Origin of the sequence: Alloalcanivorax balearicus MACL04 (assembly GCF_025532145.1) — a bacterium.
GTDB lineage: Bacteria > Pseudomonadota > Gammaproteobacteria > Pseudomonadales > Alcanivoracaceae > Alloalcanivorax > Alloalcanivorax balearicus.
On the sequence record NZ_ARXS01000025.1, the window covers coordinates 1 to 57,671 of the forward strand.

Consider the following 57,671-nt stretch of genomic DNA (forward strand, 5'->3'; position numbering starts at 1 on the left):
CTGCTGTCCCTGATGGAAGGTAAGGCCGTTTTCCTCTAAACCGCGATGAACCATAAAAAAGGCCGCCCCGGGGGCGGCCAAATGGCACAGTGGAATGGATCCGCTCGGCGGATCTACCAGGAGAGTGTGGCACCCACTGCCAGGGTGTCGGTGGATTCAATCTCGCCAGCCTGTTTGTCATCGATCTCGAAGCGGCTGAAGTTCCCCAGCAGTTTCAGATTGTCATTGACCGCGTAACTGAGCAGCACGGCTTTGTTTTCGTAGTCAGCTTCGCCGCCAAGCAGATTGCCGTCGTCCTCGCTACGACCATAAGACAGAGCCAGACGGAATTTGTCGATCTGCTGGCCGATCTGCACAAGGTACCCCTTACTGTCGATTTCCCTGAGGTTGGCCTGGCCCAGGTTGTTCGAGAACAGCGGGTGCATGCCTTCGGCATTGAAGCCCGAAGCGGTGAGGGAGGTGTCGCCGAGTTTGGCCTGAACCCCATAGCCCAGCCCCCGCGAGGTCACATCCTCGACACTACCGTCGGTGTTTTCCGAGGTTTGGTAGGCGCCATTAACCCAGGCGTACAGTTCGGTGGCGCCGAGGCTGGTCTGGTAGCTTACTTCGGTTTCGAAACGCGGTGCCGATTGGTAGGCCTTGCCGGTGCCTCCCACTTCGTTGCTGTCATAGGGATCGAGAACACCCACGGCGACTTTCAAGGCATGTTGCTGTGGACTGCGGTAAGTGATCTGCGCGCTGGGGAAAGGGTAGGGATAGCCGGTGCCGATGTTGCCAAAGGACACGCCGCTGCCGTCCATCAGGCCGAGGGTATCGCTGGCCTGGCCAAAACCCGACAACAGTTCGTCGCGCAGAATATTGGAGCGCGCGAACAGACCAAAGTCCTTACCGATCAACACCTGACCCCAACCGCCGTCGATGGTGCCATAAAACTGGCGCACGTCGATGCCGGTTTCAGTGCCGTTGGTTTCACTGTCGTTGATGGTGACCCAGAACGAGGAACGGGCCCCGAGTTTCAGGTCGCCGGCCTGGCGGGAAAAATTGAAGCCGAGCCAGTTGGGCAGAAATCCCATTTTCACCCGGGACTGGCGCCGGTCGAACTGGTCACCGGGGCGGTCCACGTCGTTGTGTACGTAGAAGGCGTTGATGTAGCCATCGGTGGAGAAGGTGGTCTGATTATCGTCGTGGAGTTTGATTTCCGCCTGGGCGCCGGTACTGGCAAGCGATGCCAGCAAGACACAGGTAAGGGGCAGTCTTTTGTTGTTGTGCATGGTTCGCTCCATGTTTTTTCGCGTCGTTCGGAGCGGGCAGTATGGAAAGGGACGGGCGGCGGCGAATCCCGCTTTGGTCGGGAAGGCGTCGTAAGACCGGAGCGACCAGTTGGGTGGCACGAAAGTCGTGCGCTGGTGTGGGTTCAGGAACTAGAACAAAGAGAGAAGGGGGAGGGAGAAAGGAGGAGCCCGGCGCATGCGCGCCGGGCAAGTACACTCAACCTTGCGTGCCGGAGGTGTCGCTGTCTTCCTGCTCCGGAGCGGTATTGATCACGGTGGCCTGATCTTCCAGCCAGCCGCCGCCCAGGGCCCGATACAGAGTGATCTGATTGGCGAGCTTGCTGAGCGTGATGGACACCAGTTCCTGACGGGCGGTAAGCAGACTGCGTTGCGCGTCCAGTACCGCGAGATAGTCGTCCGCGCCCAACTCGTAGCGTTGCTGGGACAGTTCCAGTGAGCGGCGAGTGGCGTCCACCAGAGCCTGCTGGGCGATTTCCTGTTCCAGCAGGGTTTCACGGGCCACCAGCGCATCCGAGACTTCCTGGAAGGCGGTCTGGATGGTTTGCTCATAGGTGGCGACGCTCTGGTCCCGACGCACTTCCGCCACGTCCAGGCTGGCGCGGTTGCGCCCGCCGGTGAAGATCGGCAGGGAAATGCTCGGCGAGAACGACCAACTGCGCGAGCCGCTCTCGAACAACCCGTCCAGTTCGGCACTGCTGGTACCAAAGGTGCCGGTCAGGGAAATGCTTGGGAAGAACGCCGCCCGGGCCGCGCCGATATTGGCGTTGGCTGCCCGCAGCAAGTGTTCCGCGCGGATGATGTCCGGACGTGCCAGCAACACATTGGAGGACAGCCCGGAAGGCACCTCCGATAATTCCACCAGACCGGATTCCTCCAGGTTATCGTTGGGCAGAGGCGGCAGCGGCGCGCCGACCAGGGTGGCCAGGGCGTTACGGTCCTGGGCCACCAGACGGGCGAAGCGGGCACGATTGGCGCGGGCGGTTTCCAGCGCGGTCTGCGCCTGACGCAGTTCCAGCTCGGAGCCGACACCCAGGTCGAAGCGGCGCTGGGTCAGATCCAGGGAGGCCCGGTAGGCCTCCATGGTTTCCTCGCTGATGCGCAGGTTTTCGCGGTCCGCCACCAGCGTCAGGTAAGCGTTGGCCACTTCCGACACCAGAGTGATGTGGGCGCTGCGCTGGGCTTCCTCGCTGGCCAGATAATTCTGCAGGGCGGCATCCTTGAGGCTGCGTACCCGGCCGAACAGATCCAGCTCGTAGGCGGAGATGCCTACGTTGGCGCCATACTGACTCTGCACCTGGCTCTCGCCGGTGTTGTTCAGGTCACCGGGCACCCGTTGCCGGGTGCCGGTGCCGTTGAGGCCGATATCGGGAAACAGGTCGGCACGCTGAATCCGATACTGGGCGCGCAACTCTTCCACATCCAGCATGGCCAGACGCAGATCCCGGTTGTTGGCCAGGGCGGTCTGGATCAGCTGCTGCAGTTCCTGTTCGGCGAAGAAATCCCGCCAGCCGGGCAGGGTGACCTGCGTGGCGTCGGTGCCCTCACGGAATTGATCCGGCACCGGGGACGGGGGCTGTTCATAGCTGGGCGCCAGCGTACAGCCGCTCAAGGCCAGAGCAACGGCCAGCGCCATGGAAGCGGGTTTCAATGTCATCCGCGGGTCTCCTCGGACGGCTCGTTACGGTCACCTTTGCCGTTCAACGGCACGCCGGACAGTTTACGAACCACCACGTAGAACAAAGGAATGAAGAAAATGGCCAGGGCGGTGGCGGTGAACATGCCGCCAAACACACTGGTACCGATGGCGTTACGGGCACCGGAGCCGGCGCCGCTGCTCAGCATCAGCGGTGTTACCCCGAGCATGAACGCCATGGAGGTCATCAGGATCGGACGCAGCCGCATGCGTGTGGCCTCCAGCGTGGCTTTCCACAACGAGTGACCTTGATCTTCCAGATCCTTGGCGAACTCGGCGATCAGAATCGCGTTCTTCGCCGCCAACCCGATGGTAGTGAGCAGGCCGACCTGGAAGAAGACGTCATTTTCCAGGCCCCGGCCCAGTGAGAACAGGACCGCGCCGAGCACACCCAGCGGCACCACCAGCATCACCGCGAACGGAATCGACCAGCTCTCATACAGGGCGGCGAGACACAGGAACACCACGATCAACGAAAGGGCGTACAACGCCGGTGCCTGGTTGCCGGACTGGCGTTCCTGGTAGGACAGGCCGGTCCATTCGTAGCCGAAGCCCTCTGGCAGATCCGCCGCCAGACCTTCCAGCGCGGTCATGGCGTCACCGGTACTGAAACCGGGATTGGCATTGCCCTGGATGTTCACCGAGGAGACGCCATTATAACGCTGCAGCTGTTGCGGACCGTGCTGCCAGTCGCCGGTGGCGAAGCTGGAGAAGGGCACCATCTGGTTATTGCTGTTGCGCACGTACCAGGTGCCGATGTCCTCCGGCAGCATGCGGTCTTCCGCGTCGCCCTGGACGTAGACCCGCTTGATCCGGCCGCGATCGAGGAAGTCGTTGACATAGGTGGAACCCCAGGCCACCGACATGGTGTTGTTGATGTCGGCGATGGAGACGCCCATGGACTGTGCCTTCAGGTGATCCACGTCGACCTTGTACTGCGGCGCGTCGGGCAAGCCGTTGTAACGTACCTGTACCATCGACGGATCCTGGTTGGCCTGACCAAGCAACTGGCCCATGGCCTGGTTGAGCGCGTCATGGCCCAGGCCGGCACGGTCCTGGAGCTGGAAGTTGAAACCGCTGGCCACCCCGAGAGCGGGGATCGACGGCGGGTTCAAGGCAAAAATGATCGCCTCGCGAATCCCGCCGAAGTAACCCATGGCGCGACCGATGATCTGGTCGATGCCATCGGTACTGAGGTCACGATCCTCCCAATCCCGCAGACGGACGAAAGCGATCCCCGAGTTCTGGCCACGACCGGCGAAGCTGAAGCCGGCCACGGTGAAGATGGATTGCACCGCGTCCTTTTCTTCCTCCAGGAAGTAGTACTCCATCTTCTTCAATACTTCGATGGTCTGCTCCTGGGTGGAACCCACCGGCAGCTGTACTTGCGCCAGCATGATGCCCTGGTCCTCTTCCGGCAGGAAGGCGGTGGGCAGGCGGGTGAAGGTGAACGCCAGCACCGCCACCACGGCCACATAGATCAGCAGGTAGCGGCCACGGCGGCCGAGGATCTTTTCCACCCTGTTGTGATAGCCATGGCTGGCACGATCGAAGTTGCGGTTGAACCAGCCGAAGAAGCCTTTCTTGTCCTCATGGGAGGCGTCCTGCTGCTTGAGCATGCTGGCGCACAATGCCGGTGTCAGGATCAGGGCCACCAGTACCGACAACACCATGGCCGAAACGATGGTGATGGAGAACTGACGATAGATGGCGCCGGTGGAGCCGGGGAAGAACGCCATGGGAATGAACACCGCGGACAGCACCAGGGCGATACCGACCAGAGCGCCGGTGATCTGGCCCATGGATTTGCGCGTGGCTTCGCGAGGGGGCAAACCCTCTTCCGCCATCACCCGTTCCACGTTTTCCACCACCACGATGGCGTCGTCCACCAACAGACCGATGGCCAGTACCATGCCGAACATGGTCAGGGTATTGATCGAGAAGCCGAAGGCGAACAGCACCGCGAAGGTCCCCAGCAGCACCACCGGCACGGCGATGGTGGGGATCAGCGTGGCGCGGAAGTTCTGCAGGAACAGGTACATCACCAGGAACACCAGCAGAATCCCTTCAAACAGGGTCTTCACCACCTCCATGATGGAAATTTCCACGAACGGCGTGGTGTCGTAGGGGAAATCCATTTGCATGTCTTCGGGGAAGAACTGGCTCAGATCGTTGAGTGTGGACTTCACCCGTTCGGCGGTATCCAGGGCGTTGGCGCCGGTGGCCAGGTTGATCCCCAGACCGGTGGCGGAGGTGCCGTTGTAACGCCCGGTGATATCGTAGCTTTCCTTGCCGAACTCGATGTTGGCGACGTCCTTGAGGCGTACCTGGGAGCCGTCATCGTTGACGCGCAGCAGAATCCGCCCGAATTCCTCGGGGGTTTGCAGTAAGGTCTGCACGATGATGGAAGCGCTCAACTGCTGGCCTTCCACCGCCGGGTTACCGCCGATCTGGCCGCCGGTGATCTGGTTGTTCTGTACCGTGATCGCCTGGGTGACATCCGCCGCGGTCAGACCGAATTCGGTCATCTTCTGGGAGTCGAGCCAGACGCGCATGGCGTATTGGGTGCCGAACAACTGGGTGGTACCGACACCTTGCACCCGGCTGATCGGATCCTGGATGTTGGCCGCCACATAGTCGGCGAGGGCCGCGTTGTCCAGTTCACCGGATTTGGAGTTGAACGCCACCACCATCAGGAAGGTGTCGGAGGACTTGCTCACCTGCACCCCCTGCTGCTGCACCACCTGGGGCAGGCGCGGGGTGGCCAGTTGCAGTTTGTTCTGCACCTGGACCTGGGCGATATCCGGATCGGTACCGGGGGCGAAGGTCAGAATGATCTGCGCGTTACCGGAGGAATCACTGGTGGAGGACATGTACAGCAGATTATCGATACCGTTCATCTGCTGCTCGATGACCTGCGTCACCGAATCTTCCACGGCTTTCGCCGAGGCCCCGGGGTAGGTGGCCTCGATGGTAACTTCCGGCGGTGCCACGGTGGGGTACTGCTCCACCGGCAAAGTATTGATCGCCAGGGCGCCCGCCATCATCAGAACGATGGCGATCACCCAGGCGAAAATGGGTCGATCAATAAAGAAATTGGCCATGTTGCTCCCCGATTACTCGGCGTTGGCGTTGTTCGGGCCGTTGTCCTGGGCCTGGGTTTGCTGCGCTTGCTGCTTTTGCGCCTCGACGTCCACACCTTCCACCGGCATGCCGGGGCCGATCTTTTGCAGGCCGTCGACGATCAGTTTGTCGCCGGCGGCGAGGCCATCGCCGATTAACCAGCGGTTGCCCACCGTGCGCACGGTTTCCACCTGACGTTTTTCCACCGTGTTGTTGTCGCCGATGACCATGGCACTGGCGGTGCCTTGCGGATCACGGGTGACCGCTTTCTGTGGCACCAGGATGGCGTTGTCGCGTTGTCCCTGGGGCAGCTTGGCGCGTACGAACAGACCGGGCAGCAGGTCGCCGTCGGGATTGGGGAACAGGGCGCGCAGGGTGATCGAGCCGGTGCTCTCATCCACTGCGTATTCGGAGAATTGCAGGGTCCCGCTCTCGCCGTACTCGGTGCCGTCTTCCAACACCAGAGTGACGCGCGCCTTGTCTTCGCCGACCTGTTCCAACTGCCCGCTTTCCATGGCCACGCGCAGTTGACGCAACTCACGGGCGGACTGGGTGAGGTCCACATAGATCGGATCCAACTGGCGAATGGTGGCCAGCGCCTCGCTCTGGTTGGCGGTGACCAGAGCGCCGGCGGTGACGCTGGAACGGCCGATGCGCCCGGAAATCGGCGCCTTGACACTGGCGTAGTCCAGGTTCAGGCGAGCGGTATCCACCGCGGCCTGGGCGGCGGCGATCTGCGCTTTGTTGGTGCCCAGACTGGCGCGGGCATTGTCGTACTCCTGACGGCTTACCGCGTTCGCCTCCACCAGAGTCTTATAGCGGTCGGCCAGCAGCTGGTTGGACTCCAGTGTGGAACGGGCGCTGGCCAGATCCGCCTGGGCGCTGGCCAATGCCGCCTTGAACTGGCGATCGTCGATGCGATAAAGCACCTGCCCGGCCTCAACTTCGGCGCCTTCATCGAACAGACGTTCCTTGATAATGCCGCTCACCTGAGGGCGAATCTCCGCCACCTCATAGGGGCTGGTGCGGCCGGGTAGTTCGTTGACGACGGTATAGGGTTCCGGTTTAACCGTGATGTAACCCACCTGCGCCGCGCCGCCGGCACCTTGCTGCTGAGGCGTGTCGTTTCCGCAGGCGGTCAGGGCGAGGGCAAAAAAGAAAAGGACAGAAAAATGGACCGATCGTGCGCGCATAGAAACCTCGGTTTCCTATGAAAATCAATGAATTTTGGTTGCTTCCGTTACGGCGAGAAAGCGCGGATACCCGATAATTACACAAAAGCGAAAAGAGTATACATACATTCGTAGATGTATGTATAGTTCTCCCTCCAGCGAGATCACAGGAGTCCGGCCATGAGGCGCACCAAGGCGGAAGCTCAGGAGACCCGTGAGCAGATACTCGACGCGGCGGAGCGCGTCTTTCATGAAAAAGGCGTATCGAGGACCTCCTTGAATGACATCGCCGGCGCGGCGGGGTTCACTCGTGGCGCCATTTATTGGCACTTCAAAAACAAACATGATGTTTTTGCCGCCATGTTGGAGCGAAAGCGTTTGCCGCTTGAGGCTCTGGCGCAGCGGGCGGAGCACCCTGAAGAGAAGGATCCGCTGGGGCGGTTGCGGGAATTCCTGATCTACGTGCTCTGTGAAACCGTCCGTGATCCGAGCCGTCGGCGGGTATTGGAGATCATATTCCAAAAATGTGAATTTACTGTGGAAACCGATCCTCTGATGACCCGCCAGAAGGAATCCTTTCTGGAAGCCTCCAAATCCATGCGAATCATCCTTGGCCGCGCCATCGAGCGCGGGCAACTGCCTGAAAGTCTGAACATCGAGCGTGCCGTGACCTTGCTGCATGTGCAAGTGTGTGGCCTTCTTTATGTCTGGTTGCTGGTCCCGGAGACCTTTGATCTCGAACAGGAAGCGGCCCATCATGTGGACTGCTATCTCAACACGCTGGCATCGTGCCCCTCCATTTCCGGGTGTCCGGATTCTCCTTCCTGATTTTGATTTCTGATTTCGGAACGTGATTTTGAAATAATTGACGCCACCCAAGGGTCATGTCACATTCTTTGCCCCCGCACGGACAGTGCCGGATGCCCTCCGGGCTGGCGGCGATCGCCGTGGTCCGCCCGGGCATCAACCGATAAATCAATGCCACGTCGGCAACGCAATACGCGCCCGGAACCAGGCTCGTTCGTTGGTTGCCGGTGCCGCCGTCGTGACCGGAAGAAACCGGAACAGGAGAATAATGATGAGTAAACTGTTTGATCTCACGGGAAAAGTCGCTCTGATCACCGGATCCACCCGGGGTATCGGTAAAGCCATCGCCGAGGAAATGGCCCGTGCTGGCGCCAAGGTGGTCATCTCCAGCCGCAAGCCGGAGCCTTGCCATGAAGTGTGCGAGGCGATCAAGGCGGAAGGTCACGAGGCCATCGCCGTGCCCTGTAACGTGGGCAGCAAGGATGATTTGATGAACCTGGTGGATGAAACCCTGGCCGCCTTTGGCAAGATCGATATTCTGGTCTGTAACGCCGCCACCAACCCGGTTTACGGCCCCACCGCGGAAGTCAGCGACGAGGCCTGGGACAAGATTCTCGACACCAACGTCAAGGGTACTTTCTGGCTGTGCAACCGGGTACTGCCGATCATGGCCGAGAACGGCGGTGGTAACGTGGTGATCATTTCCAGCATCGCCGGCCTGCGCGGCAACACCGTGATTGGCACCTACGGAGTGTCCAAGGCGGCGGAAGCGGCTCTGGCCCGCAACCTGGCGGTGGAGTGGGGGCCGAAGAATATTCGTGTCAACGCCATTGCTCCGGGCCTGGTGCGCACCGATTTCGCCAAGGCTCTGGTGGAAGACCCGGTTCGCCGTCAGCGCGCCGAGGAACGCACACCGGTGCGCCGTATCGGCGATCCGGTGGATATCGCCGGGGTGGCGTTGTTCCTGTCCAGCGCCGGCAGCGCTTACGTGACCGGCCAGACCATCGTGGCGGACGGCGGCGAAACCATTTGTTGATGGCCGCGGGCGCGCCGCATTTGCTTTTGCGGACCGCGACCGGCGTTAGAGGCAAACGCTAAGCGATTTTTGAGGTTCCATATGGAAGGTCAACCGGAACTGGTGCCGGTCCTTGAGGCCCATCGTTTCGATGAATCCCGTCTGTCCCGGTATCTGGATCAGGCCGGGCTGCTGGCAGGAGCGTTGCGGGTGCAACAGTTCCAGGGCGGACAGTCCAATCCCACCTATCTGCTGGAAAGTGGCGAGCGCCGCTACGTTCTGCGCAAGAAGCCGCCGGGCAAGGTGTTGCCGTCGGCGCATCAGGTGGACCGCGAATATCGGGTAATGAAGGCATTGGGCGAACACAGCGATGTGCCGGTGCCGACCATGCGTGCTCTCTGCGAGGACGATGACGTTATCGGCACCAGCTTTTACGTCATGGATTTCGTGCCCGGTCGGGTGTTTTCCGAGCCGCTGCTGGAATGCCTGCCCACTGCTCAACAGCGCCGTGCCGTCTATGAGGCCATGGTGGATACTCTGGCCAAATTGCACAGCGTTGACTACAGGGTCGCCGGTTTGGAGGATTTTGGACGTCCTCAAGGGTATGTGGCGCGTCAGGTGAAACGCTGGCGGGCTCAGTACCAGGCCTCCAAGACCGACGAGCTGCCGGCCATGGACAACCTGATCGACTGGCTCGAGGAGCACATTCCCGAGGACGACAGTGCCGCCATTGCTCACGGTGACTTCCGCATGGGCAATCTGCTGCTGGCGCCGGACCAGCCCAAGGTAGTGGCGGTGCTGGACTGGGAACTGGCCACCATTGGCCATCCGCTGGCGGATCTGGCTTACTTCTGTCTGCCGTATCATTTGCCCCACGGTATTCAGGGGGTGCGCGGTCTGGACGGCCTGGATCTGAGCGAACGCGGCATTCCCGACGAGCATGTATTGCTGGAACGTTACTGTCGCGGTTGTGGCCGCGATGGCATCAGTGACTGGCCGGTGTTCCTGGCCTTCGCGCTGTTCCGTACCGCGGCGATCCTGCAGGGAGTTTATGCCCGGGCGCTGCAGGGCAACGCCAGCAATCGTGACGCGCTGGAAGTCGGCAAGCGGGCCGGACTGATGGCCGAGCGCGGCTGGCAAATCGCCCGTACTCACCAATAAACAGCTAATGACAGCCCCTCGGGCGTCATCATCGCTTCATTCCGACCGGGCAGCATAGGCGGCGCGGACGGTAGACAAGAATTCGGACAATACAGGAGCCACCATGAAGCCCTTCCAACGTATCCTTCTTACCAACGACGATGGCATCGACGCCCCCGGTCTGAAAGTGGCCGAGGCAATCGCCGCGGAACTGGCCGAGGAGGTCTGGGTGGTGGCGCCGGAGCATGATCAAAGCGGGGTGGGGCAGAGTATTTCGCTGCACAGCCCGTTGCGGGTATATCATCACGGCGAGCGCCGCTACGCCGTTTCCGGTACGCCGGCGGATTGCGTCCTTTTCGCCATGACGGAGTGGCTGGAGGAAACGCCGCCGGATCTGGTGCTGTCCGGGGTCAACTGTGGCGCCAATCTGAGTGACTCGGTGATGTACTCCGGTACCGTTGGCGCGGTGCTGGCGGCGGCCCATCTGGGGTTGCCCGGCGTGGCGCTGAGCCAGGCGTTTCTGGATCGGGATGCCATCAACTACGCACCAGTGAGCGAGTTGGCGGTGGGACTGATCCGGCAATTATGGGAGCGTCACGCCGAGCATTGCTGCTGGAACCTCAACTTCCCCGATCTGCCACTGGCGCGGATCAAGGGTAACCGCATCACCCGTCAGGTGCCGGGCAGTATCCGCCGCGCCCGGTTGGTGGCCGGACGTGACGGTCGCAATCTGTCCTATCACTGGCTGACCTTCGAGCGCGATCCGGATTCCATCGATCACCCGCAGTCCGACGTGGTGGCTCTGCGTGATGGCCGTGTGTCGGTGATGCCGCTGCGCCCCTCCCGCTGTGATGATGATCTGGCCGATGCCTTGTGGGAGAAAGGAGAGTGGCCACTGGCCGGGCAGGACTGAGCCCGGATTGTCCATTGCCGAGTTGCCCCGGCCACGAAGCCGCTGTGGGAGCTTGCCTGCAAGCGAATGGACTTCCGGGCGCCTGGATTCGCTTGCAGGCAAGCTCCCACAGCGGCTTCGTAGTCCTCTCTGAAGTCATGGCATTGCGGGAATTCACAAGCCAGAGTCAGACTCTCCTGAAATTATGGGACACCGGTGATCCACGGACCGCGATGTGCACACTGCTGACTGCCTGGCGGGGCCCGTCAGATCATTCACCACCGAAAATATGAAACCATATTCCGAAATAGTATTGACGCCCCGCGGGGCGCGTGTCAGATTCTCCGGCTATTCCATTTGGCGGGTCACGGAGTCCGAAAGGGCCTTGGTCGCCGAAGGTTAACGACGTTTTCCGAAGCATTTCCGCCCCAGGCGGGAGTGGCGGTTTCGTCGTATCACCTGTTGCCTATGCAGCACCATATGCAGCAACAACAAGCGGGTACCAGCCTCCATAACGCGGGCCCCAAGAAAAAAGTGGCCTTTATCGCCACAGTCGAATCGTAGGGAGAGTTAGCATGTTTGATCGGCATTTTGCCGTTTGGCCTGAAAACCTGCCGCATCACCTGACCATTCCGGAAACCAGCCTCTGTACCAATCTTGATGTCTCCGCGCTGCGCTATCCGGAAAAACCGGCCATCATTTATTACGACCATACCATCACCTACCGGGAACTGAAGCGCCAGGTCGACGCTCTGGCCGGCTACCTGCAAACATTGGGCGTGGACAAAGGTGACCGCGTCCTGCTGTACATGCAGAACGCTCCTCAATTCATCATCGGTTACTACGCCATTCTGCGGGCCAACGCCATCGTCGTGCCGATCAACCCGATGAACCGCACGGCGGAACTGGAACACTACCTGGAGGATACCCAGGCAACGGTGACGCTGGCGGCACAAGAAGTGTTCGCCAATATCGCGCCGCTGATCGGCACCCGTCAGCTGCGTCATGTCATCGTGGCGTCCTACAGCGACTATATCGACCCGCAAACCGATCTGGACCTTCCCGCGGAAGTACGGGCGCCGGCGCAACCTTTGCAAACCGAAGGCGCGATCGCCTGGCGCGACGCCATCGACGCCGGCAAGACCCCCGGAGAATTGCTGGTGGGGCCGGATGATCTGGCCGTTTTCCCCTACAGTTCCGGGACCACCGGCGCTCCCAAAGGCTGCATGCATACCCACCGGTCGGTGATGGCCACCTGTGTGCATGGCGTGGCCTGGCGCTCTGGCGGCGGCAGTGAGGGCATCATCCTCTCCACCTTGCCGTACTTCCATGTCACCGGCATGCAGGGCGCCATGAACGCGCCCATCTACACCGGTGCCTGCATCGTGCTGATGACCCGCTGGGATCGCCGTACCGCGGCCACCCTGATTCAGCGTTATCAGGTCACCAGTTGGACCAACATCGTCACCATGGCCATCGATCTGCTGTCCGATCCGGAGGTGGAATCCTTCGATCTGTCCAGCTTGCAGAACATCGGCGGTGGTGGCGCGGCCATGCCGGAAGCGGTCTCCGACAAACTGTTCAAGCTCACCGGCCTGCGCTACATCGAAGGGTATGGCCTCTCCGAGACCATCGCCGCCACCCACATCAATCCCGCCGAGAAGCCAAAAAAACAGTGCCTTGGCATTCCGGTCTTCGACGTGGATTCCCGCGTCATCGACCAGGAGACCGGCAAGGAACTGGGCGTCGGGGAAGTGGGGGAGATCATTTCCCACGGCCCGCAGATTTTCCAGGGTTACTGGAACCGTCCGGAGGAAACCGAGAAGGCCTTCATCGAACTGGACGGCAAGCCGTTCTTCCGTACCGGAGACATGGGGTACTACGACGAAGAAGGCTATTTCTTCATCGTCGACCGGGTGAAACGCATGATCAATGCGTCCGGCTTCAAGGTCTGGCCCGCCGAAGTGGAAAGTCTGATGTACCGCCATCCCGCCATTCAGGAGTGCTGCATCATCTCCGCGCCGCACGAGCGTCGTGGTGAAACGGTGAAAGCCTGTGTGGTTTTGAACGCCAAGGATAAAGATAACGTCAGCGAGGACGATATCATTACCTGGTGCAAGAATGAGATGGCCGCCTACAAGGTGCCGCAGATCGTCGAATTCCGCGATGAGCTGCCTCGTTCTCCCACCGGCAAGGTGATGTGGCGGGCGCTGCAAGAACAGGAATGGGCGAAGAGCGAAAGCACTTCCTGATCCTTTGAGCAACGGCAATTCCCGTGACGGATTGTCGTTGCTATTTTCGCACTGCGAAATGCTATTCCGAATATTGACGCTTCGGTGAGGTGCTGTTAGCGTCTTGGCCTTCATGCACCATCGTGCATGAAAGTATGCCGGCGAGAGCGTCCGTACCATAACAACCCAGAAAGTGAAGCGTGCCATTTGACGGTAGAGAGTGGCAGTGGACGGTGGCGGTGGAGCGTCACTGGATAACTACACAAGGCGCGTTTCATTATTATTATAAGGAGTCGCAGTTTTGGACTTGTTTCTGCAGCAAGTGCTCAATGGCCTGACCCTGGGAAGCATATATGGCCTGATTGCCCTGGGCCTGACCCTGGTCTATGGCATTCTCCATGTTCCCAATTTCGCCCACGGTGCGCTGTATATGGTGGGGGCCTACGTGGCTTACTTCACCATGGTGGACCTGGGGCTGAACTACTGGCTGGCGATGATCGCCGCCGGTGCGGTAGTGGCCTTCCTTTCCGTTCTTTGTGAGCGTCTCGTCTTTCACCCGCTGCGTCATGCGCCGCCCATTCACGACAAGATCGCCGCCATCGGCATCCTGTTGTTTCTTGAGGCGGTGGTGCAGATGTACTGGGGCGCGGATTTCCGCCGCATGCCCACGCCCTATAACGAGATCCTGCATTTCGGCGGTCTCACCATTCCGGCCCAGCGTCTGTTGATCATCGCGGGTGCCTTCGGCCTGATGGGCGCCTTGCACCTGTATCTGAAAAAGACCATGACCGGCGCCACCATCATCGCCATGGCGCAAAACCGGGAAGGCGCCTTCCTGGTGGGTATCGACGCCAACCGCGTGGCGATGATGACGTTCGCCATCGCCGGCATGCTGGCGGCGGTGGGCGCGACCCTGTTCGCACCGATCAACCTGGTCTATCCGGCCATGGGGCACCTGCTGATCATGAAAGCCTTCGTGATCATTATTCTCGGCGGTATGGGCAGCATTCCCGGTGCCATCGTCGGTGGCCTGATCATCGGTTTCGCCGAAGCCCTGGGCGGTTTCTACATCTCCAATGAGTACAAGGACGTCATCGCCTTCGCGTTGCTGGTGGTGATTTTGTCGGTGAAACCCACCGGGCTGTTCACCAAGGGGGTGCGCTAATGGATCGCCTGATGAATTTCCTGGTCAGCCCGGTGCTGAAATGGGCCTTGCTGGTGTTGGCGGTGGTGTTTCCGCTGATCTCCGACAACGAGTACCACATCTACGTGATGGCCACGGCCTTTATCTGGGCCATCGCCGTTTACGGTATGAACATCATCACCGGTTACTGCGGCCAGCTGAATCTGGCTCATGGCGGCTTCTTCGCCATCGGCGCCTATGTGGTGGCGATCCTGACGGTGGATCACGAGTGGGCGTTCTGGCCGGCGTTCATCGCCGCCGGTCTGGCCGGCGCCATCTTCGGTTTTCTGGTCGGCGTGGTATCCCTGCGTCTGAAGGAGCATTACTTCGCCATCTTCACGTTGTGTGTGGGCTTCATCATTTACCTGCTGCTGGAGAAATGGGAAGAACTCACGCACGGTTCCCTCGGCATTATCAACATTGCCCCGCCGGAAGGGTTCGGTTTGGTGGATTTCACCGAGACCGTGCCGTTCTACTACCTGGTGCTGGCGTTCCTGGTGTTGTCCGTGTGGCTGGTGAGCCGCCTTTCCCGTTCTCTGTTGGGCCGGACTTTCCTGGCCATCCGCATCAGTGACGACCTGGCGCAATCGCTGGGCATCAACCTGATGCGCAACAAGGTTCTGGCGTTCGTGCTGTCCACCGTTTACGCCGCTTCGGCCGGCGCCTTGTACGCTGGTGTGGTGCGTTTCATCGGCCCGGCGGAAGCGGACGTGGTGCATACCTTCGACATGATCACCTACCTGCTGGTAGGCGGCATTGGCACCTTGATGGGGCCGCTGCTCGGTACCCTGGCAATCACCTGGCTGACGCAGATGCTGCAGTCCCTGGAAGAGTACCGCATGATCATCTTCGGCCCGATGCTGGTGATTCTGGTGATCTTCTTCCCGCGCGGTATCGTCGGCGGTTTCCTGACCTGGCGCGGACGTCGCCTGGCCAATAAAGCGTCTCAACAGGGCCAGGACGGGAAATCCCAAACCACTGTCAATACTCCCAGCACGCCCAACGCGGACAAACAGGAGGCCGGCAACAATGCTTAAGATCAGTAATCTGACCAAGCGTTTCGGCGGCCTGGCGGCGGTCAATAACGTCAGCGTGGAATTTCCCGCCAATCAAGTGAACGCCATCATCGGCCCCAACGGGGCCGGTAAAAGTACTTTCTTCAATCTGGTGGCCGGAGCGATGCCGCCCAGCGAAGGCAAGATCGAATACCAGGGCATGGACATCACTGGCATGGCGCCGGACCGGATTGCCCGTCTCGGCGTGGCGCGGACTTTCCAGACCACCATGCTGTTCGATCAGTCCACCGTGCTGGACAACCTGATCGTCGGTCACCGGCTGCGCACCCAGTCGCGCCTGTGGGACGTGATCATCAACTCCAAGCGTCTGCGTGACGAGGAGAAGAAGTGCCGCTCCCGCGCCGCCGAGGTGCTGGACTTCGTCGGGCTGTCCCATATCGGCCATCGCTACATCGCCGATATCAGCCAGGAAGAGCGCAAGCGCGTGGCCTTCGCTCTGGCCATGGCCACCGATCCGGAACTGGTGCTGCTGGATGAACCGGCCGGCGGTATCAATCCCGAGGAGACGGAGAATCTGGCCGACCTGATTCGCAAGATGGTCAAGCACGGCATCACCGTCTGCCTGATCGAGCACAAGATGGATATGATCATGAGCCTCGCGGACAAGATCATGGTGCTGGACCACGGCGAGAAGATCGCCGAGGGAACCCCGGAGCAGATCAAGAACGATCCGGTGGTCATCGAGGCTTACCTGGGGAGTGAACAAGATGTTGAAGCTTGAAAACGTCGACGCCAAGTACGATAGCTTCAAGGCCCTGGATAAGGTCTCCATGACCGTGGGGCAGGGTGAACTGGTGGTGCTGCTGGGGGCCAATGGCGCCGGCAAGACCACCTTGTTCAATACCATCAGCGGTCTGCTGAAGCCCTCCGCCGGCAGCATCACCCTGAACGGCGAGGACGTGACCGGACGGCGACCGTCCGCTCTGGTGCAAGCCGGCGTGGTGCAGTGTCCGGAAGGCCGCAAGCTGTTCCCGGAAATGTCGGTGATGAAGAACCTGGTGCTGGGCGCTTACGTGCATCGCCGTGACAAGGCCGGCATCAAGAAGACCCTGGACCAGGTGCTGGAGATGTTCCCGATCCTGGAAGAGAAGAAAAATCAGGCGGCGGGATCGCTCAGCGGCGGCCAGCAACAGATGGTGGCGATCGGCCGGGCCCTGATGGGGCGTCCGAAACTGATGCTGCTGGACGAACCGTCCCTGGGACTGGCGCCACTGGTGGTCAAGCAGATGTTCGAGACCATCCAGACCATCAATCGCGCGGGCACCACGGTGTTGTTGGCGGAGCAGAACGCCTTTGCCGCGCTGAAGATCGCCACCCGTGCCTATGTGATCGAGAACGGTCGCCTGGTGATGGAAGGGGACCGCGATGCCATGCTTGGTAACGAGGCGGTGCGTAAAGCCTATATCGGTGCCTGATCACAATCCGATTAGCGGCCCCTGGCGGCCTCTGCTCGGTGCTTTATGATCGTCAACGTACGTTAGCGTGATGTACTACAACAATGGTGATCCCTACAAAAAATGGGAGTGAAGTAATGAAACTGAAGAAAACGTTTGTTCGCCTGGCCACCGCCAGTGCTCTGGTTATGGGTATGGGGGCCGTCAACGCCGCCGAAGTCAACATCGGCTTTACCGGTCCGCTCAGCGGCGGCGCGGCGCTGTACGGTGAGAATACGCTGGAAGGCCTGCGCATGGCGGCCGAGGAAATCAATGCCGCCGGTGGCGTGAAAGTCGGTGGTGAAAGCTACGAAGTCAACATCGTTTCCCTGGACGACAAATATTCCCCGAGCCAGGCGGCGGTGAACGGCAAGCGTCTGGTGCAGCAATACAAAACCCCGGCGGTATTCACCCCGCATTCCGGCGGCACCTTCGCGTTGCAGGCATTTAACCAGCGTGACGGCTTCATTGTCATGTCCTACACCTCGATCCCGTCCGTGACCGAGAAGGGCAACAAGCTGACCGTGAAGATTCCGCCGTCCTTCACCGACTACATCGAGCCGTTCTCCAAAATGGCCATGGAAACGTCCGGCAAGAAAGTGGCGGTGGCCAACGCCACTCACGACTACGCCAAGTACTGGACCAAGGCGTTCGTACCGAAGTGGGAAGCCATGGGCGGTGAAGTGGTCGCCGACAACCCGATGGACTACAACAAGTCCGCCGACTTCTACACCGGTGTGAGCAAGGTGCTGGCGGCCAAGCCGGACGTGCTGTTCATCGGGGGCGCCTCCGAGCCTACCGGTCTGGTGGTGCGTCAGGCCCGTGAGCTGGGCTTCAAGGGCAGCTTCATCCTGATGGACCAGGCCAAGATCGATGAAGTGGCGAAAGTGGCCGGTGGTTTGCAGGCGGTGGAAGGTTCCGTGGGCGTAACGCCGCTGGGCAGTTCCGAAATCGAAGGGGCGCGCAAGTTCGTCGAGAAGTACCAGCAGAACCACAAAAACGTGGCCACCTCCGAAACCGCTTACAACTACTTCGCCATGCATATGCTGGCGCAAGCCATGCAGGAAGCGGGTTCCGTCGATGATCCGGCCAAGATCCGCGCCGCCATGCCGGCCGCGTTGGAAAAGATTTCGGCCGAGTACAACCCCTACGACGTGAACGGCATTTCCGAAAATGGCGCTCTGGAGACCGATGTGCAATTGGCCCAGGTCGTCGATGGCAAAGTGGTGCTGCGTCGCCTGTCTGATGTTTTGAGTCAGTAGTTTTTCCTAGGCCGTTTCTTCAAGGGCACCCTATGGGTGCCCTTGTCGTTTCCGGCCTATACCCATGGCGTGGTTGGCTCTGTGCCATGGCATGGGTTGGGGGTATGGTATTCAAACGGAATGGTATTGACTGGGACCGGCGACTCGGAATCATCCGCTTCCAAGCCTTGGTCCGATAAATGAAATGATATTCCGAAATAATTGATAATGGGCCGGGTTTTCTTATACTGGGACCCCCCCGGGATCTATCCCGCGCCCGTATTCCCATGGTTTCCGTGACGCTCGTCGTTAAACACGGAGGCCAACCTTTAGGTAAGGAGGAACCATGAGCGAGGTTGTCAGCTACCGCCGTGAAGGCGAAATCGGCGTTATCAGTGTTAATTACCCCCCGGTGAACGCCCTGGGACAAGGGGTGCGCGAGGGCCTGCAGAGCTGTCTGCGGGAAGGGCTGGCGGATGATCAGGCCAAAGCCCTGGTGGTGATTGGTGAAGGCCGTACCTTCCCCGCCGGCGCCGACATCCGTGAATTCGGCAAGCCGCCGGCTGGCCCGGCGCTGCCCGATGTGATCAACGAATACGAAAGCAGCGAGAAGCTGGTGATCGCGGCCATCCACGGCACCGCTCTGGGTGGCGGTCTGGAAGTGGCTCTGGGCTGTGACTATCGTGTCGCTCTGGATTCCGCCAAGGTGGGTCTGCCGGAAGTGAAGCTGGGCCTGCTGCCCGGCGCCGGTGGCACCCAGCGTCTGCCGCGCCTGGTGGGCGCCAAGGCTGCCCTCGACATGATCGTCGGCGGCAACCCGGTCAAAGCCAAAAACGCCCTGCAAATGGGTATTGTTGATGACGTGGTCAGCGGTGACCTGCTGGAAGGCGCTCTGGCCTATGCCCGCAAACTGGTTGCCGACAAAGCGCCGCTGCGTCGCATTCGCGATCTGGACGTACAGACCGAGGAAGCCGATCTGTTCGCCAGCTACGAGAAATCCATCGCCCGCAAACAACGTGGTTTCAAAGCCCCGTTCCACTGCATCAAGGCGGTGCAGGCGGCGGTGGAACTGCCGTTCGAAGACGGCATGAAGCGTGAGCGCGAGCTGTTCGGCGAACTGCTGGTCAGCTCCGAGTCCGCGGCGCAGCGCCATGTATTCTTCGCCGAGCGCGAAGTGGCCAAGGTGCCCGGCCTGCCCAAGGACACTCCCAAGCGTGAAGTCAACAGCGCCGCCGTGATCGGTGCCGGCACCATGGGCGGCGGCATCGCCATGAACTTCGCCAACGCCGGCATTCCGGTGAAGATTCTGGAAGTGAAGGAAGAGGCCCTGGAAAAGGGCATCGCCATCATCCGCAAGAACTACGAAAACACCGCCAAGAAAGGCCGTCTGACCCAGGAACAGGTGGAGCAGCGCATGGCGCTGATCCAGCCGACCCTGAGCTACGACGACCTCGGTGATGTGGACGTGGTGATCGAAGCCGTGTTCGAGAACATGGACGTGAAGGAAGCGGTGTTCAAGGAACTGGATCGGGTCTGCAAACCCGGCGCCATCCTCGCCACCAACACCTCCACCCTGGACGTCGACCGCATCGCCAGCTTCACCAAACGTCCGCAGGACGTAATCGGCATGCACTTCTTCAGCCCGGCCAACGTGATGAAGCTGCTGGAGAACGTGCGTGGCGAGAAAACCGCGGACGACGTCATCGCCACCGTGATGGACCTGAGCCGCCGCATCGGCAAAGTCGGCGTCCTGGTCGGTGTCTGCCACGGCTTCGTCGGCAACCGCATGCTGCACAAGCGTCAGGCGGAAGCGGTGCAACTGGTCAACGAAGGCGCCAACCCGGCGCAAGTGGACAAGGTACTGTTCGACCTGGGCTTCCCCATGGGCCCATTCGCCATGTCCGACCTGGCCGGCATGGATGTGGGTTACCGCATCCGTGAAGAGCTGCGCAAGGAAAACCCGGAAAACGCGCCGGCGCGTAACTGGACCGACGAGCTGGTGGAAAACGGCCGTATGGGCCAGAAAACCCAGGCTGGCGTGTTTGATTATAAAGAAGGCGACCGCACCCCCGTGCCGTCCGCCGAGGTGGACAAGATCATCGCCAAGTTCCGTGAGGAAAATGGCATCGCCACCCGTGAGGTGACGGATCAGGAAATCCTCGAGCGCTGCATGTACGTGATGGTGAACGAAGGCGCCAAAATCCTGGAAGAAGGCATCGCCGCCCGTCCGCTGGACGTGGATGTGATCTGGATCTACGGCTACGGCTTCCCGGTTTACCGTGGCGGGGTGCTGTTCTGGGCGGACCAGGTGGGCCTGAAGGCGATCTACGACAAAGTCAGCCAGTTCCACCAGGAAACCGGCGATGACGTTTGGAAACCCGCGCCGCTGCTGGAGAAACTGGCCAAAGAAGGCAAGGGCTTCTACAGCTGAAGCAGACAATGAAAATCGCGGCCCCTGGAACGCGGGGCCGCGATGTCAGTGTCGTTGCGAGAACAACGAGAGGACGTTATGGATATTAACTTTACCGCTGAGGAAGCCGCTTTCCGCGACGAGGTCCGCGCCTTCCTGAAAGACAAGTTGCCCGAGGATATTTCCCGCAAGGTCAAGGAACACAAACGCCTTGGCAAGGAAGACACTGTCCGCTGGCAGAAGATTCTCAACGAACAGGGCTGGCTGGCCCTGCACTGGCCGAAAGAGCATGGCGGTACCGGCTGGAGCCCGATCCAGAAGCACATCTTCGAGGAAGAATGTGCCGAGGCCGGCGCCCCCACCGTGCTGCCGTTCGGCGTCAACATGGTCGCTCCGGTGATCATCAAATTCGGTACCCAGGAGCAGAAGGACTACTACCTGCCGCGCATTCTCAAGAGCGAGGACTGGTGGTGTCAGGGTTACTCCGAGCCGGGCGCCGGTTCCGACCTGGCCAGCCTGAAAACCCGCGCCGTGCGCGAGGGCGATCACTACGTGGTCAATGGCCAGAAGACCTGGACCACCCTGGGGCAGCACGCCGACATGATCTTCTGTCTGGTGCGCACCGACCCGGACGCGAAGAAACAGGAAGGCATCTCCTTCCTGCTGATCGACATGAACACCCCCGGCATCACCGTGCGCCCGCTGATCACTCTGGACGGCGAGCACGAAGTGAACGAAGTGTTCTTCGACGACGTCAAAGTGCCGGTTGAAAATCTGGTTGGCGAAGAGAACAAGGGCTGGACCTGCGCCAAGTACCTGCTGACCTTCGAACGTACCGGCATCGCCGGCGTCGGCCAGTCCAAGGCGGCCCTGGCACATCTCAAGCAAGTGGCCGCTCAGCAGATCAGCAACGGCCGTCCGCTGATCGAAGACCCGCATTTCCGCCGCCGTCTGGCCGATGTGGAAATGGAATTGATGTCCTTGGAAATGACCAACCTGCGTACCGTGGCCGCCGCCGAGGCCGGTGGGGTACCGGGGGCGGAAAGTTCCTTCCTGAAAATCATGGGCACCGAGCTGCGTCAGGAAATCACTCACCTGTTCCGCACCGCCGCCGGTCCTTACGCGCTGCCGTTCCTCAACGAAGCGCTGCACGATGATTTCGACGGTAACTATGTCGGTCCGGAGTTTGCCGCTTCGGTATCCGCCCGCTACTTCAACTTCCGTAAGCTCTCCATTTTCGGGGGCTCCAACGAAATTCAGAAGAACATCATCTCCAAGATGATTCTCGGTCTGTAAGGAGGCGATCATGGATTTCAAACTTAGCGACGAGCAGCGCATGCTCGAAGAGACCGTCGGTCGCCTGGTACGTGATACCTATACCTTCGAGGTCCGTAACAAGAGCCTGGAATCCGAGCAGGGATTCAGCGCCGACGTCTGGCAACAGTTCGCCGAGCTGGGCCTGTTGGGCGTACCGTTCTCCGAGGAAGCCGGCGGCTTCAACGGCGGCGGCGCGGAACTGATGGTGGTGGCGGAAGGCTTCGGCCGTGGTCTGGTGGTGGAACCGTACCTGGCCACCGTGGTGCTGTGCGGCACCCTGGTGGACAAGCTCGGCAGCGACCAGCAGAAAGAAGCTCTGGTTCCGGCGATCATCGGCGGTGAAACCCGCCTGTCCCTGGCGCTGTATGAGCCGAATGGCCGCTACGAGCACAACCGCGTCACCACCAGCGCCAAGAAAGACGGCGAAGGGTATGTCCTGAACGGCGAGAAAGCCGTGGTCATTAACGGTGACAGCGCCGACCAACTGGTGGTCATCGCCCGTACCGCCGGTGCCGAGGACGATCGTGAGGGCCTCAGCGCCTTCCTGGTGGATGGCAACGCCGCTGGCGTCAGCCGTCGCGGTTACCCGACCATCGATGGCCTGCGTGCCGCCGAAGTTGTCCTCAAGGACGTGAAAGTCGGTGCCGACGCGCTGCTGGGCGCGGAAGGCCAGGCCATTGACGCCCTGGAAGATTCTCTGGCACTGGGTCTGGTGGCGCTGTGCGCGGAAGCTTCCGGCGCCATGGAAGTGGCCTGTGACCAGACCCTGGAATACATCAAGGAACGCCAGCAGTTCGGCGTGCCGATCGGTAAATTCCAGGCGCTGCAACACCGCATGGTGGAAATGCGCATGGAACTGGAAAAAGTGCGTTCCATCACCATGCTGGCCGCCTGCAGCCTGAACGAGTCACGTGAACTGCGTGACAAGCGTTTGGCCGCGGCCAAGGCGCAGGTCGGCAAATCCGGCCGTCGCGTGGCGGAGGAAGCGATCCAGCTGTTCGGCGGCATGGGCATGATGGAAGAAACCCCCATCTCCCACTACGCCAAGCGCATCGTGATGATCGACCATCACCTGGGCGACAGCGAATACCACTTCGGCCGGCTGGAAAGCCTGCTGGACGTGGAGTAACAAAAAAGGGCGGCCGAGAGGCCGCCTTTTTTTCAGTTAATAGTGAACAGTTAAGCCCCCTGTGGGAGCTTGCCTGCAAGCGAATACCCCAACGTTACCTATCCACTATCAATTGATTAAATAATAAAATTCGGGAGAATTTGTATGACCGTGAATCGCCAGATCATTCTCGCCAAGCGTCCGGAAGGCATGCCGGACGAATCCAACCTGGTCCTGCAGGAAGGCGCCGTGCCGGAGTGTGGTGACGGCCAGGTACTGGTGCGCACCATTTATCTGTCCCTGGATCCGTACATGCGTGGCCGCATGAGCGCGGCCAAGTCCTATGCCGCCAGCGTCGAGGAAGGCGCGGTGATGGAAGGGGGCACCGTGGGGCAGGTGGTGGAATCCCGCCATCCGGATTTCAACCAGGGTGACTACGTGCTCGGCCGCGGCGGTTGGCAGGAGTACTCCGTGGAGCAGGGCAAGGCACTGCGCAAGCTGGATCCGGCGCAGGCGCCGATCAGCACCGCCGTGGGCGTGCTGGGCATGCCGGGTTTCACCGCCTACGCGGGCTTGGAAGAGATTGGCAAGCCGCAGCAAGGCGAAACCGTGGTGGTGTCCGCCGCCGCCGGAGCGGTGGGGCAGGTGGTGGGCCAGATCGCCAAGATGAAAGGGTGTCGGGTGGTCGGCGTGGCTGGTGCCGAGGACAAGTGTCGCCAGGTAGTCGAGGCTTACGGCTTCGACGCCTGCGTCAACTACAAGGACGATGACTTCGAGAAGCAATTGGCCGAAGCGTGCCCCAATGGCATTGACGTTTATTTTGAAAACGTTGGTGGCAAGGTGTTCGACGCGGTGATGGGGCTGGTCAATGATTTCGCCCGGATCCCGGTTTGCGGCCGTATCGCCCACTACAATGACACCGGCCTGCCGCCGGGACCGGATCGCCTGCCCGCGTTCATGGGCAAGATTCTGGTCAAGCGGCTGCTGCTCAAGGGCTTCATCCAGTTCGATTACATCCACCGTGCCGCCGACTTCCAGCGCGACATGAGCGCCTGGATTCGCGAAGGCAAGGTGAAGTATCAGGAAGATGTGGTCGAAGGTCTGGAAAACACGGTATCCGCGTTCCAGGGCCTGCTGCAGGGCAAGAACCGTGGCAAGCTGCTGATTCAGGTGGGTGAAGACCCGACTCGCTGATCGCGGAGTTGCCGGCACGCAAACACGCCTGCACGCCATACTTGCAGCGAAAGCGGGCTCGGAAACGTCTCACTGCTCGGCAAGGTGGGGCGCCCACAAGCCTTTTCTGGAGCGCGCCTTTTCGCGTGTCAGCGTGTTGCGTGTCAGCGTGCTAGCGGATTTATGCCCACTATAGAACAGCTTTTCGAACGTCATGGTCCCCGCTATCGCTGGCTGGCCACCGCCACCGTCATGCTGGGCACTTTGTCCATGGTACTGACCTCCACCATCATCAATGTGGCGGTGCCGGCGATCATGGGCGAATTTCAGCTCGGCCAGGATCAGGTGCACTGGCTGGCCACCGCTTTTCTTGCCGCCATGACCGTCGGTATGTTGGTGAACGCCTGGTGTCTGGCCCGTTTTGGTTCCCGCCGTACTTTCATCTGCGCCATGGTGATCTTCATCATGGCGTCGGTGGTAGGCGGATTCAGTCAGAACTTCGCAATCCTGGTGGCGGTACGGGCGGTGCAGGGCGTCATGGCCGGTCTGATACAACCCCATGCCCTGGTCACCATCTTCCAGGTGTTCCCCTGGAACAAGCGCGGGCAGGCCATGGGCATCTACGGCATGGGCGTGGTGCTGGGGCCGGCGGTGGCGCCGGCGCTTGGCGGTATCCTGGTGGACACGCTGTCCTGGCGGGCGGTGTTCTTCGCCGTGCTGCCCAGTTGTTCGCTGGCGCTATTCATGGCCTCGCGTTTTTTACCCGGCACCGCTCACGCCCGTAACCACCGCCTGGACTGGTTGGGCATAATCCTGCTTGGTGTCGGACTGACCGCGTTATTATGGGCGTTGGCGGGGCTGGCCCGGCGCGGTTTGGATGATCCGGTGTTGCTCACCGCCCTGATCGGCGGGCCGCTGATCATGGGTCTATTCGCCGCCTGGCAGCTTCGCCATCCTTACCCGCTGTTCGATCCGCGCGTGTTCCGTTATCCCGGTTTCGCCGGCGGTTTTTTTGTCGCCATGGTGATGGGCGCCGGCGTGTTCGGCACCACTTACCTGATGCCGCTGTACTTCCAGCAGGTGCAGGGCATGACGGCCACGGACGCGGGCTTTATATTGATTCCCGCCGGTATCGCCATGGCGATCATTTTCCCTTTGTCCGGTCATCTTTCCGACCGCCTGCCAGGAGCGGTGATGATCACCACCGGGCTGCTGTTGATGCCGGTGAGTCTGCTGTTGCTAAGGGCGGCGGATATCGGCACCAGCGTGGTTTGGCTGATGTTCTGGGTCGCCCTGGGCCGAGTGGCGCTGGGATTGATGATGCCGCCAGTGAATACCGGATCACTGTCACTGCTGCCGCCGGAGATGATCCCGCAGGGGTCCGGGGTGGTGAATTTCGCTCGCCAGATCGGAGGCGCTCTGGGCGTGAACCTGAGTGCCATCTGCGTACAATTTTTCAGTGACCGTCACTGGCATGCTCACCCGGAAGCGGGCCATCCCCACGCTTTCGAAGTCGGTTTTGACGACGCTTTTTTAATTACGGCGTCGCTGTTCATTCTGGCGCTGTGGCCGCTCGCGTGGATGTCGCGCGGACAGCGCCTTAAACGCACGGAGACCTCACAATGAACCAACAACCCCATGTTCTGATCATCGGCGCCGGTGCCATCGGCAGCTTCTACGGCGCCATTCTCAAGCGCGCCGGCTGTACCGTAAGCGCCGTGGTGCGTTCCGAGTACGATGCCATCCGGGACGGTGGCTTTCAGTTCGAGAGCCCGCTCGGAGATATTTCCTGGCGACCGGATCACCTGTATCGGGACGGCGATCAGGCCGACAGCAAACCGGACTATGTGATCCTCGCCACCAAGGTACTGCCGGACTCGGACCGCGCCGCGCTGATCCGCCCGTGGTTGGGGGAGGGCACCGGCATCGTGTTGATTCAGAACGGCCTGGATATCGAGCGGGAACTGGCCGAGGCCTTCCCCAATAACCCGATCATCAGCTGTCTGGCGTTCATCGCGGTCAGCCGGGTGGCGCCGGGCCAGATCAAACACAACGCCTACGGCCGCCTGGTCATGGGGCGTTTCCCGGAAGGCATCGACGAACATTGTTCGCGGCTGCGGGATCTGTTCGTGGAAGGCGGCATCGACATCAAGCTCACCGAACAGGTGGTGGGCGAACGCTGGCTCAAGTGCGTCTGGAACACGCCCTTCAACCCGCTGTCGGTGCTCGCCAACGGTGCCGACACCTACACCATTCTGGACACTCCGGGGGGTGAACAGCTGATCCGTGACCTGATGGCGGAGGTCATGGCGGTGGCCGAAGCCGACGGCCATCCGTTGCCGCCACAACTGCCTGACAGCAACATCGCCGGCACCCGCAAAATGCCGGCCTATAAAAACAGTATGGCGCTGGATTACCTCAACGACCGCCCCATCGAGCTGGACGCCATCCTCGGCAATGTGGTCGCCATTGCCCATCGCCTGAACGTTCCGGTACCGCGCCTGGAAACCGTCCTGGTGACCCTGCGCATGCGTCAGGGCTGACGCCTTTCCCATGGAAGGGATGGCCCGCCTCTTTTAACGCTTTGTTGTTGATGAGAATCAATACCATCTATACAATCGAGAATTATTATCAACCGTTAATAATTCTTCCGGATTGATCTCAGGATACACCAATGCGTATATGGCGTTTTCCGGCGGCCACTCGTGCCGCCGTTCTATTGTCTTTTGCCTGCTGTCTCAGCCTGGTTGCCAGCGCCGTATCGGCACAATCCACCGAGCCCTCTTACAATCATCAGCACCAACGCGTGCGGATCGCGCTGCCAGCGCAAAAGCTCGGCCCCTCCCTGTCGGCATTGTCCCGCCAGACCGGCGTCGAGATTCACTATCCCGCCGGTGTCGAGGGTAAAGTCGGCAATGCCGTCAATGGCACCATGTCGTTTGATCAAGTCCTGCGCACAATGTTGGCGGGCTCCGGGCTCACCTATACCTTCAGCGAAAATGGCGTGGAAGTAGGGCGGCAGGGCGAGCCCCACCGGATCGAGGCGGTTGAGGTCACCGCGGACACGCCGATGGAGGAATACGCCTGGGGCGCGGCGAGCATGGGTTATATCGCTACGCATTCGGCGTCCGCTACCAAGACCGATGCGGCGGTGCTGGAAGTACCACAATCGATTTCCGTGGTGACCCGCCAGGAGATGGAAGACCGTGGTGCCGATAGCATCATGGACGCGGTCCGCTATAGCGCCGGTGTCAGCACCGAGCTGCAGGGTATAGACAGTCGTGTGGACGACATCATCATTCGCGGCTTTGATGCCAGCAGTTGGTCCAGCAACATGTATCTGGATGGTCTGCGAATGCCGAAAGGCGGGCAGTGGACCACGCCACAGGTCGATGCCTATGGCCTGGAGCGGGTTGAAATTCTGAAAGGGCCGGCGGCGGTGCTTTATGGCCAGGTCGCTCCTGGTGGCCTGGTTAACATGGTGGCCAAACGGCCGTCTTTCGACCACCAGAACGAGGTGACGGTCTCTCGCGGCAGTTTCAACCAGACGGAAGGCACCTTCGACCTGGGCGCGACCCTGGACAAGGACGGCCGCTGGCTGGGGCGCATTGTCGGCTCCTACAACGACGGCGATTCCCAGGTGGATGAAACCGAACTGAGCCGGACCTATATCGCGCCGAGCGCTACCTGGTTCATTTCCGATAACACCGACATCACTTTCCTCAGCTACTATCAAAAGGACGACGGCGGTTCCACCTACCAGTTTTTGCCGTTGAAAGGATTAAAATACCGTACCGGCAGAGGTTATATCGATCGCGATACTTTCCTCGGCGAGCCGGATTGGAACGTCTATGACAGGGAGCAGTGGGCGCTGGGTTACGATTTCAACCATCGTTTCAATGATGTCTGGGCATTCCGGCAGAACGCCAAGTACAACCATGTGGAAAGTCTGTTCAAGACGGTGGTATCAGCGACTTTTACCAACGGAGGGTGGAAGGATGACGATGGCAACATCGCCCGGCGCGGGGTCAAAGGCGTCGGTGACCTGGACAGCTATGCCGTCGATAACCAATTCATCGCTGACTTCGACAGTGGTGCCGCCCGTCACAACCTGATCTTCGGGGTTGATTATCTGCATACCGATTGGACCCATGCCCGCTACGGCGTGACCGCGACTATTTCCGACATCAATGTATTCGATCCGGTGTACGGCGGTGCCGCTGGCTTTGGTGACAACATGAGTACGCAAAGCGATTACGATGTGTCAGAGCGCCAGACCGGTATTTATCTTCAGGATTTGATCTCCATCGGTAATTGGCACTTTACCGCCGGTCTGCGTCAGGACTTTTACGATAACACCACCTATGACAAGGCCTCGGCGAATAATGACGACAGCGATGATACTGACGATCATGCCCTGACCTGGCGGGTTGGTGGCGTATACGAGTTTGAGAACGGGCTGGCGCCTTACGCCAGTTACGCCACTTCCTTTGAGCCGATGGCCGGCGTCGCTTCCAATGGCAAAGCGTTTGATCCGTCGGAAGGGAAGCAATATGAAATCGGCGTGAAGTATCAACCGCCGCGTAGCAACAGCCTGGTCACGCTGTCCGCTTTCGACCTGCGCCAGACCAATCTGACCGCGGGCGATTTGAATCCCCCGGTCGGGGCCGACTGTATTGATGATACCGATCCCAACAACCCGGACATCAGTGCCTGTGAGCGTCAAACCGGTGAAACCCGAACCCGGGGCGTCGAACTGGAAGCCAAAATGTGGCAACGGCAAGGCGCCAGTGTGACCGCCAGTTATACGTTGCTGGACACGGAAGTGGATGATTCCGATGCCGACGTTGATGGTAACGAAAAGGCCTATACCCCACGCAATATGGCCAGCCTCTGGGTGGACTACAAATGGCGGCAGGGGCCACTGGCTGGTCTCGGTATTGGCGTTGGCGCCCGTTATATGGACCGGGTCTACGGCGATGCGGAAAACCTCTACAGCGTGGACAGCTATACCCTGTACGACGCCTCCATTCGTTATGACATGGGCGCAGTGGGCTGGCGTGGCGTCGAGCTGGCCCTGATCGGGCGCAATCTCAAGGACGAGGAATTCCTTTCCTATTGCAACTCCTTCGGCTGCTCCTACGGCTCCGCCCGCAACATCACCGCCAGCGTTAAATACCGTTGGTAACCGGGGGTGATGAAATGACGGTTTCGATTTGCCTGTTGTTGAGTGTTGCCGGGAGCGTGTTGGTGTACCTGCGCTCACCCAATCAGCGGTGGCTGGCGCGGCCGCTGGCTGGTATCGGCTGGCGGGCTCTGTCGTGGGCGCTGTTGTTGCTGTCCTGGCCGGCATGGATGGTGACGCTGGACGCCAAGGCGGGGTTCTTCGCCGCTCTGACCGTGCTCATGCTGTTGCTCGGCACCTTGCCGTTGCTGTCACTGCTCAAGGAGGGGCGCGCCTGATGGCCAAGCCGAAACGACCGCCGATTCAACCGCATTGGTGGAGCAAGACTCTGGCCGGCGGCGTGCTCGGATTCACCCTGGCCCTGGCACTGATGGGGCTGTTCGCCTGGCTCGGGCCGGGCGGCATCGAAGCCCCCAACAAGGTGCAATTCAATATGTGGGTGGTGCCGGTGATCTGGATGGCGGTGTTCGCTTTCGTCTATCTGTTTCGCACCGGCCCGCGCGCCTGGTTGTGGCTGGGAGCCGCCAATGTGGCGGCTTTTTCCGCCTTGGCGGTGGTGCGTGTGATGATGGAAGGCGGCTGATATGCGTAGCGATGTGATACGGACTTACAAGACGCTGCACACCTGGACCGGACTGATCGCCGGGATGATGCTGTTCATCGGCTTTTACGCCGGCGCCTTGACCATGTTCAAGGCGCAACTGGATCGCTGGGCGTCACCGCCGGTGGCGGAGCAGGGCGAGTGGCAGTGGGCCGGGGAGCAACGCTGGCCGGAGCTGATCGACGCGGTGCTGCGGGCCCATCCGCAAGCGGCCCGGAGCTTCACCCTGCACCTGCGGCAAAGTGAGAGCGCGCCGGTGCCCCTGACCTGGCAGCAGCAGGGCGGCCGGCACCTTCCCGGTGTCACCGGACGGGCCTCGCTGGACGGCGACGGCACTCTGCGGACGGCGTCCTATCAACCTTCGACCATGGCCGAACTGATCGATCTGCTACACCAGACCGGCGGCGTCCCCGGACAGGGACATCATTACTTCGGTGTCTATGTCATGGGCGTGGTCTGTGTGCTCTACGTGCTGGCGCTGGTATCCGGCGTGATCGTGTTGCTGCCCACGCTGATCAAGGATTTCTTCGCCCTGCGGCCGGGTAAGAACCGCAAACGGTTCTGGCTCGATGCTCATAACGTGGTCGGCATCACCAGCCTGCCGTTTCATCTGGTCATCGGTCTGACAGTGATTGTGTTTGCTTTCCACGATCAGATTTACGATGGCCTGGGCAAGGTGGCGTACGGCGACCGTCCGCTGTTTTCCAGGCCGGCGCCGTCCGACGACGGTATCCCCCGGCAGGTGGACAATCTGGTGGCGCCGGCAACACTGCTGGCCACGGTGCGGGACTATGATCCCGATTTCGAACCCCGGGAAATGATGTACTCCGACGTGCTTGGTCCACGGGCCTCGGTGCGTATCGCCGGTGAGAATCCCGAGCACATGGTGCGTGGCGCCGATCGTGGCTTCATCTCACTCAATCCCTACACCGGTGACATCACCGACACCGATTACATGCCCGGCCACGAAGATCCCTGGGTGGATATCATCACCACTTTCTTCGGCCTGCACTTTGGCAACTTCGGCGGTTCGCTGCTGCGTTGGGTCTATGTGCTGCTCGGGTTGGGCGGGGCCTTTCTGTTTTACAGCGGTAACTTACTGTGGGTGGAAACCCGCCGCCGCAAACAACGCCGCAACGAGGCACCGGTGTCCCAGCGCCGCACCACCGAGCTGATGGCGGCGGCCACCGTCGGCGTCTGTTGGGGCTGTGTGGCGGGAGTCTCCGCCGCCATGGTGGCGGGCAAATGGGTGAACGGACTGGTGGCGGACAGCAACGCCTGGTACCCGGGCGTCTACTATGCCGTCTTCCTGGCCAGCGTGAGCTGGGCGTTCTGGCGCGGCGCCGCCCGCGCGGTGGTGGAGCTGCTGTGGCTGGCGGCGCTGACCACTCTGGCGATTCCTCTGACCGGGTTGCTGGCGCTGACGCTGCCCTCCCTGCCGCCCTGGCTGCATACCACTCCGGCGACGTTGGCGGTGGAAGGGACGGCCCTGATTGCGGCGGTGCTGTTGATGCTGGCGGCGAAGCGTACCGCCCGGCGGGTGAGGCAGGGGCCAGCGGACAGCGTCTGGGCGGCGCCGGTGGGCGATAGTGGATAGTGACGGTCTTGACGCCGTGTCCCAGGTGATATATATCGGCGGTATGTATCAGGGCTCTTCGGAGGGTTTGTCATGACCCAGTTCGCTAAAATCTTCATGTCCGGCCGCAGTCAGGCGGTGCGGCTGCCCAAGGATCTGCGCTTCGAAGGGACGGAAGTGATCGCCCGGCGTTTTGGTAATGGTGTGTTATTGCTGCCGGTGGAACGCCCTTGGGACATCATGCGCGAGGCTCTCGAGGAGTTTGACGCGGATTTCCAAATGGAACGGGAGCAACCGGCGGCACAGGATCGAGAGTCAATGGAGTAAGGCCAATGGAAGGGCTGCGCTATTTGCTGGACACCAATATCTGTATTTACATCATCAATCGGCGACCCGAGAAGGTCTTTCGTCACTTCGAATCATTGCGTGCCGGCAACGTTGCTGTGTCCAGCATTACCGCCGCGGAATTGGCGTTCGGGGTGGCTAAGAGCGGTTCGAAGCGCAATCAGCAGGCGCTTGGCAAATTCCTCGCACCGCTCGAAGTGATGGCCTTCGACGAGGCCGCGTCCGAGCGCTATGGCGACCTGCGTACTTATCTGGAGGCGTGCGGCACACCGATAGGCAGTCTGGATACGCTCATCGCGGCTCACGCGCTCGCTCTGGGCGTGACCCTGGTGACCAATAATCTCCGTGAGTTTCGGCGGGTTCCGGATCTGGCCCTGGAGAATTGGGTGGTCTCCTGACACGGTGACTCCGGAATAGATTGACCAAACCGAATTGTAACAGTTGGCGAAATGTAACAGTTTGGTGGGCTCCAGGGGCTTTACTCCCTAGTGTGATGCCGGTGGGGAGCAGTACACTGGTTCGCACAATCTTCCCAGGAAAAACCATTAGGAGACCTGACCTTGGCCACCGACAGCCGTCGTGCTGCACTCGATTACCACGAATTCCCCGTTCCCGGCAAAACCGCCGTCGTCGCCACCAAACCGCTGACCAACCAGAATGATCTGGCGCTGGCTTATTCGCCCGGCGTGGCCGCCGCTTGCGAAGAGATCGTCGACGATGCCAACAACGTGTTCCGTTACACCGGGCGCGGTAACCTGGTGGGGGTGATCAGCAACGGCAGCGCGGTACTGGGGCTGGGCAACATAGGCGCCCTGGCGTCCAAGCCGGTGATGGAAGGCAAGGCGGTATTGTTCAAGAAGTTCGCCGGCCTGGATGTCTTCGATATTGAGATCAACGAAAGCGACCCGGACAAACTGGTGGAGATCATCGCCGCTCTGGAACCGACTTTCGGCGGCATCAACCTGGAAGACATCAAGGCGCCGGAGTGTTTTATCGTTGAGCGCAAACTGCGTGAACGCATGAGCATTCCGGTATTCCATGACGATCAGCACGGCACCGCCATTACCGTCAGCGCCGCCTTCATCAACGGTCTCAAGGTGGTGGGCAAGCCCATCGATCAGGTCAAGGTGGTCACTTCCGGTGCCGGTGCCGCGGCGCTGGCGTGCCTGGATCTGATGGTGGATCTGGGCCTGCCGCAGGAAAACATCTGGGTCACCGATATCGAAGGCGTGGTGTATCAGGGGCGCGAAGTGCTGATGGATCCGGACAAGGCCCGCTACGCTCAGTCCACCGACGCGCGCACCCTGGGCGAGGTGATCGACGGCGCCGATGTGTTCCTCGGTTTGTCCGCCGGCGGTGTGCTGAAGCCGGACATGGTACAGCGCATGGCGGCACGTCCGCTGATCCTGGCGCTGGCCAATCCGAGCCCGGAGATCCTGCCGGAAGACGCCAAGGCGGTGCGCGATGATCTGGTCATGGCCACCGGCCGTTCCGATTACCCGAACCAGGTCAATAACGTTCTCTGCTTCCCCTATATTTTCCGGGGTGCGCTGGACGCCGGCGCCACCACCATCACCCGGGAAATGGAAAAAGCGGCGGTGTACGCCATCGCCGGTCTCGCCCAGGAAGAACAGAACGAAGTGGTGGCCGCCGCCTATGGCACCTATGACATCAGTTTCGGTCCGGAGTACCTGATTCCGAAACCGTTCGACCCGCGCCTGATCGTGCGTATTGCCCCGGCGGTGGCGAAAGCGGCCATGGCCGACGGCGTCGCCACCCGGCCGATCGCCGATCTGAACGCCTACGCCGAACAACTGGAGCGCTTCGTCTATCACTCCGGCGCCTTCATGAAACCGCTGTTCTCCGCCACCAAGGCACTGGTGCGTGACGGCGGCAAGGCCCGCATCGTGTTCACCGAGGGCGAGGAAGAGCGGGTACTGCGCGCGGTGCAAGTGGTGGTGGATGAAGGGTTGGCGTTCCCGGTTCTGGTGGGCCGTCCGGAAGTGCTGGCCATGCGCATCGAGCGCTACGGGCTGCGCCTGCGTCTCGGCGAGGATGTGGAAGTCACCAATCCGGAGCAGGACGAACGCTTCCACCGCTACTGGAACGAGTATTGGGAAAAACTCTGTCGTCAGGGTGTCACCAAGGAAGTGGCCCGTACCGAGATGCGCCGCCGTATGACGCTGATCGGTGCCATGATGGTGCACCTGGGCGAGGCCGATGGCATGGTCTGCGGTACCGTGGGCCGGTTCGCCGAGCACCTGCGCTTTGTCGATCAGGTTATCGGCCTCAAGGAAAACGCCCGCACCTATGCGGCGATGAATGTGCTGTTACTGCCAGAGCGCACGGTGGCGGTGGTGGATACGCACGTCAACGAGGATCCCTCCGCTGAACAGATCGCCGAGTTCACCGTGGCCGCCGCCGAGGAAATGCGGCGCCTGAATCTGGAGCCGAAGGCGGCGCTGTTGTCGCGCTCCAATTTCGGTTCCGAGCGTTGCGCCGCCAGTGAGAAGATGCGTCAGGCGCTGGCGCTGATTCGCGAAGCGGCTCCGGATTTGGAAGTGGACGGGGAAATGCATGGCGACGCCGCGCTGGAGGAATCGATTCGTCAGGGCATTCTGCCGGATTCCACTCTGAAAGGGTCGGCCAATCTGCTGGTCTGTCCCAACGGCGATTCCGGTAACATCGCTTACAACCTGCTGAAAACCGCCGCTGGCAGCAATGTGGCGGTGGGGCCGTTCCTGCTTGGCGTCAACGCGCCGGTGACCATTCTGACTTCCAGCGCCACGGTACGGCGCATCGTCAACATGGCGGCACTCACCGTGCTGCGCGCGAATCTGGAAGGGAAGGGGTAGGGCAGCCGGAATCATCGCTGTAAGGCAGCTTCCCACAGAGAGGGCTACGAAGCCGCTGTGGGAAGCTTGCTTGCAAGCGAATGTGCCAACGCCGGAGGCCGGGACTCGCCAGCAAGCTGGTCTCCCACAGCCTTTCTACAGGGCCGCTGTGGGAAGCTTGCTTGCAAGCGAATGGGGGTATTCGCGGCCAAGCGGAGCACCGCCCGGGCCGCTTCCCACAGCAACGGACTACGAAGCCGCTCTGTGGGAGCTTGCCTTGCAGGCGAATTCTTTTAGCGCGCGTAGTCGCTGCCGGCGCGTTCCAGCTTGCGCAGCAGGGCCGGCCAGGTCAGTTTGCTGGCCATGCCCAGGCTCTTGGACTGATCAGAGGTAGTGGCGATGGCTTCGGCGGAAGGCTGGTAAGTCTCGCCCTGAGCCATGGCGCGCACCTGGATCTCGCAGCCCTTCATCAGGAAGTACATGTAGGTGAAGGCTTCACCCACATCCTGGCCCACACTCAGAGTGCCGTGGTTGCGCAGCAGCATCAGGTTCTTGTCGCCGAGATCCTTCACCAGACGCTCGCGCTCGTCCAGGTTCAAGGCCACACCTTCAAAATCGTGATAGCTCAGATGGTCCAGACACAGCATGGCGGTCTGGCTCAACGGCAGCAGGCCGTTCTTGTGCGCGCTCACGGCGACACCGTCGGCAGCGTGCAGGTGCAACACCGCCCCGGCTTCCTCGCGGGCCATGTGCACGGCGCTGTGGATGGTGAAACCGGCCGGGTTAACCCGGTTGGTAGCGCCGGGGTCGACGATTTCGCCGTCCTGGTCCACTTTCACCAGGGAGGAGGCGGTGATCTCATCGAACAACATACCGTACGGATTGATCAGAAAGTGATGTTCCGGTCCCGGTACACGGGCGGACAGGTGGGTGAACACCAGATCTTCCCAGCCGTAGAGCGAGACCAAACGATAAGCGGCGGCCAGGTCCTTGCGAACTTCCCACTCGGCTTCGGTCATCTGCGGCCGGGCGGTGGCGGTGGCTTGAGACATTGCGGCACCTCATTATTATGAAATTGCGTTTCGGGAATATAGCAGGGCCGGGCGGTGGCGGCCATACCATGGAGTAGGGAAGCGGGGGTGTCTCAACTCGCGGACATTAACATCAAAAGTGGCTACAAGGCCGCTGTGGGAGCTTGCCTGCAAGCGAATATTGTAAACGCCCGAGTAACTCCCATTCGCTTGCAGGCAAGCTTCCCACAGTCCACGGACCGCCAATCCTATCTTATAGCACCAATACCCGCTTGCCGCTGAAGCTGTCTTCCACCATATGCTGATGGGCGGCCAGAGCATCGGCGAAGGCAAAGGTCTCCATCGGCAACGGACGCAGCCGTTCGGCGGCGAACAGCGGCGCCAGGCGGTCGTTGAACAGGCCGGCCATGGCGATGCGGCGATCCAGGGTCTGGCTGCGCATGGTCATGGCGGTGATCTTCAGACGCCGCTGCAGAAACGGGCGCAGGTCCATCATGGTCTGGGCCCCGCCCAGCACGCCCACCAGACTCAGCGTGCCTTCGGTGCGCAGGCCCTTGAGCACCTGGCTCCAATCCGGGCCCACCATATCCATGATCACCGCCACGCCGTCGCCGGTGATGTTCTTCAACTGCTCGGCCAGGGTGTCGTCCTCGGTGACCGTGGCCACCAGCCCCATGCCTTCGGCGGTGCGTAGATTGGCCGGGTCACGGCTGGAGCCGATCGGTCTGGCCCCCAGGGCCGCCGCCAACTGGGTGCCGGCGAGGCCGACGCCGGCGCTGGCCGGACGGATCAGACACCACTGCCCCGGTTGCAGGCCGCCGTCCAGGAATAGCGCCCGATAGGCGGTCAGGAAGGCCTCCGGAATGGTGGCGCCAGTGGCGAAGTCCAGATTGTCCGGCAATGTCAGCGGTTCATCTTCATGCACCACCAGATATTCCGCGTAGGCGCCGCTGGGAATCAGCCCCATGACCCGGTCACCCACCTGGCGATGGGTGACCTTGCTGCCCACGGCGTCCACCTCGCCGGCGTATTCCAGCCCGGGCACCCGCTGGTCGAAGCCCGGGGGCGCCGGATACATGCCTTTCACCTGCAGGATATCGGCGCGATTGATACCCACCGCCCGCACTCGGATACGCACCTGATCCGGCGCCGGTTCCGGGGTATCAAAGGGGCCAAGGGCCATGGTGCCGTCGTTGATCTGCCACGCTTGCATGGATAGCTCTCTCCGTTATGAGTGAATCCCCGTGCTTCCCTTGAACCCTGGAAGGGAAGAAAATGAGGGATTCTATAGGTATACTGGGTTCACCTTTCCATCTGATTTCGTCCCTGAGGTTGGGTCAACACAATAACGACAAAGTGGTCTTCGGGAGAACCCCATGTCCGAATTGCAGTATCCGTTTTCGCAACCGCCGCAGCCCGGCGAGCGTTTGGAAGTCGCGCCGGGCGTGTACTGGTTGTACTTTCCCATGCCGCTGGCGCTGGATCACATCAACCTGTGGTTGCTGGAGGATGGGGACGGCTGGACCCTGGTCGATACCGGATTCGGTACCCGCCACACCCAGAAAATCTGGGCCGAGGCGTTCGACAACGCCCTGGAAGGCCGGCCGATCCGCCGCATCATCGTCACCCATTACCATCCGGACCATGTCGGCCAGGCCGGCTGGCTGGCGCAACGTTTCGGAGCGCCGGTGCGCATGACGCGCGGGGAGTGGGAATTGCTCAATCATTTGCATTCCGCCGAGGACGACACGGTGCGCCAGGACGTGCGCCACTTCATGGGGCTGCATGGTCTGCATGGGGAACCGCTGGATGCGCTCAGCGGCCGTGGCAACGGTTTCCGAAAAGTCGTGCCGATCATGCCACCGACCCCGGAGTTCATCGCCGCCGGCGACGCTATTGAGGTCAATGGTGAAACCTGGCGGGTGCACATCGGCCGGGGCCACGCGCCGGAGCACGCCTGCCTGTTCCGTGAACACGATCATGTGCTGATCAGCGGCGATCAGGTGCTGCCGCGCATCTCCAGTAACCTGACCGTGCATGCACGCGACCCGGATGATGACCCGGTCAGCGCTTTCGTCGATTCATTGACGGCAATTAAGAACGCACTGCCGGAAGACAGTCTGGTATTGCCCGCCCATGGGCTGGCCTTCCATGGTCTGCACGCTCGTATCGATGCTTTGGTCAAGCACCATGACGAGCAGTTGAGCGTGGCCGAGGAAGCCTGTGAGAAAGCGCCGCTGACCGCCTACGATCTGTTGCCACTGCTGTTCAACCGCAAGCTCGACAACAATCAGATGATGTTCGCCATGGGGGAGAGCATCGCGCACCTCAACTGCCTGCACGCCCACGGCCGCGCCACGCGCGCCGACCGCGAGGGCCGGCGCTACTACGCTGCCTGATGGGCCCCTTGTAGGTGCCACGAAGCCCTTGTGGGAAGCTTGCTTGCAAGCGAATGCTCCATCGGAAGGGCTGATTCGCCAGCAAGCTGGTCTCCCACAGCCTTTCTACAGGGCCGCTGTGGGAAGCTTGCTTGCAAGCGAATGTGCCAACGCCGGAGGCCGGATTCGCCAGCAAGCTGGTCTCCCACTGCCTTTCTACAGGGCCGCTGTGGGAAGCTTGCTTGCAAGCGAATGTGCCAACGCCGGAGGCCGGAATTCGCCAGCAAGCTGGTCTCCCACAGCCTTTCTACAGGGCCGCTGTGGGAAGCTTGCTTGCAAGCGAATGTGCCAACGCCGGAGGCCGGAATTCGCCAGCAAGCTGGTCTCCCACAGCCTTTCTACAGGGCCGCTGTGGGAAGCTTGCTTGCAAGCGAATGCTCCATCGGAAGGGCTGATTCGCCAGCAAGCTGGTCTCCCACAGCCTTTCTACAGGGCCGCTGTGGGAAGCTTGCTTGCAAGCGAATGTGCCATCCACGGATTCAGCAAAGACACCCCCAATGGCTCGAAATCCTTGATATTGCGAGTGGCCAGTACAGCGCCGTGCCGCTCGCAGATGGCGGCGATCTGAGCGTCGGCCATGTGCACGGGCCGTCCGCGTTTTTCGCAGGCCGCCAGTTTTTCTGCGTAGTAAGCGGCGGCCGGGGCGTCGAAAGGCAGCACGCGGCCGGCGAACTCCTCGTTGAACAAACCTATGGACAGGTCCGTGAGCCGGCGTTTGCGTCGCCCGGCGGGCAAGCGGCGGACGCCATGCAGTATTTCCGCCACGGTGATACTGGTAACCGCCACATCCCGGCCGGGCTGGCGGTCCAGCCACGCGACCACCCGGGGTTCGGGTGCCGGCCGCATCAATTCCGACAGCACATTGGTGTCCAGGACAATCATTGATCCAGACCAGGATCGCGGGGCACGTCCCGGCGCCGTTCGAACTCCGGCGGTTCAGCATCATAGGCGGCAAAGCGCTCGCGGATGCGGGTGCCAAGACCGGTATCCGAGCCCGGCTCCAGCGCGCGATGCAGGATCTGCCTTACCTCTTCCTCCATGGAATGGCCGTGTTCAGCGGCGCTCAAGCGCAGCCGGGCTTTCAATTCGTCATCGAGGTTGCGGATGGTAATGGAGGCCATGGGCGTCTCCTGATGACTGCATTGATATCAATGATGGCAGAAAGGGTGTGGAAATCAAAACGCTTGCACGCCAGCACGCAACACGCTTGCACGCGAATGACGGGGCGACCTTGCGGTCGCGGCTGATGTTGACCCCGGAGGAGGTTGGCAGGCGATGGGGCGTGGCAACGCTATTCATTGCGTGTTGCGTGTTGCGTGTTGCGTGTTGCGTGTTGCGTGTTGCGTGTTGCGTTTTCTATTCCATATCCTGAATGCTATTCATCGATAGTGTTTTCCCTAAGATTGCGGGGAAACAGTGAGCGCTCCAGGAATTGGGCGGTGTCGCGGATGGCATCGCCGGCCCGGGCCAGGCCACGGGCATTGTGCTGGGCGGTGATGCCGATGCCGGAGATGGCGAAACGTGGCTGATTGTGGTGATCGGTGAGAACGCTGGCCACCATGCTGATGCCGCGATACAGGCAGTTGTCGTCCAGGGCCCAGCCCCGTTCCTGTGCTTCCTTAACACCTTTCTGGTATTCCTCGAAGCTGGGTGGATTCTCCCAGCGCAGCCTTGCGAAGCGGCGCCGCAGTTCCGCGTCGGGCAGGTCGCGTACCCCAGCGATGGCGCGGCCGCAGGCGCCGATCAGCTCCGGCAGGCGGCTGTCCAGTCGCACATCCACATGGGCCACATTGGGGATGCCGCGGGCGATGACGCTGACGTGATTATCGTGGGTGATGCGCCACAGCACGATCAGGATATCCAGATTCAGGGCCAGCCGCTCCAGCTCCGGCTGAATCAGGTCGGCATAGCTCTGACCGATCAGATTGACCGTCAGCTCGGACAGGCCAACGCCCAACTGATAGGTCTTGCTGCTTTCGTCGAAGCGCACGAAACCCTCGTTATTGAGGGTGCGCAGAATGTTGAAGGCGCTGCTGGGGCTGACGCCGGTGGCGCGGGCGATGGCGGCCACGCCCTCCGGTGCCTGCTGGTGGGCGAGGTGGCGCAAAAGCTGGATCGCGTTCACCACGGCGCCCACGTCCTTGGTGCTGCCATTTCGGCTGCCGCCGTTCCGGTTGCTGGTATCGGAGCGTTCGTCTTTTGGGGATGTCATGGATTTGTATTCACAATAAGGATTGACATTCAGAATGGTGAATCTACCATAAACCGCAATTCCGGCCCGGGCAACGACCCGGCGCCGTTCTCGAAACCACGGCACAGAACAACAAAGTGGGAGAGCAGAGTGATGAGCATGCCCCCGGTGGCCCGTCCCGGCCACGTCGTCACTATACCGTTAGTCCCGGCGCCGGTCCCGGTCCGGATAGCCTGTTCTCGCACCGCTGTCGCCGAGATCGTTGTACTCCGTTTCCCAAGCGCTCACCTGGGAAGATCCCCCCGCCCCGGCGGCTTTGTCGCCGGTGGCGACGGGGTGGGCGTCCCTCGTCAGCCTTCCAATAAGAAAAACCAGGGAACCTCTGAAAAACACCCCGTCATCCCGGGCTTGACCCGGGATCTCCCTGTGCAGGGCGTATGGCTTGGTAGAAGGAGATGCCGGATCGAGTCCGGCATGACGTCTTTCAGAGGCTCCCTGGAAATAGTCGGACCAGAAAGGAGCTTGCGGTGATGCAAGACGACACCAACGCGAACGGCACCACCAACGGCCGATTCGCTTCGCTAACGCCACTGCTGCAGCCACGGTCCGTGGCGGTGGTGGGGGCATCCGCCGATGCCACCCGTATCGGTGGCCGGCCAGTAAGCTACATGCTGCGCGGTGAGTTCCAGGGCCGGGTAATGCCGGTGAACCCGAAACGCAGCGAAATTCAGGGGCTGCCGGCCTATGCCAGCATCGATGACCTGCCGGAAGCGCCGGACGCCTCGGTGGTGGCGGTGCCGGCCGCGCAGGTGGTGGACACCGTGGATGCCCTGGGCCGCAGGGGCGGACGCAGCGCCATTATTTTCTCTTCCGGTTTCAGTGAAGTGGGCGCGCAGGGCGAAGCGCTACAGCAGCAACTGCTGGCCACCGCGCGCCGCCACAGCATGCGCCTGCTCGGCCCCAATACCGCCGGCGCCTTCAACAGCACCATCGGCTTCTTCGGCAGTTTCATGTCCGGCCTGGAACGCGGTTTTCCGCTGCCGGGCCGCATCGGTATCGCCTCCCAGTCCGGCGCCTACGGCGCTCACCTGCTGGGGCTGGCACGGGCGCGTGGGCTGGGCACGCCTATCTGCGCCGCCACCGGCAACGAATGTGACGTCACCCTGGGCGAAGCCATTGGCTGGATGGTGGAGAACCCGGACATTGACGTGGTGATGGCCTACGCCGAAGCGGTGCGCGATGTGGATTCGTTCATCGCCGCTCTGGAAGCCGCGCACGCCGCGCGCAAACCGGTGATTCTGCAGAAGGTGGGCCGCAGCGCCCTGGGCCAGAAAGCCGCCATGTCCCATACCGCCGCCCTGGCCGGTGACGATCGGGTATTCGACGCGATGCTGGCGGACTACGCGGTAATCCGCGTGGAGAGCAGCGCCGAGCTGCTGGACGTGGCCTATACCGCCACCCGCCGCATTTATCCGGCCAACAATTCCCTCGGCATGCTCACCATCAGCGGTGGCGCCGGCATCATCGTCAGCGACCTGGCCGAACAGTTGGACGTGCCGATGCCGCCCATGCCGGAGCCGGCACAGGCCGACCTGAAAGCCGCGGTGCCGTTCTGTTCCCCGATCAATCCGGTGGACTGCACCGCCCAGGTGCTCAACGACCTGACCCTGGCCGGCACCTTCGGTGAGCGCATGGTGTCCGATGGCGGCTACGCTTCGGTGCTGGCGTTTTTCAGCCAGGCCGGCACGGTGCCATCGGTGGCGCCGAAACTGTGCGCGGAGTTGAAAAAAGTAAAGGATGCCCATCCGGATCGTCTGTTCGTGATGTCACTGATCGGCGAGCCGGAGCAGAACCGGCCCTATGAAGAGGCCGGCTTCGTATTGATGGAAGACCCCACCGACGCGGTGAAAGTAATCAAGGCCATGGGGCAGTTGGGCGACGCCTTCGCCCGGCCCTTGCCACGGCGGGAAGCGGTGTCACCGGTAACCTTGCCGGAAGTCACGCCCGGCGAAGCCGAAGCCAAACAATTGCTGGCCGCGCACGGTATTCCCGCGGTGCCGGAAAAAGTGCTCGGCAGCGCCGAGGAGGCCGCCGCCTACGCCGAACAAATCGGTTTCCCGGTGGTGATGAAAATCGCCTCCGCCGACATCGTGCACAAATCCGAAATCGGTGGCGTGCTGTTGAACGTTGCCGACGCGGACTCCGTGCGCGAAGGCTTCCAGACACTGTTGGGCAACGCCGAACGTCATGTCCCGGAGGCGAAACTGGATGGCGTGCTGGTGGCCCGGCAGATCGTCGGTGGCGTGGAATGCTTCATGGGAATCCAGCGCGATCCCCAATTCGGCCCGGTGGCGGTGTTCGGTCTCGGCGGCATTTTCGTTGAAGTGCTCAAGGATGTGGCGTTCCGCCGTTGTCCGTTCGACCGCGAGGAAGCCCGCGATCTGATTCTGTCGATCAAGGGCGCGCCGTTGTTGCAAGGCGCCCGCGGTCGCGCGCCGGTGGACCTGGATGCGCTGTCGCAGGTGCTCGCCAATTTGTCTCGCTTCGCGGTCGGCGCCGGTAAGCGCCTGGACTCCATCGATATCAATCCGGTTTTCGCCATGCCCGAAGGGCAGGGTGCTTTCGCCGCCGACGCGGTGATCCAGCTAAAAACAGACCAGTTAAAAACAGACCAATTGAACGAACAAAAGTGAGAGCGGCATGGCTATCGATCCGCAACATTTGCTCAATTACCCCATTCCCCAGGTACGTCAAACACTGACCGAAAAGGACACCGCGTTTTACGCCCTGTCAGTGGGCCTCGGTATGGACCCCCTGGACGAAAAACAACTGCGGTTCGTCGATTCCGCCCGTGATTTCCGTGCGCTGCCGAGCATTGTGGTGGTGCTGGGCCATCCCGGTTTCTGGGTGGCCCGTGAAGACACCGGCATCGACGCGGTGCGCGTGGTGCACGGTGAACAGCGCATTGAGTGGCACAAGCCTTTGCCGGTGGCGGGCGAAGTGGTGGGTGAAACCCGCGTCACCGGTGTGGTGGACAAAGGCAACAACGCGCTGATGTACAGCGAAAAGGAACTGCGCGACGGTAACGGCGAGTTGCTGGCCACCGCCGGCATGACCACGGTGCTGCGCGGGCAGGGCGGGTTCGGTGGCGACAGCGAACCGCTGCACGCGGTACACACCCTGCCGGACAGCGAGCCGGACATCAGCGTGGATCTGCCCACCCGTGCCGAGCAGGCGCTCTACTACCGTCTCAACGGCGATGACAACCCGCTGCACTCCAATCCCGCCACCGCCGAGGCCGCCGGTTATCCGCGTCCGATTCTGCACGGCCTGTGCACCCTTGGCGTGGTCTTCCATGCGTTGTTCCGCGAGTTGGTGGATTACCGGGAAGATCGCCTCAAGGCCTTGTCCCTGCGCTTTTCCTCGCCGGTCTTTCCGGGCGAGACCATCCGTACCGAAATCTGGCGCGACGGTTCCTTCCGTGCCCGGGTGGTGGAGCGTGACGTGGTGGTGGTGAATAACGGCAAGCTGGATTTTGTTTGACCGGCGCCTCTGTGGGAGCCGCCTTGGCGGCGAATGACGTTAGCCAATAAATTCGGGAGAGAACAATGACCATCGAATGGACCCAAGAGGACCTCGAGGCGCGGGAAGAACAGGTGCGGATGATCCGTGATAGCGCGGTGACGCTGGTGTCCCGTCATGGTGCGTTGGAGCGGGCCCGTGAAACCCGCTACAGCGACCTCGGCCTGGATCCCGCGATCTGGCGTGAATTCTGTGAAATGGGCTGGACCGGCCTGCGTGTGCCGGAAGAGAAAGGCGGTGCCGGCCTGGGCATGCTGGAATACGTGGCGCTGCTGGAGGAACTCGGCAAAGGCCTGGTGCCGGAGCCGTTGATTGAAGGCGCGCTTACCGCCGCGCTGTTGCCGCAAGCCGCCGCCACCGCGCATATCCAGGGCGAGCAACTGATTCTGCCGGCCGGGATCGGGGGCGTTGACCAGCCGCCGGTGTGCCGTGATAACGCGCTGGATGGCGAGGTGCGCCGGGTGTCCCTGGCCAGTGCCGCCGATGCCTTCCTGGTGGCCTGTGATCAGGGACTGGCGCTGGTGGACAAGGACGCCGCCGGGCTGACCCTGGAACGTCAGTTGCAGCAGGACGGTTCCCACGTCGCCACCGTGAAGTTCAATAACACGCCGGTGCGGGAATTGGTGAGCAGCGTTGATGTGGACGCCGCGCTGGAAGACGCCACCCTGGGGTGTGCCGCCTACCTGCTGGGTGTGATGCAGGCGGCGTTCGATGAAACCCTCTCCTATCTGAAAATCCGCCGTCAGTTCGGTAAGGAAATCGGCAGTTTCCAGGCCCTGCAGCATCGCGCCGTGGACCTGAAAATCCAGATCGAACTGACGCGCGCCATGGTCACCAGCGCCGCCCGCGCCATCGATCAGGAATTCCCCATCGAACGCATTCGCCGCGCCGTGTCCACCGCCCGGGTAAAAGCCTCCACCGCCGCCATGCTGGTGACCCGCGAAGCAGTGCAGTTCCACGGCGGCATCGGTTACACCGACGAAGCCGACATCGGTTTGTTCCCGCGCAAGGTGCTGGTGCTGCTCAACCGCTTCGGCGGTGTCGACGGCCACAAACGCCGTTTCATGTCTCTGATCGATGAGGAGGACGTCTGATGAGCGGTCCCTTGCTGTCTCGCCGTGAAGGCAACTGCCAGGTGCTCACCTTCAATGCGCCGGCCCGCAAAAACGCCCTTTCCCTGGAAATGCGCGCCGAGCTCTATGACGCCTTGCTGGCGGCGGAGCAGGACGCCGAGGTGCGTTGCGTGGTGATCACCGGCGCCGAAGGCACTTTCTGCGCCGGCGGCGACATCGGCCAAATGAACGAAACCCAACTGGCCAGCGCCCGCACCCGCATGCGCCGCAATACCCGCCTGGTGCAGCAGATGCTGACCATGGGTAAGCCGCTGATCGCCGCCGTGGAAGGCTGGGCGGTGGGCGCCGGTTTCTCCCTGGCGATGGCCTGCGACACGGTGATCGCCGCGGACAACGCCCGCTTTCAATCGGGCTTTGGCAAAGTGGGATTGGCCGCGGATCTGGGATTGTTTCACACCTTGCCGTCGCGGGTCGGCATGGCCCGCGCCCGTCAGATCCTGATGTACAACCAGCGGCTGGAAGCCGCCGAGGCCCTGAGCCTGGGTGTGGTGGACAGCATGGTGGAGGCCGGCCAGTCCCTGCAAGCCGCCTTACAACAGGCCGAGGCCCTGAACGATCAGGCACCGCTGGCGGTGGCCGCCACCAAGGCCATGCTCGCCGGTCAGTTGGAATGGGCCTTCACCCGTGAGGTGGATTGGCAAAGCCAATTGCTGATCAGCGCCGACCACCAGGAAGGCAAGGCCGCCTTCGCCGAAAAACGCGCACCCCGCTTCGGAGGTAACTGAACATGGCTGAGCAAAACACCGACTACAACAGCATGAGCGACGAAGACTTCCGCGTCATGGTGCGCCACTGGCTGGAACAAAACTATCCGGAGGAAATCCGTAACCCACCGTACCGGCTGGGCATCGGTCCCTGCCGTCCCTGGTACCAGAAGCTGTCGGAAAAAGGCTGGCTGGCACCGGGCTGGCCCGCCGAGCACGGCGGCATGGGTCTCAGCGCCGGCAAACAGCTGGCGATGATGGAAGAGATGGAAAATTACGGCTGCGCCCGTCTGCCGGATTCCGGCATCACCATGCTCGGTCCGCTGCTGATCCGTTACGGCAGCGACGAACAGAAAGCGCACTTTCTGCCGAAGATCATCAACGGCGAGCACATCTGGTGCCAGGGCTACTCCGAGCCCAACGCCGGCTCCGACCTGGCGGGCCTGCGCACTGAGGCGCTGCTCGATGGTGACGAATGGGTAATCAACGGCCAGAAAATCTGGACCACCATGGCCACCGAGGCCAACTGGATCTTCGTGTTGGTGCGCACCAGCCGTGAAGGCAAGCCGCAGCAAGGCATCAGCTTCCTGCTGGTGCCGATGGACAGCCCCGGTATTGAAGTGCGGCCGATTCCCAATCTGGAACGCCAGGCCGAATTCGCCGAAGTGTTCTTCACCGACGTGCGCGTGCCGAAGGCCAATCTGGTGGGCGAGGTCAACAAGGGCTGGAGCATGGCCAAGGCGCTGCTCGGCTTCGAACGGATTTTCCTCGGCTCGCCGAAGCAATCTTCCAACGCCCTGGTGCGGGTGGAGCGTCTGGCGCGCCGGCTCGGTGTTTGGAACGACCCGCTGTTCCAGGACCGTTACACCACTCTGGCGATGGACCTGGATTGCCACAAGGCGCTTTACGAGCACTACGCGGATCAGTTGAAACGCGGCGAGTCCCTGGGGCCGGACGTCTCCATGCTGAAAGTGCATCAGTCCGAGTTGTATCAACGCATCAGCGAACTGGCGTTGCTCACTGCCGGCGAGGATTCCGGCACGCTGGAGCCCTTGCCCGGTGACCCGGATCTGCATCCGGCGGGGATCTTCATCCAGTCGCGGCCCACCACCATCTACGGTGGCAGTAACGAAATTCAACGCAACATTCTGGCCAAACACGTCCTCGGGCTGCCGTCCTGAGACAAAAGTATCAACGGGAGAGAAATCATGGCACAACAACCCATGCTGGAAGACAAAGTCGTCATCGTCACCGGTGGTGGCGGCGGTGTAGGCCGCGCCTATGTTCTGGCGGCCGCCGCCGCCGGCGCCAAAGTGGTGATCAACGACATCGGCGTATCCCTCACCGGTGAAGGCGGTTCGCAAAGCCCGGCGGAAGAAACCCTCGCCATGGTGCGCGAGCTGGGCGGCGAAGGCGTCATCAACACCGACAGCGTGTCCGACTGGGACAGCGCCCGCCGCATCGTCGATTGCGCGCAGGATCACTTCGGCCGTCTCGACGCGGTGGTCAACAATGCCGGCGTGCTGCGCGATGTCATGTTCCACAAAATGTCATTGGAAGAGTGGCAACTGGTGGTGGATGTTCACCTCAACGGCACTTTCTATGTAAGCCGTGCCGCCGCCGAAATTTTCCGCAAGCAGCACAGTGGTGCCTATATCCACACCGTCAGCACTTCCGGTTTGATCGGTAACTTTGGCCAGGCCAACTACTCCGCCGCGAAACTGGGCATCGCCGCGCTGTCCAAGTCCATCGCTCTGGACATGCAGCGTTACGGCGTGCGTTCCAACTGCATCGCGCCGTTCGCCTGGAGCCGCATGACCAGCTCCATTCCCGCCCGCACCGACGAAGAAAAAGCGCGAGTGGAAAAACTCAAGCAAATGACTCCGGACAAGAATGCGCCTCTGGTGGTGTTCCTGGCTTCGGATCAGGCCCAGGACATCAGCGGCCAGATCTTCTCCGTGCGCAACAACGAGATTTTCACCATGGGCCAGAGCCGTCCGCTCAAGAGCGTGCACCGCGGCGAAGGCTGGACTCCGGAAACCGTGGCCGACCACGCCATCCCGGCACTGAAGTCCACCTTCTATCCGCTGGAGCGCAGCGGCGACGTGTTCACCTGGGATCCGATTTAACAGGGACATACACCCGACGTAGCTACGAAGCCTCTGTAGGCGCTTGCCTGCAAGCGAATGTGCCAACGCCGGAGGGCCTTGATTCGCCAGCAGGGCTGGCTCCTACAGACCAGGCTACGAAGCCACTGTGGGAAGCTTGCTCGCAAGCGAATATGCCAACGCCGGAGGGCTGGGATTCGCCAGCAAGGCGGGCTCCCACAGCTCATGCTACGAAGCCGCTGTAGGAGCTTGCCTGCAAGCGAATGTGCCAACGCCGGACGGCCTTGATTCGCCAGCAAGGATGGCTCCCACAGCTCATGCTACGAAGCCGCTGTAGGAGCTTGCCTGCAAGCGAATGTGCCAACGCCAGAGGGCTGGAATTCGCCAGCAGGCTGGCTCCCACAGATCATGCTACGAAGCCACTGTGGGAGCTTGCCTGCAAGCGAATGTGCCAACGCCGGACGGCCTTGATTCGCCAGCAAGGCTGGCTCCTACAGCTCATGCTACTAAGCCGCTGTGGGAGCTTGCCTGCAAGCGAATGTGCCAACGTCGGAGGCCGTAATTCGCCAGCAAGCTAGCTCCCACAGCGGGCTATAGATATGTGGGAGCGGTGTGACGACCAAGCCACGACTAGCCACTGACAACAACCCGAGCCTGACCTTTCACGACCAACACTCGACAATAAGGATAACCATTATGTTCAAATCCCTCGCCAAATGGGCGGCGCTGGCCGCTCTGCCTCTGGTCGCCGCGCACAGCGCGCTGGCCGACGACGTCAACCTGGAACGTTCCATGCTCTGGAGCGCCTACGATGTGGGCTCCTCCGGTTATACCGAAGCGTCGATGATCGCCGACGCTTTGATGAAAGAGTACGGCGTGCGTATTCGCATCATGCCCTCCGGCACCGCCATCGGCCGTCTCAAGCCGCTGGAAACCGGCCGGGTCAAATTCGCGTTCCTCGCCACCGAAACCTATTTCGCCGCCGAAGGGATCTACGATTTCGCCAGCCCCGACTGGGGCCCCCAGGATCTGCGTGTGCTGCTGGGCCGTCCGGCCTCGGTGTCGCTGGCCACCGCCGCCGATGCCAACATCAAGACGCTCGAGGATCTGCGTGGCAAGCGCGTGGCCTATGTGGAGGCCAACCCTTCGGTGAATATCAAAGCCGAAGCGCTGATGGCGTCCGCCGGTTTGACCTGGGATGACGTCCAGCAGGTGCGCCTGCCGTCCTATGGCGCGTCCCTGCGCGGCATGATCGAAGACACCGTCGATGCCGCCATCGTGTCTCCGGGAGCGCCAACGCTCTATGAGTTGGAGTCCAGCCCCCGCGGTCTGGCCTGGCCGAATATCCCGCTGGACGACAAGGACGCCTGGGACCGTCTGAACAAGGTCGCACCGATCTTCGAAGCGGCCATGGAAACCGTGGGCGCCGGTATGTCCGAGGACAAACCGGCACCGATGGCGGCGTACCGCTATCCGATGATCGTCACCTACGCCGCGCTCTCCGACGATGAGGCCTACAACATGACCAAGGCGGTGGTGTCCACCTACGACCTGTACAAAGACTCCAATCCGGTGATGCCCCGCTGGGACGTGAAATTGTCCGGACGTCCGCCGGTGGACGCGCCTTTCCACCCCGGTGCGATTCGCTACCTGAAGGAAATCGGCGTGTGGACCGCCGAGGACGACAAATGGAACCAGAAGCGTATCGAGCATCTTCAGAAAGTGAAGGCCGCGTGGAAGGCCGCGCGTGACGAAGCCAAAACCAAAGGCATCAGTGACGACGCCTGGCCGCAATTCTGGATGGACTACCGCAAAGAGGCCCTGAGCGCCGGTTGAGACCGCTCAGGCTTGTGAGCGAAACGGTCGCGCGGTGATCCCGTCGCGGCCGCTTCGCCGCCATCGACTGAATGACGGAGAAACCACCATGCAGGCCGAAACCAATCCCGACGCCGCCCCGGCCACGAGCCCGGAAGGGGAGGCCACACGGGTATCCGGCGCCGCTTACGTCGCTGTCTTGATACTGTCCGCCCTGGGGCTGACCCTGGCGGTGAACCAGGTCTTTACACTCAAACTGTTCGGCTTTCAGCCACTGAGTACCGCTTTCTATTACCTGTTGATCGGCGTGTTCGTGGCCGTGGCTTTTCTGGTTTTTCCGGCCACCAAGGGCAGCCGTGAGCGGGTGCCGTGGTACGACTGGCTGCTGGCGCTGATAACGCTGGCGGTGGGCGTCTACTTCTCCTCCAACGCGGCCACCATTATCAACAGTGGCTGGGATATCGACGCGCCGATGCTGCCCACGGTGCTGTCCGGAGTGCTGGTCCTGATCGCGCTGGAAGGCGTGCGCCGTTGCGGTGGCACCGTCCTGTTGCTGGTGTGTCTGGTTTTCAGCATCTATCCGCTGTTCGCCGACAGCATGCCCGGCGTGTTGTGGGGATCCCAATACACCCTGGGGGAAGCCGTGCGCGCCAACGCCATGGGCGTGGAGAGCATCATCGGCATTCCCATGCGCGTGGTGGCGGATCTGCTGATCGGCTTCATTGTCTTCGGTGTGGTGCTGACGGTGTCCGGTGGCGGTGATTTCTTCATGAAGCTGGCCTACGCGCTGATGGGATCCCGCCGTGGCGGGCCGGCCAAGGTCTCGATTCTGTCCTCGGGCTTTTTCGGCAGCCTTTCCGGCAGCGCCGTGTCCAATGTGCTGTCCACCGGCCCGATGACCATCCCCACCATGAAGCGCTACGGTTACCCCGGCACCTATGCCGCCGCGGTGGAAGCCTGCGCCTCCACCGGTGGCACCATCATGCCTCCGATCATGGGCGCGGTGGCGTTTATCATGGCGTCCTTTCTCAATGTCCCGTACCTGGAAGTGGCGTCCGCCGCTCTGGTGCCGGCGCTGTTTTTCTATTTGATCCTGTTCCTGCAGGCGGACGCGCACGCCGCGCGCAAGGGGCTGAAAGGACTGCCCAGGGAAGAACTGCCATCGGTGGTGAAAACCCTGCTGGAAGGCTGGATCTATCTGTTCAGCCTGGCGCTGCTGGTCTTTCTGCTGCTGGCCTGGCGGATTGAATCCATGGCGCCGTTCTACGCGTCCGTGGCGTTGCTGGTAACCGCTTTGGTGTTGCATCGCGGCGGTAACCGCAAGCGGGTGATCCTGGACGTGATTGTCGAGTCCGGCAAAAACGTGGCCAATCTGGTGGCGATTCTGGCTGGCATCGGGCTGGTGGTGGGGGCGCTGTCCCTGACCGGCGCCGGCACGGCTTTTTCCCGTGAACTGATCCAGTACGCCGGCGACAACGTGGCGTTGCTGCTGATACTGGGGGCGCTCACCAGCTTCGTACTGGGCATGGGTATGACCGCCAGCGCCTGCTACATCTTCCTGGCCATCGTGCTGGCGCCGGCGCTGGTTAAGATGGGCCTGGACCCGGTGGCCAGCCACATGTTCATTCTCTATTGGGGCATGCTGTCCTATATCACGCCGCCGGTGGCGCTGGCGTCCATTACCGCCGCCGGTGTGGCCGGTGAGCCGGCGATGAAGACCGCCTTTCAGTCCTTCAAGCTGGGATCCGTGCTGTTCATTCTGCCGTTCCTGTTCGTGGTGGAACCGGAACTGATTCTGCGCGGCGAACCGATACTGATCGTCCGCTATGTCATCACCGCCGCCATCGGTGTCTGGATGCTGTCCGCCGGGCTGGAACGCTACGCCTATTTCCATGGCGCGTTGAGCCGCTTCAAGGCGTTGCTGTTCCTGATCGGCGGCCTGCTGATGATGGTGCCCGGCTGGGAGACGGATGTGGCCGGCGTGGCGCTGGTGGGGCTGGTTTATCTCAGCGGTCTGCTACTGCCCGGAACCCGGAAAGACGCGCAAACTGAACTCTGAATCGTCGCTCTGTTACAGACAGACCGGCCTACGAAGCCGCTGTGGGAAACTGTCCGGGCGGCGCTCCGCTTGGCAGTGAATGGGGCCCTGAAGATATGCCTCAGGCCAGTTCGCTGGCAAGCCAGCTTCCCACAGAACAGGAGTCACGAAGCCGCTGTAACGCGATCCGTTCTTTCATACCAACGAACCAAAACGAGGAAGTCACCATGGCTCGTCAAAACAAACCGATTCGCTCCGACATCGCCTGGAGTACCCGTGACCGTATCGAAGTGCGGGGCAAGGATCTGCCCAATGAAATTCTCGGGCACATGAATCTGGGGGATCTCGCCTACCTGCAACTGACCGGGAAAGCGCCCACCGAGCAGCAATCCAAGGTGTTCAACGCCATTGTCATCACCCTGGTGGAACACGGTATTACACCGTCCGCGTTGGCCGCCCGCATCACCTATGCCGGCGCGCCGGAATCCCTGCAAGCGGCGGTGGCCGCCGGCCTGTGCGGTCTTGGCACGGTGTTCGTCGGCAGCATGGAAGGCGCCTCGAAAATGCTTTATGAAGCGCTGCCGGATCCGAAAGCCGATGTGGATCTGGAGGCTCTGGCGGATCAAGTGGTCGCCGACTTCCGTGGCCGCAAGCAAATCATTCCTGGCCTTGGCCACCCGCTGCACAAGCCGGTGGATCCTCGCACACCGCGGCTGTTCCAGATCGCCGAGGAGAACGGCCTGTCCGGTCGCTACGTGGATCTGATGCAGCGCATCGCCGCCAAAGCCGAAGCGGCTTCCGGCAAACAACTGCCGATCAATGCCACTGGCGCCATCGGCGCGATCTGCTGTGAATTCGGTTTCCCCTGGAAAATCGTGCGCGGCTTCGGCGTCATGGCCCGCGCCATCGGCCTGGTGGGGCACATCCTGGAAGAATCGGAGAACCCCATGGGCGTGGAAATCTGGCAACGCGTGGAAGACGAAGCCACCGCGCACATCCGGCCGGAATAAGTCAGGCCTTCGCTTGCAAGCAAGCTTCCCACAGCGGCTTCGTAGCATGGCTGTGGGAAGCTGGCTTGCCAGCGAATAGGCTCTCGGCCGCGTAGCCACCTCTGAATTATCCCTCGTCGGCAAGCGCCTCCACGATCACCTCGGGGTGGCGCAAGGCAATAGCGATCAGTGTCCGGGCGGCGCCGGACGGCGCGCGCCGACCCTGTTCCCATTCCTGCAGAGTGCGATGGGAAATATTCAGAGCCTGGGCGAATTCGGACTGAGACAAACCGGTACGGTGGCGGGCCTGGGCCACTTCGTTGTCGCTCACTTCGGTTTTGCGGGCAACGTAGCCCGCTTTCATTTCTCGAACCGACTGCAGCAGCTTCTTGCCCAGTTCCTCTCCGGTCAGAGTTTTATCCTTGGCCATTTTCCAACTCCTCGCGTATGGCTTTCAGCAGGTGCGGCGGGATAGTGCTAGTGGTGTTTTTGGCGTACATCACCAGCAGCCAGATTTCTCCATTGGCCAGGCGGGTGAAGTAAAGAACGCGTACCCCGCCTCTTTTACCCATTCCCGGCCGGGACCAGCGGACTTTGCGACAACCGCCGCTACCAGGGACGACATTACCGGCATATGGGTGCGCTGCGATCCAGGCGCAAAACTCGGCTCGTTCTTCTGTGCTCCACAATTTGTCCGCATCCGCTGCGAAAGTGGGCGTTTCAACTACCGTGTACATTTGGTCAGTATACGTCTGAGACGTATTTCGTCAAGAGGATGGGAGAAGGGGCGTTTACCCCCATCTCTCACCCCGGCAGCTCATCCCAGAAAAGAATGCAGCACGAACACCCACACGCACAGTGTCGGCACGATGATCCAGAAGAACAGGCCGTCCCAGCGCCAGGCGATCATGTAGGAGGAGCGCTGCAACAGTTGCTCGAGCACCTGCATGGCGGCGGTGAAGGGGGAGGTGATCATCGCCAGGGACCAGGCGCTCATCAGCGCCACCGCCAGCACCACCGGTTCCAGTCCGATCTCATGGGTGTCGGCGAAGAGGCCGGCGATCAGGGTCACCGAGACGATTGGATTGAGGCCGATCTGCGCCAGCAGGATCACCGCCATCATCGCGGCGACCGCGAACCAGGGGCCATACAGGCCGGTGTGCAACAGCGCCTCGGCCAGCATGTCGCGATCAATCACCGGCACCAGCAGCGCGCCGAGGAAAGCGGAGCCGCCGAGAATCGCCACTTCGTTACGGTTGGCGCCGAAGATCAGACGGGAATGCCGGTACAACAGCATGGCCGCCCGTCGCGCACCGGTGCCGCCGCCCAGCCGGCGCCGCTGCAACGACAACCAGGTGAAGGCGCTCAGCGGGCAGGCGATCAGCACTGCCACCGGCAAGCGCACATCCAGCACCCAGCCACAGAGGAATACCGCCGACGTGATGACCGCGGCCAGGGCAGTGAACTGCCACAAGGGTTTGGAAGAACGCCGATCCACCGGCGGCACTTTCAGGTTGCGCGGGCGCAGCACCCAATCCAGCAACCAGCCCATGGCGAACATCAGTACCGCGGTGGGCAGAGCCACCGGCGCGATGGTGTGCCAGCGCAGCGACGGCATGTTCGACAGCATCACCGCCATGGTCACGCCCAGCGGCGACAGCAACGGCACCAGGGCAAAGCCGCGCAGAATCGACAGCATCATCCGCCGTTCACGCACCGCTTGCACACGCCGTTCGCCGCCGGCGGCACTGAGGCTGTTGCTGCGTTGCACCATGGAGCCGAACAGGCCGATCACGCCGATGTTGATGATCATGCCGAACACCGCGGTGCCGATGGACAGCGTCGGATAACGCCAGGCCGGACGCTGGCGGATCAACACCTGACCGGCGTGACGGACCAGACGGGAGCGCATGGCCGACACCCGTAACAGGCCCAGGGCGGAGACAAAAGTGGCGAAGAAACAGAAGCGGTCCCAGGCCGCCAGAAACTGGGGCAGGGGATTGTCACTCTGGCTCGATATCAGGACGGACAGGGCGGCGATGAACAACAGCAGGCCCTTGGCCAGTTTGCTCTTGCGGCGCCATTGAACCAGCAGATAGATCAGCAGAGTGGGGCGCGCGATCCAGGGGGAGAGCGGATTGGGGAACAACAGGGAAACCAGGGTGGCGGCCATGCACAGCGGCAAGGCGTAATCCAGCAGCCGGCGCAAACGCCGGGGCCATTCCCTGTTCAATTAAAGTATCCCCCGATTGCAAACATTCGCTTGCAAGCAAGCTTCCCACAGCCGTGCTACGAAGCCGCTGTGGGAGGCTGCCTTGGCAGCGAATAGCCGTCCTTTTCATACAGAAAAGGACGGCTATGCTTATTGCGCCTCGCGCACCATGTTGCGAGCGATCACGATCTGCTGGATCTGGGTGGTGCCTTCATAGATCCGGAACAAACGCACATCGCGATAGAAACGCTCCACCGCGTATTCGGACATATAGCCGGAACCACCGTGAATCTGCACCGCGCGATCGGCCACCCGGCCCACCATTTCCGCGCAGAACAGTTTACAGCAGGACGCGTCCAGGCTCACCGGCTGGCCGGCATCCTTGGTGCGGGCGGCTTCCAGAACCATGGAACGGCCGGCGAACGCTTCGGCGCGGGAGTCGGCCAGCATCGCCTGGATCAACTGGTGTTCGGCCAGCGGCTGACCGAACTGCTTGCGCTCCATGGCGTAGCGCAGGGCATCCTCGATCAGGCGTTCGGCCACGCCCACGCACACCGCGGAGATGTGCAGGCGGCCACGATCGAGTACCTTCATCGCGGTTTTGAAACCCTGGCCTTCCTTCAGGCCGATGATGTTTTCCGCCGGCACCCGGCAATCTTCGAAAGTGATGTCGCAGGTGTGGGCGCCTTTCTGGCCCATTTTCACATCCGGCTTGCCACGGATCAGGCCCGGGGTGTCGCCCTCGACGACAAAGGCGGTAATGCCGCCGGCGCCTTTGTTATCCGGGTCGGTGCGTGCCATCACCGTGTACAGGTTGGCTTTCGGGCCATTGGTGATGAACCGTTTGGTGCCGTTCAGGATGTAGTGGTCGCCATCGCGCACGGCGCGGGTTTTCAGGCTGGCGGCATCGGAGCCGGCGTCCGGCTCGGTCAGGCAGAAGGAACTGATCACTTCGCCGGTGGCCAGCTTCGGCACGTACTTGCGCTTTTGCTCTTCGGTGCCGTCGATCAGAATACCCTGGGCGCCGATACCGTTATTGGTACCGAACAGGGAACGGAAAGCCGGCGAGGTCCGTCCGATCTCGAACGCCACCAGTGCCTCTTCTTCCATTGTCAGGCCCAGACCACCATACTCTTCCGGAATGGACAGGCCGAACAGGCCCATCTCTTTCATTTCCTGGACAATGTCTTCGGGAATGGCGTCGTTCTCGGCTACGGATTGTTCGGCGGGCACGAGACGGTCACGGACAAAACGTCGAACAGTGTCGACGAGCTGGTTGAGCAGTTCGGGGTCACGAATCATGATTCTGTCGTTTCGATCGGCAAGAGAGTTTGGCGGAGGATGAACCGGAGCCGCGAAGTGGATCGCGGTGTGGACGCCTCCCTGGAATGGGCGGACCGGGCGGTCACCCGACTTGCAAGGCACTCTGTCACGGCCTATCCTTTCCGTCAAGTTTCAAAACAACATTCCGCACAGCGGACGCCACTTCCCGTGCTTCCCTATGAATGGCGCCGTGCCTTAGTGGGAGCGGCTTATGGACCGCGATTGCGGTTGATCACCGCCTCACCAGAACATTTGGATTCGGGACCAACCTTTGAGGACCTCACAGCATGCTTGACGCCTATATCTACGACGGTTTGCGTACTCCTTTTGGCCGCCACGCCGGCGCCCTGGCACCGGTGCGCCCGGATGACCTGCTGGCTTCCGTCATCAGCACCCTGGTCAACCGCAACGACTTCCCGCTGGAGAAGTTCGAGGACGTGGTGGCCGGCAACACCAACCAGGCCGGTGAAGACGCCCGTAACGTGGCCCGTCACGCCGGTTTGCTGGCCGGTCTGCCGGAGTCGGTGGCCGGTGTCACCGTGAACCGCCTGTGCGGTTCCGGTCTGGCCGCCACTCTGGACGCCGCCCGCATGGTCACCGTCAATGAAGGCGACCTGGTGATCGCCGCCGGCGTGGAATCCATGAGCCGTGCCCCGTTCGTCATGGCCAAGGCACAAACCGCTTATAGCCGTGACATGAAGGTGTTCGACAGCACCATCGGCGCACGCTTCCCCAACCCGCGTATTCTGAAGGAATTCGGCGCCGACACCATGCCGGAAACCGCTCACAACGTGGCCGCCGAACTGGGCATCAGCCGCGAGGAAGCGGACGCCTACGCGGCCCAGTCCCAGGCTCGTTATGAAGCGGCCCGCGCCGACGGTTTCTTCAAGGAAGAAATCATGCCGGTGGAAGTGCCCCAGGGCCGCAAGAAGCCGCCGCTGGTGGTGGACGCCGACGAGCACCCGCGTCCGGGCACCGGCGCCGAGCAGCTGGCCAAGCTGCCGGCCATCGTTGAGGGCGGCATCGTCACCGCCGGCAACGCCTCCGGGGTCAACGACGGCGCCGCCGCGCTGATCATCGGCTCCCGTGCCGCCGGCGAAGCCGCCGGTATCGCGCCGCGCGCCCGCATCATCGCCGGCGGCGTGGCTGGTGTCGCACCGCGGGTCATGGGCCTGGGTCCGGTGGAGGCCTGCAACAAGGTGCTGGATCGTGCCGGTCTGACCCTCAAGGACATGGACGTAATTGAAATCAACGAGGCCT

General features: G+C 61.5%; 46 protein-coding genes (1 of these 46 running past the window's edge). 34 read left to right on the forward strand and 12 right to left on the reverse strand.

Annotated elements, in window-relative coordinates:
• Positions 1–113: 113 nt before the first annotated feature.
• The 4 genes from MA04_RS17260 to MA04_RS17275 form a co-directional block, all read right to left on the reverse strand.
• Complete coding sequence (locus MA04_RS17260; RefSeq protein ID WP_262461789.1) at positions 114–1,271, reverse strand: porin; 1,158 nt, start codon at positions 1,269–1,271, stop codon at positions 114–116.
• Between the two features lie 217 nt (positions 1,272–1,488).
• Positions 1,489–2,946: an efflux transporter outer membrane subunit gene (locus tag MA04_RS17265; protein WP_163121422.1), complete on the reverse strand. Its 1,458-nt coding sequence runs from the start codon at positions 2,944–2,946 to the stop codon at positions 1,489–1,491.
• Complete coding sequence (locus MA04_RS17270; protein ID WP_163121420.1) at positions 2,943–6,089, reverse strand: efflux RND transporter permease subunit; 3,147 nt, start codon at positions 6,087–6,089, stop codon at positions 2,943–2,945. Before MA04_RS17270 ends, MA04_RS17265 begins: the two co-directional genes overlap by 4 nt.
• 12 nt (positions 6,090–6,101) lie before the next feature.
• Complete coding sequence (locus MA04_RS17275) at positions 6,102–7,301, reverse strand: efflux RND transporter periplasmic adaptor subunit (RefSeq protein WP_163121418.1); 1,200 nt, start codon at positions 7,299–7,301, stop codon at positions 6,102–6,104.
• A gap of 159 nt (positions 7,302–7,460) precedes the next feature.
• On the opposite strand from MA04_RS17275, the gene MA04_RS17280 reads away from it, so the two are divergent.
• The 23 genes from MA04_RS17280 (at position 7,461) to MA04_RS17390 (ending at position 34,868) form a co-directional block, all read left to right on the forward strand.
• Entirely contained in the window at positions 7,461–8,108 is a 648-nt protein-coding gene (locus MA04_RS17280; protein ID WP_262461791.1) for a TetR family transcriptional regulator, read from the forward strand.
• A 247-nt stretch (positions 8,109–8,355) separates the two neighbouring features.
• Positions 8,356–9,123 carry an SDR family NAD(P)-dependent oxidoreductase gene (locus tag MA04_RS17285; protein WP_163121414.1) on the forward strand — a complete coding sequence of 256 codons (768 nt, stop codon included), beginning with the start codon at positions 8,356–8,358 and terminating at the stop codon, positions 9,121–9,123.
• Between the two features lie 81 nt (positions 9,124–9,204).
• Positions 9,205–10,263, forward strand: coding sequence for a phosphotransferase family protein (locus tag MA04_RS17290; protein ID WP_262461795.1), 1,059 nt, complete (start codon positions 9,205–9,207; stop codon positions 10,261–10,263).
• 103 nt (positions 10,264–10,366) lie between these two features.
• Positions 10,367–11,155, forward strand: coding sequence for a 5'/3'-nucleotidase SurE (gene surE, locus MA04_RS17295; protein WP_262461796.1), 789 nt, complete (start codon positions 10,367–10,369; stop codon positions 11,153–11,155).
• Between the two features lie 554 nt (positions 11,156–11,709).
• Positions 11,710–13,386 carry a long-chain fatty acid--CoA ligase gene (locus tag MA04_RS17300; protein ID WP_262461798.1) on the forward strand — a complete coding sequence of 559 codons (1,677 nt, stop codon included), beginning with the start codon at positions 11,710–11,712 and terminating at the stop codon, positions 13,384–13,386.
• A 280-nt stretch (positions 13,387–13,666) separates the two neighbouring features.
• Positions 13,667–14,530 carry a branched-chain amino acid ABC transporter permease gene (locus MA04_RS17305; RefSeq protein ID WP_262461800.1) on the forward strand — a complete coding sequence of 288 codons (864 nt, stop codon included), beginning with the start codon at positions 13,667–13,669 and terminating at the stop codon, positions 14,528–14,530.
• Entirely contained in the window at positions 14,530–15,585 is a 1,056-nt protein-coding gene (locus MA04_RS17310; protein WP_262461802.1) for a branched-chain amino acid ABC transporter permease, read from the forward strand. The genes MA04_RS17305 and MA04_RS17310 overlap by 1 nt, the downstream gene beginning before the upstream one ends.
• Positions 15,578–16,345: an ABC transporter ATP-binding protein gene (locus tag MA04_RS17315; RefSeq protein ID WP_022994064.1), complete on the forward strand. Its 768-nt coding sequence runs from the start codon at positions 15,578–15,580 to the stop codon at positions 16,343–16,345. The genes MA04_RS17310 and MA04_RS17315 overlap by 8 nt, the downstream gene beginning before the upstream one ends.
• Entirely contained in the window at positions 16,332–17,039 is a 708-nt protein-coding gene (locus MA04_RS17320; protein WP_262461805.1) for an ABC transporter ATP-binding protein, read from the forward strand. The genes MA04_RS17315 and MA04_RS17320 overlap by 14 nt, the downstream gene beginning before the upstream one ends.
• Before the next feature lie 116 nt (positions 17,040–17,155).
• Complete coding sequence (locus tag MA04_RS17325) at positions 17,156–18,319, forward strand: ABC transporter substrate-binding protein (RefSeq protein WP_262461806.1); 1,164 nt, start codon at positions 17,156–17,158, stop codon at positions 18,317–18,319.
• 325 nt (positions 18,320–18,644) lie between these two features.
• Complete coding sequence (locus MA04_RS17330) at positions 18,645–20,729, forward strand: 3-hydroxyacyl-CoA dehydrogenase NAD-binding domain-containing protein (protein ID WP_262461808.1); 2,085 nt, start codon at positions 18,645–18,647, stop codon at positions 20,727–20,729.
• Positions 20,730–20,807: 78 nt separating this feature from the next.
• On the forward strand, positions 20,808–22,004 hold the full coding sequence (locus MA04_RS17335; RefSeq protein ID WP_163121396.1) for an acyl-CoA dehydrogenase family protein: 1,197 nt from the start codon (positions 20,808–20,810) through the stop codon (positions 22,002–22,004).
• Positions 22,005–22,014: 10 nt separating this feature from the next.
• Positions 22,015–23,154: an acyl-CoA dehydrogenase family protein gene (locus MA04_RS17340; RefSeq protein WP_163121394.1), complete on the forward strand. Its 1,140-nt coding sequence runs from the start codon at positions 22,015–22,017 to the stop codon at positions 23,152–23,154.
• Between the two features lie 144 nt (positions 23,155–23,298).
• A complete protein-coding gene (locus MA04_RS17345; RefSeq protein WP_163121393.1) occupies positions 23,299–24,327 on the forward strand; it encodes an NADP-dependent oxidoreductase in 1,029 nt (342 codons plus the stop codon).
• Between the two features lie 162 nt (positions 24,328–24,489).
• Positions 24,490–25,932, forward strand: coding sequence for a DHA2 family efflux MFS transporter permease subunit (locus MA04_RS17350; protein WP_262461811.1), 1,443 nt, complete (start codon positions 24,490–24,492; stop codon positions 25,930–25,932).
• Positions 25,929–26,849: a ketopantoate reductase family protein gene (locus MA04_RS17355; protein WP_163121389.1), complete on the forward strand. Its 921-nt coding sequence runs from the start codon at positions 25,929–25,931 to the stop codon at positions 26,847–26,849. Before MA04_RS17350 ends, MA04_RS17355 begins: the two co-directional genes overlap by 4 nt.
• Positions 26,850–26,980: 131 nt before the next feature.
• Positions 26,981–29,494: a TonB-dependent siderophore receptor gene (locus MA04_RS17360; RefSeq protein ID WP_262461812.1), complete on the forward strand. Its 2,514-nt coding sequence runs from the start codon at positions 26,981–26,983 to the stop codon at positions 29,492–29,494.
• A 14-nt stretch (positions 29,495–29,508) separates the two neighbouring features.
• Entirely contained in the window at positions 29,509–29,769 is a 261-nt protein-coding gene (locus tag MA04_RS17365) for a hypothetical protein (protein ID WP_022994075.1), read from the forward strand.
• Positions 29,769–30,074: a hypothetical protein gene (locus MA04_RS17370; protein ID WP_262461814.1), complete on the forward strand. Its 306-nt coding sequence runs from the start codon at positions 29,769–29,771 to the stop codon at positions 30,072–30,074. Before MA04_RS17365 ends, MA04_RS17370 begins: the two co-directional genes overlap by 1 nt.
• Position 30,075: 1 nt before the next feature.
• On the forward strand, positions 30,076–31,689 hold the full coding sequence (locus MA04_RS17375; RefSeq protein WP_262461816.1) for a PepSY-associated TM helix domain-containing protein: 1,614 nt from the start codon (positions 30,076–30,078) through the stop codon (positions 31,687–31,689).
• Positions 31,690–31,761: 72 nt separating this feature from the next.
• Complete coding sequence (locus tag MA04_RS17380) at positions 31,762–31,995, forward strand: AbrB/MazE/SpoVT family DNA-binding domain-containing protein (protein ID WP_063142050.1); 234 nt, start codon at positions 31,762–31,764, stop codon at positions 31,993–31,995.
• A gap of 5 nt (positions 31,996–32,000) precedes the next feature.
• Positions 32,001–32,411, forward strand: coding sequence for a type II toxin-antitoxin system tRNA(fMet)-specific endonuclease VapC (vapC, locus tag MA04_RS17385; RefSeq protein ID WP_233918039.1), 411 nt, complete (start codon positions 32,001–32,003; stop codon positions 32,409–32,411).
• Positions 32,412–32,573: 162 nt separating this feature from the next.
• Positions 32,574–34,868 (forward strand): NADP-dependent malic enzyme, encoded by a 2,295-nt coding sequence (locus tag MA04_RS17390; RefSeq protein WP_262461819.1) that lies wholly within the window; start codon positions 32,574–32,576, stop codon positions 34,866–34,868.
• A 272-nt stretch (positions 34,869–35,140) separates the two neighbouring features.
• Here the strand turns inward: MA04_RS17390 and MA04_RS17395 are convergent, their stop codons facing one another.
• Both MA04_RS17395 and MA04_RS17400 read right to left on the reverse strand, forming a co-directional pair.
• Positions 35,141–35,899, reverse strand: a complete 759-nt coding sequence (locus MA04_RS17395; RefSeq protein WP_080530743.1) for a class II aldolase/adducin family protein — start codon at positions 35,897–35,899, stop codon at positions 35,141–35,143.
• Between the two features lie 232 nt (positions 35,900–36,131).
• Positions 36,132–37,091, reverse strand: coding sequence for a zinc-binding dehydrogenase (locus tag MA04_RS17400; RefSeq protein WP_022994191.1), 960 nt, complete (start codon positions 37,089–37,091; stop codon positions 36,132–36,134).
• 163 nt (positions 37,092–37,254) lie between these two features.
• Here MA04_RS17400 and MA04_RS17405 point away from each other — a divergent pair, with 163 nt between their 5' ends.
• Positions 37,255–38,277: an MBL fold metallo-hydrolase gene (locus MA04_RS17405; RefSeq protein WP_262461823.1), complete on the forward strand. Its 1,023-nt coding sequence runs from the start codon at positions 37,255–37,257 to the stop codon at positions 38,275–38,277.
• A gap of 465 nt (positions 38,278–38,742) precedes the next feature.
• On the opposite strand, the gene MA04_RS17410 is transcribed toward MA04_RS17405, so the two are convergent.
• The 3 genes from MA04_RS17410 to MA04_RS17420 form a co-directional block, all read right to left on the reverse strand.
• On the reverse strand, positions 38,743–39,198 hold the full coding sequence (locus MA04_RS17410; protein ID WP_262461824.1) for a type II toxin-antitoxin system VapC family toxin: 456 nt from the start codon (positions 39,196–39,198) through the stop codon (positions 38,743–38,745).
• On the reverse strand, positions 39,195–39,437 hold the full coding sequence (locus MA04_RS17415) for a FitA-like ribbon-helix-helix domain-containing protein (RefSeq protein ID WP_080530746.1): 243 nt from the start codon (positions 39,435–39,437) through the stop codon (positions 39,195–39,197). The genes MA04_RS17410 and MA04_RS17415 overlap by 4 nt, the downstream gene beginning before the upstream one ends.
• A gap of 254 nt (positions 39,438–39,691) precedes the next feature.
• Positions 39,692–40,528, reverse strand: a complete 837-nt coding sequence (locus MA04_RS17420; RefSeq protein ID WP_163121385.1) for an IclR family transcriptional regulator — start codon at positions 40,526–40,528, stop codon at positions 39,692–39,694.
• Positions 40,529–41,037: 509 nt separating this feature from the next.
• On the opposite strand from MA04_RS17420, the gene MA04_RS17425 reads away from it, so the two are divergent.
• The 9 genes from MA04_RS17425 (at position 41,038) to MA04_RS17465 (ending at position 52,897) form a co-directional block, all read left to right on the forward strand.
• Complete coding sequence (locus tag MA04_RS17425; RefSeq protein WP_262461827.1) at positions 41,038–43,200, forward strand: acetate--CoA ligase family protein; 2,163 nt, start codon at positions 41,038–41,040, stop codon at positions 43,198–43,200.
• Between the two features lie 7 nt (positions 43,201–43,207).
• Entirely contained in the window at positions 43,208–44,050 is an 843-nt protein-coding gene (locus MA04_RS17430) for a MaoC/PaaZ C-terminal domain-containing protein (protein ID WP_262461828.1), read from the forward strand.
• A gap of 65 nt (positions 44,051–44,115) precedes the next feature.
• A complete protein-coding gene (locus MA04_RS17435; RefSeq protein ID WP_163121380.1) occupies positions 44,116–45,183 on the forward strand; it encodes an acyl-CoA dehydrogenase family protein in 1,068 nt (355 codons plus the stop codon).
• Positions 45,183–45,947: an enoyl-CoA hydratase/isomerase family protein gene (locus MA04_RS17440; protein WP_233917408.1), complete on the forward strand. Its 765-nt coding sequence runs from the start codon at positions 45,183–45,185 to the stop codon at positions 45,945–45,947. Before MA04_RS17435 ends, MA04_RS17440 begins: the two co-directional genes overlap by 1 nt.
• Before the next feature lie 2 nt (positions 45,948–45,949).
• On the forward strand, positions 45,950–47,107 hold the full coding sequence (locus MA04_RS17445) for an acyl-CoA dehydrogenase family protein (protein WP_163121378.1): 1,158 nt from the start codon (positions 45,950–45,952) through the stop codon (positions 47,105–47,107).
• A 27-nt stretch (positions 47,108–47,134) separates the two neighbouring features.
• Entirely contained in the window at positions 47,135–48,055 is a 921-nt protein-coding gene (locus MA04_RS17450) for an SDR family NAD(P)-dependent oxidoreductase (protein WP_080530749.1), read from the forward strand.
• Between the two features lie 675 nt (positions 48,056–48,730).
• Positions 48,731–49,870: a TAXI family TRAP transporter solute-binding subunit gene (locus MA04_RS17455; RefSeq protein WP_262461834.1), complete on the forward strand. Its 1,140-nt coding sequence runs from the start codon at positions 48,731–48,733 to the stop codon at positions 49,868–49,870.
• Positions 49,871–49,958: 88 nt separating this feature from the next.
• Positions 49,959–51,908 (forward strand): TRAP transporter permease, encoded by a 1,950-nt coding sequence (locus MA04_RS17460; protein WP_262461836.1) that lies wholly within the window; start codon positions 49,959–49,961, stop codon positions 51,906–51,908.
• A gap of 206 nt (positions 51,909–52,114) precedes the next feature.
• Complete coding sequence (locus MA04_RS17465; protein WP_026948909.1) at positions 52,115–52,897, forward strand: citryl-CoA lyase; 783 nt, start codon at positions 52,115–52,117, stop codon at positions 52,895–52,897.
• A gap of 106 nt (positions 52,898–53,003) precedes the next feature.
• Here the strand turns inward: MA04_RS17465 and MA04_RS17470 are convergent, their stop codons facing one another.
• From MA04_RS17470 to MA04_RS17480, 3 genes are all read right to left on the reverse strand, one after another.
• Positions 53,004–53,306: a helix-turn-helix domain-containing protein gene (locus tag MA04_RS17470; RefSeq protein ID WP_022994205.1), complete on the reverse strand. Its 303-nt coding sequence runs from the start codon at positions 53,304–53,306 to the stop codon at positions 53,004–53,006.
• A 387-nt stretch (positions 53,307–53,693) separates the two neighbouring features.
• Positions 53,694–55,109, reverse strand: coding sequence for a hypothetical protein (locus tag MA04_RS17475; protein WP_262461838.1), 1,416 nt, complete (start codon positions 55,107–55,109; stop codon positions 53,694–53,696).
• Positions 55,110–55,238: 129 nt separating this feature from the next.
• On the reverse strand, positions 55,239–56,390 hold the full coding sequence (locus MA04_RS17480) for an acyl-CoA dehydrogenase family protein (protein WP_014994038.1): 1,152 nt from the start codon (positions 56,388–56,390) through the stop codon (positions 55,239–55,241).
• A 308-nt stretch (positions 56,391–56,698) separates the two neighbouring features.
• On the opposite strand from MA04_RS17480, the gene MA04_RS17485 reads away from it, so the two are divergent.
• Positions 56,699–57,671, forward strand: partial view of a 3-oxoadipyl-CoA thiolase gene (locus MA04_RS17485; RefSeq protein WP_022994209.1) — the 5' portion only. The gene runs 236 nt beyond the window's last position; the window shows 973 of its 1,209 coding nt (coding positions 1–973); it begins with the start codon at positions 56,699–56,701; its stop codon lies beyond the right edge, outside the window.

Coding starts and splice junctions, on each gene's coding strand:
- MA04_RS17260 (WP_262461789.1), bottom strand. CDS start 1,271: ATGCACAACAACAAAAGACTGCCCCTTACCTGTGTCTTGCTGGCATCG.
- MA04_RS17265 (WP_163121422.1), bottom strand. CDS start 2,946: ATGACATTGAAACCCGCTTCCATGGCGCTGGCCGTTGCTCTGGCCTTG.
- MA04_RS17270 (WP_163121420.1), bottom strand. CDS start 6,089: ATGGCCAATTTCTTTATTGATCGACCCATTTTCGCCTGGGTGATCGCC.
- MA04_RS17275 (WP_163121418.1), bottom strand. CDS start 7,301: ATGCGCGCACGATCGGTCCATTTTTCTGTCCTTTTCTTTTTTGCCCTC.
- MA04_RS17280 (WP_262461791.1), top strand. CDS start 7,461: ATGAGGCGCACCAAGGCGGAAGCTCAGGAGACCCGTGAGCAGATACTC.
- MA04_RS17285 (WP_163121414.1), top strand. CDS start 8,356: ATGATGAGTAAACTGTTTGATCTCACGGGAAAAGTCGCTCTGATCACC.
- MA04_RS17290 (WP_262461795.1), top strand. CDS start 9,205: ATGGAAGGTCAACCGGAACTGGTGCCGGTCCTTGAGGCCCATCGTTTC.
- surE (WP_262461796.1), top strand. CDS start 10,367: ATGAAGCCCTTCCAACGTATCCTTCTTACCAACGACGATGGCATCGAC.
- MA04_RS17300 (WP_262461798.1), top strand. CDS start 11,710: ATGTTTGATCGGCATTTTGCCGTTTGGCCTGAAAACCTGCCGCATCAC.
- MA04_RS17310 (WP_262461802.1), top strand. CDS start 14,530: ATGGATCGCCTGATGAATTTCCTGGTCAGCCCGGTGCTGAAATGGGCC.
- MA04_RS17315 (WP_022994064.1), top strand. CDS start 15,578: ATGCTTAAGATCAGTAATCTGACCAAGCGTTTCGGCGGCCTGGCGGCG.
- MA04_RS17320 (WP_262461805.1), top strand. CDS start 16,332: ATGTTGAAGCTTGAAAACGTCGACGCCAAGTACGATAGCTTCAAGGCC.
- MA04_RS17325 (WP_262461806.1), top strand. CDS start 17,156: ATGAAACTGAAGAAAACGTTTGTTCGCCTGGCCACCGCCAGTGCTCTG.
- MA04_RS17330 (WP_262461808.1), top strand. CDS start 18,645: ATGAGCGAGGTTGTCAGCTACCGCCGTGAAGGCGAAATCGGCGTTATC.
- MA04_RS17335 (WP_163121396.1), top strand. CDS start 20,808: ATGGATATTAACTTTACCGCTGAGGAAGCCGCTTTCCGCGACGAGGTC.
- MA04_RS17340 (WP_163121394.1), top strand. CDS start 22,015: ATGGATTTCAAACTTAGCGACGAGCAGCGCATGCTCGAAGAGACCGTC.
- MA04_RS17345 (WP_163121393.1), top strand. CDS start 23,299: ATGACCGTGAATCGCCAGATCATTCTCGCCAAGCGTCCGGAAGGCATG.
- MA04_RS17350 (WP_262461811.1), top strand. CDS start 24,490: ATGCCCACTATAGAACAGCTTTTCGAACGTCATGGTCCCCGCTATCGC.
- MA04_RS17355 (WP_163121389.1), top strand. CDS start 25,929: ATGAACCAACAACCCCATGTTCTGATCATCGGCGCCGGTGCCATCGGC.
- MA04_RS17360 (WP_262461812.1), top strand. CDS start 26,981: ATGCGTATATGGCGTTTTCCGGCGGCCACTCGTGCCGCCGTTCTATTG.
- MA04_RS17365 (WP_022994075.1), top strand. CDS start 29,509: ATGACGGTTTCGATTTGCCTGTTGTTGAGTGTTGCCGGGAGCGTGTTG.
- MA04_RS17370 (WP_262461814.1), top strand. CDS start 29,769: ATGGCCAAGCCGAAACGACCGCCGATTCAACCGCATTGGTGGAGCAAG.
- MA04_RS17375 (WP_262461816.1), top strand. CDS start 30,076: ATGCGTAGCGATGTGATACGGACTTACAAGACGCTGCACACCTGGACC.
- MA04_RS17380 (WP_063142050.1), top strand. CDS start 31,762: ATGACCCAGTTCGCTAAAATCTTCATGTCCGGCCGCAGTCAGGCGGTG.
- vapC (WP_233918039.1), top strand. CDS start 32,001: ATGGAAGGGCTGCGCTATTTGCTGGACACCAATATCTGTATTTACATC.
- MA04_RS17395 (WP_080530743.1), bottom strand. CDS start 35,899: ATGTCTCAAGCCACCGCCACCGCCCGGCCGCAGATGACCGAAGCCGAG.
- MA04_RS17400 (WP_022994191.1), bottom strand. CDS start 37,091: ATGCAAGCGTGGCAGATCAACGACGGCACCATGGCCCTTGGCCCCTTT.
- MA04_RS17405 (WP_262461823.1), top strand. CDS start 37,255: ATGTCCGAATTGCAGTATCCGTTTTCGCAACCGCCGCAGCCCGGCGAG.
- MA04_RS17410 (WP_262461824.1), bottom strand. CDS start 39,198: ATGATTGTCCTGGACACCAATGTGCTGTCGGAATTGATGCGGCCGGCA.
- MA04_RS17415 (WP_080530746.1), bottom strand. CDS start 39,437: ATGGCCTCCATTACCATCCGCAACCTCGATGACGAATTGAAAGCCCGG.
- MA04_RS17420 (WP_163121385.1), bottom strand. CDS start 40,528: ATGACATCCCCAAAAGACGAACGCTCCGATACCAGCAACCGGAACGGC.
- MA04_RS17425 (WP_262461827.1), top strand. CDS start 41,038: ATGCAAGACGACACCAACGCGAACGGCACCACCAACGGCCGATTCGCT.
- MA04_RS17430 (WP_262461828.1), top strand. CDS start 43,208: ATGGCTATCGATCCGCAACATTTGCTCAATTACCCCATTCCCCAGGTA.
- MA04_RS17435 (WP_163121380.1), top strand. CDS start 44,116: ATGACCATCGAATGGACCCAAGAGGACCTCGAGGCGCGGGAAGAACAG.
- MA04_RS17440 (WP_233917408.1), top strand. CDS start 45,183: ATGAGCGGTCCCTTGCTGTCTCGCCGTGAAGGCAACTGCCAGGTGCTC.
- MA04_RS17445 (WP_163121378.1), top strand. CDS start 45,950: ATGGCTGAGCAAAACACCGACTACAACAGCATGAGCGACGAAGACTTC.
- MA04_RS17450 (WP_080530749.1), top strand. CDS start 47,135: ATGGCACAACAACCCATGCTGGAAGACAAAGTCGTCATCGTCACCGGT.
- MA04_RS17455 (WP_262461834.1), top strand. CDS start 48,731: ATGTTCAAATCCCTCGCCAAATGGGCGGCGCTGGCCGCTCTGCCTCTG.
- MA04_RS17460 (WP_262461836.1), top strand. CDS start 49,959: ATGCAGGCCGAAACCAATCCCGACGCCGCCCCGGCCACGAGCCCGGAA.
- MA04_RS17465 (WP_026948909.1), top strand. CDS start 52,115: ATGGCTCGTCAAAACAAACCGATTCGCTCCGACATCGCCTGGAGTACC.
- MA04_RS17470 (WP_022994205.1), bottom strand. CDS start 53,306: ATGGCCAAGGATAAAACTCTGACCGGAGAGGAACTGGGCAAGAAGCTG.
- MA04_RS17480 (WP_014994038.1), bottom strand. CDS start 56,390: ATGATTCGTGACCCCGAACTGCTCAACCAGCTCGTCGACACTGTTCGA.